This window comes from Bacillus sp. ISL-4 (assembly GCF_018613275.1).
Lineage (GTDB): Bacteria > Bacillota > Bacilli > Bacillales > DSM-1321 > Peribacillus > Peribacillus simplex_E.
In genome coordinates this window covers 1-57671 of sequence record NZ_JAGGQN010000034.1, presented here as the reverse complement: position 1 = coordinate 57671, position 57671 = coordinate 1, and the positions used below count along the sequence as shown (strand labels likewise).

Sequence of the window (57671 nt, the reverse complement as noted above, 5' to 3'; positions counted from 1 at the left end):
CTTAATATTCGAAACCAGGTTTTTACTGCTGTCAAAATGAACATTCCATATCATTGTTAAAACAGCTACAAATAACATATTAAATGTAAATTTTAAATAATTTACCAAAAATAATTGCAATTCTGAAAATTTAGTAGTATATTATGTAATATAAACGGAAGGAAATAAAACGTAATATAAAATTCAGAGGAGTGTTGAATAATGAGTACAGCAGTCGAAGCAAAGCAAACGCTTACAATCCAAAAAAACAAAGAAACTGGGGTAGCGGAGGTACATCTTCATATTAATAAGACTAATGCCTATACGCTTGATTTTTACAAAGAATTAAATGCTGCAATTGATGACATTCGTTTTGATCCAGATATGAAAGTAGCTGTATTAATGAGTGATATGCCTAAATTCTTCTCGGTCGGAGCGGATATTAACTTCCTTAAAGCTGCTGATCCGGTTTTTAAAACACAATTCTGCTTATTCTGTAATGAAACTCTTGATAAAATTGCCCGTTCACCGCAAATCTGGATTGCATGCCTCGAAGGTCACACAGTAGGTGGGGGACTGGAAATGGCGATGGGTTGTGATCTTCGCTTTATGGGTGATAGTGCAGGGAAAATCGGTTTACCGGAAGTTAACCTTGGGGTCCTTGCAGGTACTGGGGGGACACAGCGTATGGCTAGATTAGTTGGTCACTCCAAGGCAATCGACCTGAATATCACAGGGGAGTCTATCTCACCTCAGGAAGCTAAGGAAATACGATTAGTAGATCGGGTTTTCCCACAAGATGAAATACGTGAAAAAACATTGGAATATGCCAAAAATGTCGCAAGTAAAGCTAGTTATGCAGTAACTAATATAAAACTATCGATAATGAACGGTAAAGAAATGCCTTTAAACGCGGCGATTCGTTATGAAGGGGAAATACAGAATCTTTTATTCCGCTCTGAAGATGCTAAAGAAGGTTTAGCTTCCTTCCTTGAAAAGCGTGAACCACAGTGGAAAGGTAAATGATTGATTTGTCCTTTTAAAAGTAAAAAAAGCAATATCGGTTCCTGCCGATATTGCTTTTTTACTACGAATGCGATTGGGAGGATGGTGTATATATAATGGAAGAAACTCATTTGAAAAGGCGCGTGAACGAAACGAAATTTCAAATTCAATGGGGTGATACAGACCGAGCAGGAATTGTCTATTATCCGAATTATTATAAATGGTTCGATTTAGCGGGACATAATTTTTTTCGTTCTATAAATATGAGCCCTAAATATTTGGAAGAAGAGAAGAGAATCATCATTCCATTACTTGAAGCAAAGTGCACTTTTGAAAAACCGCTGTTCTATGACGATGAAGTGACAGTATACACTCATGTGAATGAGGTGAAAACAAAGACCATTCGTTTTCATCATGAGGTTTATTGTGGGGAAAAAAGGACTGGGTATGGTTATGAAATTCGCGCTTGGACTTCCATCGGGGGTGATGGGTTTAAGGCTGTACCAATTCCAGAAAATATAAAAAGAATATTAAAAGTCATATAGCGGGGTATGAAGGGATGTTTATCTCCAACAAGTTTGAAAATTGAGCCAATTTAGATTACATTAAGAAGAAAAGGCTTTATGAGAACAGGAGAATCAACATGAAACCAAGGTCATTATTGTATACTCTTTTTGGTGATTTCGTCCAATTCTACGGTGGGGAAGTATGGATTGGGACACTTATTAAAATGATGGGGCATTTTGGTGTTTCTGAATCCTCGGTACGTGGAGCTATTCTGCGTCTTGTTCAACAGGATTTAATTACTGGGCGAAAAATAGGCAATAAAAGCTATTATTCATTAACTCAAAAAGGGAAACGCAATATGGATGATGGTGTCAAACGTGTTTATACGATCCGGAATAATCATTGGGATGGTTTGTGGAGAGTTGTTACATACTCCATCCCTGAGGAGAAGCGAGTGCTGAGGAATCAAGTGCGTAAGGAATTGAGCTGGACAGGTTTCGGGCTTTTGTCCAATAGTATTTGGGTCAGTCCCAATCCATTGGAAAAACAAGTTCTGACCTTGATGGATACATATGATTTAAAGGACTACCTGATTATTTTCAGTTCCAGTCAAGTCATCACCCACTCAAATGAAGAGATTTTACGTGCTTGTTGGAATTTAAATGAAATAAACAAAAACTATTTAACTTTCATACAGCAATATGAAACGAAGCTTCAGGACATGCAGCAGGCTGTATGGGAAGATAGCATTTCAAATGAAGAATGTTTTTATGAACGAACCCGGCTTGTTCACGAATATAGGAAGTTCCTTTTCCTGGACCCTAGTTTCCCGCTGGATTTATTACCTGAAGACTGGCATGGAATCAAGGCCAGGGAGCTATTTTGGAATATTCATCAGCTTACCTCGGTCAAAGCAGTGAAATATTTTGAATCAATCATGGAATATCCTCCTGATAAAGCAGGATTTGTAAATCGCGAGAAAGCAATTAACCCTTTTTCAGAAATCTATCATGATTAAGAGGAAGGTTTTATGCAGCAAAAAATCCATGTTACAGAAAAAGGTTTGGAAGAACTGGGTGGCCTTGATTATGACAAATGTGCGATTAATAAGGGGAATGCTGCTGTTTTACGCACAGGCATTGTAATTGGATCAAAAGCGTATCAGTTAACAGTCGTAACAGGAGATAGAAAGGAAGCGTTGCTTGCCTTTCAACACAATTGGAAACCAGTTTTAGGGAGTGATGATCATTACTGAGCCATTAGGGAACTATCAACAATTAACAGATTATTTAATTCGCATAGGCATACCTGTTCCATTCCCCATGAAGCATGTTTATTGTTATTTATTTCGAATGGAAGAAGAAATCGTACTGGTGGATGTTGGGTTTCCAACAGAAGTCGCCAAGAAGTATTGGGAAGAAGTTCTTGAAGAGTTGTCCATTAAACCAACAGATATATCAAAGATTATCCTGACCCATTTTCATCCTGATCATACTGGCTTAATCAGCTGGATGCAGCAAAAAACCGGTGCTCGCGTTTATATGAGTGATGCGGAAGCCCAGATGATTAAAACTGTCTTTGGCGGGAATACGAAACAGGCTGAAGCAATATACGAATTATTTGGTAAACATTCCGTACCTGAGCCTTTGTTGACTAAAGTGAGAGAAAACGTATTGTTTTTCTCGAATAAAGTGAGTCCACTTCCTGAGATTGAGGGTTTTCAAGAAAACTATATAGATAGTCCTGGAGGAAGATGGAGCGTCAAAACATATGGTGGTCATGCGGAGGGACATCTATGTTTTTATCAAGAGACCCAAAAAATCATGTTAATAGGCGATGTAGTCTTGAATAAGATCACTCCGAATATTAGTCTTTGGCCAAATTCCGATCAAAACCCTCTAAAAAGTTACTTTTCAACTTTGTATCAACTTGTTGAACAGGATGTGAGCATTGCATATCCTGCCCATGGAACACCAATAGTGAATCTTGCCCAGAGGGCTAAGGAAATAATTGAACATCATCATGAACGTTTAACGACCATTTTAACCATTCTGGAAACAAATAAAGTGGCGTATAAAATTACGGAAAAACTTTTTCAACAAAAGAAGCTCACTGATCATCAATGGCGATTCGCCATTGCGGAAACGTTAGCACATCTGGAATATTTAGTTGAAGAAAAAAGAATACAAAAAATTTCAAATGGCGGAATGTTTCGCTACGAATTATAACAAATAAAGCGAGATGCACTTTTGTGCATCTCGCTTTATTTGTTATCTGAAAAATCTGATAAAGTGTTGACTAACCAGATAAAGTAAATTATTATATTACTTATATAAGACGATGGTTTAAAAAACATAATATGATGGGAGAGAGACAGATGACAGGATTTACAAATGATTTGATGGGCAAGATCCAAGCCGGGTTTGTGGTCGAAAGACTGGAAGATATGGATGAAAACTATAAAAAGGCATTGAAACAAACTTTGATGATAGTTGCGGATACAGAATTGTTAAGTGTTCCGCCACTTCTGACTGTCTATAATGAAGCCCCTAATTTAAATTACAAAATCACAGCACTTGCAGTGATGCAGGATGAAATCGGCCATGCGCATATTGCGTACAGATTATTAAAGGATTTAGGAGAAAACGTTCAATTCATGCTATATGAGCGATCGCCAAATAGATGGAAGAATCCATATGCTTTTGATTTTAAATTAGATAACTGGGTTGAACTGGGAGTATTCAACGGATTATTTGATCGAGCTGGTTACACCTTATTGGGAGATGCGCACCAACATACATCATACGGACCTTGGAAACGGGCATTGGTCAAAGTTGATAAGGAGGAACTATTCCATTTAAGAAACGGAGAAATCATAATGAAGGCAGCCATGAAAGATCCTGAAACGGCTAAGCAGGTTCAAGAAGCGATTGATTGGATGTTCATCATGTCCCTTGAATTCTTCGGTGTAGCAGATAACTTGAAAAGCAGGTCAGCCCAGCTGGATTATAAATTAAAAGGAAAGACTAATGATGAATTAAGGCAGAAATGGATGTCTACTGCCGTTCCTTTCTGTGAATCCCTCGGACTTAATCTACCTGCTCATTATAATGAAGGGACTGGAAGGTATGAATTGAAAGTTCCTTTTCCATGTAAATTCGATGTGGAAAATAAGCGGTGGAAATATGATGAACCCGATACGTGGGATAATGTCATCAACCGTTTTAAGCAGCGTGGTCCACAAAATCAGGAGTTCGTTAACCGGATTCAAAAAGGGTATCAGCTACTTGATGAATATCGAAATGAGGCGATTTAGATGGGTGGGGTGTTATATAAGGATCCGGTATTAATCCATGCGTTGCAAGAAGTTTCTGATCCTGAATTTCCTATAAGCATCGTGGATATGGGCTTGATTTATGGCGTAGAAAAGCAAGGGAATACAGCGTATGTAACGATGACATATACTTCAACGGGATGCGGGTGCATGCAGTGGATTGAGAGTGATATTAAAAAAAGGCTTCTTAAAGAAGAAAGTGTTCATGCAGTGGAAATAGAGGTGGTTTGGAGTCCAGCTTGGACGGTCGACCAAATGAGTGAAGCAGGCAGGCTGATATTAAAGTCCTGGGGGGTCAGTTCAAAATGAGTGATAATAAGGTCCAAAATTTTGAATATGATGTGTTTTCAAGAATCAATCGTGGTGATGACCTAATGCATATTGGAACAGTTGAAGCCGATAATGATGAGTTGGCACGTGTTTATGCCCGTTATATTTATGATGAAGAAAAATGGGTGGAAATGTTTATAGTCAAGCGGAAAAACATGATTTGCATTAGAGAAGCAGAACCATTTTTTAAGAAAAGGGTGATTTAATATGGTGAATTCAACAAATGGCAACACTGAATTGATTACCTTGATAGAAACGATTGCTGATAATAAATTCATTTTAGGAGATCGTCTTGTTGAGGTCGGTATCAGTGGTCCAGACTTAGAAGGGACCCTTGCCGCAATTGCAATGGCCCAATCGGAGCTAGGTCATGCCCGCCTTCTCTATAATTGGGGAATGAGTTTGAAGAGCGGAAAAGGCAGCAAAAAGGAAGTGAAGGTACAAACGGGTAAAGCGTTTGACAGCATTGTTCAAATCGGGGAGTGGATACAACTGATTGCAGGGCTCTATACTATGAATACGGCATTCAATACATTGATAACCGCTTTGACCAGCCGCCAAAAAGGTAGTGAAATCGAACTGCAATTCAATAAATTGGCAAGAGAACAGTTAGAGCATATTTTGTACTCGAAAAACTGGGCACTCAAGTTACTGAATGATGGAGGCTCAATTCCTGTCCGTTTCGGGAGGGCATTTAAACTTTGTGAACAAGAAGTAATTACTTGGTTAAAACAAGTGGAAAACAATAGTGTGCTTATTGAAAACGAGATCCTTCCTGTAAATAGTAATTTAGTAAACTCCTATAAGGAAGCTTTGATCCCGCGTTTAAGGGACGAGGAAATAATAAATGCCCGTTGAAAAGGAAAATCCTGCATGTCCATTTTGCGATGGCAAAAATGTTGAATTATATTCATCCTTCGGTACTGCACAGCTCGTAAGGCAATACTATTGCCTAAACTGTAAAACGGTTTTTGAAAGCATACGATGGAAAGGTTCTTTCTCTACTGATCGACCTCATGAGCATTCTGATCTGAATGGGTAGTCATTACTTGTTAAAAGCCTTTCCAGTGCAATATGCACTTGTGAATGTGTAAAATATTGGGGGAGATATCAGACTATAAGTTTCATAGCCTGATGGAATTACTTTACCCTTAATTGGAGGCTTGGCTGATTTGAAAGCGGTTTCTGAATGAAAAAGAGCATTGTCAGGAAGGGGATTTGCTCAAATTAGTACAAAGGAGATTTTGAAAATGGAAGGTTAGGGAATTTATCCGGCTTTATATGGCAGCCGTCTTCTTTATGGATTAAAGGGGACGGTGGGATGACGCTTCTAAAACCAGTAGCTTTTTGAGGAGGGTAAATGTGTGATAAAAACTGAATGTAAAATTAGAGGATTGGGCGCGATGTACAATGCTTCCTATAATTTCTTCCAGAAAAACATTGAGGCAGGAATAGGGGATAAAACCGCTATTTATTATGAAAATCAATCTTATACCTATCAGGAAATCGATACCCTTTGTAATCAATTTGGTGCGGCATTAAAAGAACTGGGCATAGAGATGGAACAGCGCGTCCTGCTTTTATTACATGATTCTCCAGAATTCATCATTAGTTTCTTCGGTGCAATAAAGGTTGGGGCAATCCCGGTTCCATCCAATACGCTTTTGCCCATAAAGGATTATGAGTATCTTTTGAATAATAGCCGTTCCAAAGTGTTGGTTACTACTTGTGAACAGTGGGAGAAGTTAAAGCTTGTTAAAAATAGATTACTATTCTTGAGGCATGTCATCTTGATTGATGGGGGTGATCTAAACCTGAAGGAAGATAACGAACATTCTTTCCAGACTCTTACTCGCAGACAAAATAAAGACCTGCCTCCTTGTTTTAGCAACATTAATGATCAAGCGTTCTGGCTCTATACATCCGGAAGTACAGGTGAGCCAAAAGGGGTTATTCACCTACAAACCGATATGGAAGAAGCCTTTAAAAACTACGCCAGGAACATTTTGCAAATCACCGAAAATGACATCACTTTTTCCGCCTCGAAGCTTTTCTTTGCTTATGGTTTGGGAAACGCGATGTATTTTCCTTTTGGAGCCGGGGCCACCACTGTTTTAATGCCGGACCGACCGACTGCAGAAAAGGTGTTCGAGACGATAGAGAAGCATCGTCCAACCATTTTTTTTGGGGTCCCGACTCTATATGGATCGATGCTCAATTACCTTGAGAAGACGAAGGAAACCTATGATCTTTCTTCAGTTAGGCTTTGCGTATCAGCAGGAGAGGCACTGCCGGCTTCTTATATCGAACAATGGAAGAGAGTTTTCGGATTGGAAATTATAGACGGAATTGGTTCGACCGAATCACTTCATATATACCTTTCCAATCAAGTAGATGCTATTCGGCAAGGAAGCACAGGAAAAATCGTTCCTGGTTACGAAGCTAAAATAGTGGATGAACAAGGTCATGAAACTCAGGTGAATGAAGTGGGAGACCTTTTAATTAAGGGAGAAAGCATTGCAGCCTCTTATTGGAATCTAAATGAAGAAAACAAAAAGAAGTTTATTGGTAATTGGCTGGTGACAGGAGATAAATACTTCAAGGATGAAGATGGCTTCTATTGGTACGCCGGCCGCAATGATGACATGATGAAGGTAAATGGAATTTGGGTATCGCCAATAGAAATAGAAAATGCACTCTTATCACATCCCGATATACTGGAAACTGCTGTTGTTGCTGTAAAGGATGAAAATGGTTTAATAAAGCCAAAAGCCTTTATAGTATTAAAAGCAAATGCGGAATCAAGTGAAGGAGTAAAAGCAGAATTAAAGGGATTTGTCAAAAAAGTATTAGCACCGTATAAATATCCTCGCGACATTGAATTCGTGAACGAGTTACCTAAGACTTCGACAGGAAAGATACAAAGATTTAAATTAAGAGAGTCAGAGATCAAATCACAATCGTAAACAAGAAGGAGGATTCAATCTCCTTGAATGTGGACTCAAAATGAATGTCTACAATAATGGGGATTCATCCAGCATGAAAAAATGTTCAATTGTCATTTGAATGATGGGGGCGAGAAAAGTGAATGCAAGAGCATACCGGAATGAATTGGTCGAAGTGGCACAAGGAAAAAGACCCGCTGATATGTTCATTAAAGGCGGAACGGTTATTAATGTTTATTCTGGCGAATTTCTTCAGCAAAATATTGCGCTGTATAAAGATTGCATTGCATATGTAGGGGAAAATGAAGTGAAGATAAATGAAAACACCACTGTAATAGATGCCAATGGTATGTATGTGTCTCCGGGATTCATCGAAACTCATGCGCATCCCTGGGTAATATACAATCCTATAAGTATCACCGCAAAAGTATTGCCGTTGGGGACTACCACTACAGTGAATGATAACTTATTTTTTTATTTGCACTTTGGCCACTCTGGCTTTAAAAGGCTTCTAGGGGAGTTGAAGAAACTGCCAGGAAACTTTTTTTGGTTAATAAGATTAGTTTCACAGGCTAGATATCCAGGTGAAAGGGACTGGTTCAATAAAGAGGATATTATGGACCTTCTTTCGATTGAAGAAGTACTTGGAACGGCAGAAGTGACTCGTTGGCCTTTACTATACAAAGGGGATCCGGTTTTACTCGATATTATAGATGAAGCTAAAAAAATGGGGAAAATAGCTGATGGGCATAATGCGGGGTGCTCTTATGAAAAATTAAATTCTATTGCAGCTTCAGGGATAAGTGCCTGTCATGAAGCGATAACTGCGGAAGAGGCCCTGGATCGTTTACGGTTGGGTTTATGGACAGTCCTAAGAAATAGTTCGCTTCGTCCGGACTTGTCAAAAATAATCAAGCTGATTACAGATGGACAGGTAAGTACGGGCAGGATTTTGATGACTACAGATGGTCCGCATCCATCTTTTATTGAAAAAGAAGGATTCGTAGATGGACTTGTAAGGCAGGCTGTGGAATATGGAGTCCCGGTTATGGAAGCTATTCAGATGGTCACCATCAATGCGGCTACATACCTTAAACAGGACGATTACATTGGCGGATTGGCCCCGGGTAAAAAGGCGGATATATTATTGTTGCCTGATTTGGTGCAGTTTCGTCCAGACTTAGTGATCTCAAACGGGAGAATCGTTGCAGAAAATGGAGAATTGACGATCCAGATGCCAGATTTGGATTGGGATAAGCATTTACCTGAAAATACATTTTCCTTTTCAAGAGGAATTCTGGAAAATCCTGATTTGTATCTATATCCACACACCTCTTCCGATGATTCAGTCCCTGTTATTCATTTTGTTAGTAATGTAATAACCGAACGGAAAAATTTGTTTCTCCCAGCCGAGAATGGGTATGTCGATCTTTCGGCCCAAGAGGGTCTAATGTATGCAGCTCTAATCGATAGAAAGGGGGAGTGGGTTACAAAAGGTATTTTAGAAAGGTTTGCGCTGAATTTAGATGGGATGGCCTCGACCTTTAACACAACGACAGACTTGCTCACCATCGGAAGAAATCCAGAGGCGATGGCAAAAGCTGCATCAAGAGTTCATGAACTGGGAGGAGGAATCGTAATTGTCGATGGCAATGAAATCATACTAGAACTTCCATTACAGCTTACGGGAATGATGACTTCTGATCCATCATTTGATAAGGCCGTTGAATTTAATGATAAATTATTAAAGGTGCTCCAAGCGAGAGGCTTTCCTTTTCACGACATTTTGTATACTTTATTATTCTTAACTTGCGACTTTCTTCCTGGGCTGCGTTTAAATCCCTTTGGGCTATACGATGTGAAAACTGATAGAATCTTATTTCCTTCCATATCCATGAAAAACTTTTTAAATAAAATGAACGCTTAGAAAAGAATAAATGATATAAGTATTTAATTTGCATACATTTTATTAAATAAGCGAAAGTAATATATTCAATTTATTGGATCTGCCTATGTAGGAATAGAGGATTGGTGTTTCAAAGATAAAAGGCCCTACTCTCCACAAGTGTTAGTTTTATTGGAAATGAATTTAGAAGAATTTTGGCAAGTACTAGTGATTAAGGAGCAAGATTCACAGTTACCTATCATAAATTCTGGAAGCCTCCTTTCTATGTGCACAAGAGAATCCAACTGGGGAGAATAAATAGTCACTATTGGATAATGCGAATACGGTTCATTCAGTGGCTAATGGGTTAAACTCATTATTTAAAGTTGGAATGGATATCTTTAAGTAAACAATAACCACAGAGGATGACCAGGGAACTCGTGTACATTCCTGGATACATCAGGTCAAAACAGGCTCGGATAGTTAGTAAAATCCACTAAAAAAGGTTCGAGCCTGGTTGTATTGTTTAGCATCAAGGGAGCGACAGTCTGTGAAGCACCGAGGCTGTTGGAGTCTGAATAACGGATAGGCCTCTAATGGCACCATAGTTCATCGACCTTCCTCACCGCCAAAGAATCATTACCAGGAGCTGAACGGCAGCTCCTTTTCTTAAGCGATAAACGGGGGAGTGAAAGGAAATGAAGGACTTGAGTCAATAAATTAAAGGAAGATGCCCTCTATTAAAGACGGTCTTCTTCCCATGCTCTATCATAATCTCTTATATTGTGTTTTTTTTTGGAGTTTCTTCTTGTTGACTTTGTTGATCTGCTTTCTTCATTTGTTGTTTTAATGAGTTTGTAGCTTGATTTGCTTGGGTACCTTGTGGAGAATTTTGAAATTGAGATACGGTTTGAATTAATTGAGAAACTTCTTGATGAATATTTGCAAGCTCTTGTCATAATTCAGTATCAGTAAAGCTAGGTAGTTTAGTGTCTATTTGATTTTGCTGTTGAGTGTTTTTTGTCATGATAGAAACCCTCCTTAAAGTAGATAAATCATACCCTTTTATAATGTTCTATAGCTTCTTACTGGTAATTTTCATGAGAAATCTAATGAATGTTTATTAGGGGTGCTTTACTTTAATAAGATTGCTGAGTCAGCCTTTTTCTTATGGCACTAACGGGGCAGAATAGCTCAATAAAAATGGGTAGATTAAGGGTGTTCAAGAAGGAAAAGTTAGTGGAGTAAATGAAAATAGAGAGTGTTATATAGACTAATCGTGTATAAAATATAACAAAAGAAAAAACCAGTTTTATTAGATTGAATTTTTCATCTTAATATAACACTTTGTTAAATTCAGTTTTTAACACTTACATGTTCAATCATACGCTTCATTGCCTGAATTTGCCCCATATGAGCCGCTTCATGCAATAATGTTAAACCTGCAAGTTCTCCTACAGTCGTACAACCTAGGAATGGTGTATCTAAATCTTGAAGTTATTACATGCTGAAAATGGATAAACGAACACCATTTGATGTTAAATCCGATGATGATATTTCCAGTTAAGAAGCCTCGTGCCATTTCATAAAAAGATGAGTGATGCGAGTTATTCTATTATAAGGATTTAGGGACATCATCTTGTTTAAGGAAATTTAATCTACGTTCATCACTCTAGCTATGCCGAGTGTGGTTCACATTAGTTAAGTATAATAGACACTAATTAAAGTTGAGCATAAATTGTGGACAAAACAAAGAGAGATAAAGAGAAATCTTCATCCCTCAGGTATTTTCCCCAACTTGTGCATGGCTTTTTTTGAGGAAGAAAAGAATAGATTGTAGAAAAATGCTCAATAAAGGTATGGTGTATTTCAAGTATTTTCTCTGTTAGATCATAAGATTTTAACTAACTGATTCATTACTTCTATGTAAATGTTGTTGGGATATAATTTGTAAAATATGAACGGTTTACTTTGCGCATATAAGCTCTTAAAGATTTTTAAGTATAATGTTAAAGAGAAAATGATTATATTGATGTAGCATGGGTTCTGGAAATCGAATGTTTGTTTTTTGAACCTTGATTTACCTAATTTTTTCAAATTAAAGTTAATATTGATAGGGAATTACGAAAAATAAATAAGATTATATATAAAATATAAATTTTTTTTTAAGTGTTGTGAAATTTAAAATAATCCTATATACTAAAAAAAACTATTTTCCTATATGTAACTGGCGCAACATGGAGTACCATGGGGGAGCATATAGAGTATAAGCCGCGCGCCTGGGCAAACACTTGATTTATAAATAGATCGAGTGTTTTTTATTTTCCTAGGAAGAGGTGTAGGTAGAGATGAGTAATATGCATAGAAAAATGGGGACTTTTGCTTTAACTATGACAGGTATTGGTTCTATTATCGGCTCTGGTTGGTTGTTCGGAGCGTGGAAAGCTGCCCAGATTGCTGGACCAGCAGCTATTTTTTCTTGGATTATCGGTATGGTTGTAATTTTATTAATTGCATTATCTTACGCAGAGCTTGGGGCAATGTTTCCTGAAGCTGGAGGAATGGTTAAGTATCCTCAATATTCGCATGGCTCTTTTATTGGATTTATAGCTGCATGGGCGAACTGGATATCTATCGCTTCGACTATTACCGTTGAGGCCATTGCTTCGGTACAATATATGAGTACGTGGCCTTGGGAATGGGCCAGATGGTCTCATTCTTTAGTTGATAACAATATCTTAACGACTAAAGGATTATTCATTGCTTCTTTACTATTATTGTTCTATTTCTTCGTCAACTATTGGACAGTTAACCTTTTTGCTAAGGCAAATTCATTTATTACTATTTTTAAATTAATTGTTCCAGGTGTAATGGCAGGATCGTTATTTTTTGCTGGTTTTCATGGTGAAAACTTTACAAGTTCTCAAGGTATCGCACCATACGGTTGGGCAAGCGTTTTAACAGCAGTAGCTACTTCTGGTATCGTGTTTGCGTTTAATGGATTTCAAAGTCCCGTTAATATGGCAGGAGAAGCGAAGTCGCCGAATAAGTCTATACCTATAGCTGTTATTGGGTCTATTCTAATTGCAGGTTTTATATACGTTATTTTACAAGTTGTGTTTATCGGTGCAGTTGATCCGTCTATGATCGTGAACGGATGGAGTCATCTGAATTTCAATTCACCTTTTGCTGATTTGGCAATTGCTCTTAGTCTTAACTGGTTAGCGATTGTATTGTATGTAGATGCGTTTGTATCACCGTCTGGTACAGGAGCCACTTATACAGCTACAACTTCGCGTATGCTTTATGGAATGCAGAAAAATGGGTACTTACCGAATATCTTTGGTACATTACATCCACTTTATGGTGTTCCTCGTCCAGCGATGTTATTAAACTTAGGTGTATGTTTTATCTTTTTATTTTTATTCCGCGGATGGGGCGTACTTGCTGAAGTGATTTCAGTTGCTACACTTATTTCGTATATCATGGGGCCAGTAGCATTGACAACATTAAGACGTACAGCCTCTCATTTTAATCGTCCATTTCACTTAAAAGGCGCTTCTATTATTGCACCTTGTGGATTTGTTTTCGCATCGCTTACTTTATACTGGGCGCGTTGGCCATTAACAGGAGAAGTCGTTTTCATCATTGCCATTGGACTACCTATTTACTTTTATTATCAAGCTAAAAATAAGTGGAATGGATTCAAAAAACAATTTTTATCAGGTGTTTGGATGCTTCTTTACTTAGGTTGTATGATTTTCATTTCTTATATTGGAAGTGAGAAGTTCGGCGGAAAAAATATTCTTACATTTGGCTGGGATATGGTGGTCATCGCGTGTCTGGCACTCTGCTTCTATTGGTGGGGAGTTAAGAGCGGGATTAAAACAGAATACATGGCTGAGGCTGAAAAAATCAACAAAGAATTTATCAATAAATAACTCTTAGTGTAGACACAGCTATATGAGTAAAAAGAAAACATGGTTACTTTATGACCATGTTTTTTTATTTATTAAAAAGTGTTCGCAAATTGGAACACCTGACAATTTTAATGAAAAATTAAACTTTTACCTCACGTTTATAGCCAACCTCGCTGAATAATGGATTGGCAGGAAGTATAAACATTTCACCTCCCAAGTCTAGTCGTATCGGATGAGAGAAAATGTCTCCGATAAACGAATAAGTGAAATTCACCAAACTCACCCCATGGATCAACATCTTCTGGTAAATCTTCCAGAAAATTTTGGTCCGCAGCCAGTGAGTCCATCGGAATTCGACAAGGCTCCGAAATGGCAAAACTGGAGCTGAAAACGCTTCTGGCTAAATATGAATTAATCCACTTAAAATTCGAAGAATTAGATACTGTTAATAGGGTTGTTTCTTATAATTAAAAATATTAAACTCAAATACTGTTCCTACTCGTGGATAAACATAACGTATTAGTTACAATAAAAAATCTTAAAAAATAAGTAATCAATTAACCCCGTTCGTAAAAGTACACTTTTACGAACGGGGGCTTTTCAATTTTATAAAACCTATGGATAAAATCAAAATCACGATTTGTGAGTAGGTATAATCTATAATATGGTAAAAGCCTAGTTTCACAATAGCTAGAAAACCAATTAGAGTTTGTTTGAAAATTCAAAAATGAATTATTGGTATTTCGATGAATCCTCTATAGATAGGCATTATAACTGAATAAAATTCATTAATGAATTGACTGGTCTTAATACTAAGCGATTTTACACAAAAATGGGACTTGGCATGCAAGTTGCATAATATCTATAAGTATAAATCAAACATGCACGATATGAAATTCGTTTATGTGCGGAGGGATAACGGGTGCGAAAAACAATAAATAAACCATGGGAGCAATGGTATGTTGAAAGAATGAAATCTATGAAGCTGCCGGAAATATCGGTCTATTCGCTGCTTGATATAACAGCAAGGAAGTTTCCACACCATACAGCCATCATTTATGAAGACCATTCAATGGATTATAAGAATCTAAAAATGCAGGTAGACAAACTTGCAGGGAAATGGAGAGAAATGGGCTTTGTTAAAGGTGAACGTATTGGTCTGATGATGGCCAACCACCCTTATTTCATAATCAGTTATTACGCCGCACAGGCACTGGGTCTGATAGTTGTACAGATTAATCCCCTGTATAAACCGCGGGAACTTTTGCAAATTTTAATAGACTCAGATACCAAGAATATTGTATTTGACCAAACGGCCGCAAATACAATCGAAGAAACGAAAGCGATATATGAATTTGGTGTTTGCATTAATACGGAAAATGATCAAAATGGCCCCTGTTCACTTCATACGATGATTCAAACCGGAGATGCCATCAAGAAGCCCGAAATGATAAACCCGTATGAAGATACTGCAGTCATCCAATATACTGGCGGCACAACTGGGAAGATGAAGGGTGTCATGCTTACTCACTATAATTTAACCTCCAATGTCGTGCAGAGTTTTGAAATGTATGGGGATTCCCTGAAACCTGGTGAAGAAATCGTTTTGGCAGCTACGCCTCTTTACCATGTTTATGCCATGACAAGTGCAATGAATCTAGGTATCTATATTGGAGCTGCCATTCTCTTATTTCCTAAATTCGAACTTCAAGATGTACTTGTAAAAATAAAAAAGTACCGACCGACTTTCTTTCCAGGAGTTCCAAAGATGTATAATGCTTTCGTCAATCATCCTGGAATTGAAAACTATGGACTGAATTGTTTAAAGAGTTGTTCTTGTGGATCGGCGCCCCTGCCGGTTGAAGTAATCAAGCGATTTGAGGAGCTGACAGGTGCCAAAATCGGAGAGGGTTTCGGTTTGTCGGAAGCTTCTCCTTCCACTCATCGTAATCCGCCATTTGGAAAAAGGAAAATCGGAAGCATTGGCATTCCTTTTCCAGGCACGGACTGTATGATTATTGACGATGAAAACAATGAAGTGCCTAACACATGCGTCGGGGAGTTGCTCATAAAAGGCCCGCAAATCATGAAGGGTTATTGGAATAACGAAGCCGAAACCAAAAAGGCCTTACAGAATGGCTGGCTATATACTGGCGATCTTGCGGTGATGGATGATGAAGGATATTTCTATATAGTCGGCAGGAAAAAAGAAATGATCATCGTCGGCGGATTCAATATTTATCCGCAGGAGGTAGAAGGTGTTCTATATGAACATCCGGCAATAAAAGAGGCAGCTGTGGTGGGCATCCCCCATAAAGAAAAAGGGGAAATTGTGAAAGCATTCATCGTACCTAAAGAAAGCGCTTCCGTGGATCTTGAAGAAATAGAAGGATATTGTTATTCCCAATTGACTCCTTATAAAGTACCAAAAGTATTTGAATTGAGAAAAGAACTTCCGCGGAATACAGTGGGTAAACTATTAAAAAGATTGTTAGTTAAAGAGGAATTGGAAAAGGATTGAAAGAGGGGAATGTGGTTTCATTTATGAAACCTAAGTTGGATGATATATCAGTGTGTGAACAAATTAAAGAAAAGGAGGGAATTTTATGCGTTGGGTTGTTCTCATTCTATTATTCTTTGGAGCCGTCATCAATTTTGCAGATAAATCGATCGTGGGTCTCGCAGCTGTTCCAATCATGAAGGAATTCAATCTTACCTATGCGGAGTGGGGTCTTGTTGGAAGCAGTTATTATTGGCTCTACCCAGTAACAGGGATTTTTGGGGCAGCATGGGCTGATCGGCTGGGGGCTAAAAAAGTGCTTGGGTTCATCATGCTGACATGGACTGTTTTGCAATTCGGCGTTTTAGCCATCACCGCTCTGCCATTATTGATTCTTTACAGAATTTTACTGGGCGCATTCGAAGGACCTTATAGCCCAATCGCTTACAGTCATGCCGATAAGTGGTTTCCGCCGAAACTGAAAGGCTTTGCCAATTCGGTAGTGGTTGGCGGAGGAACCGTTGGTGCGATGATCGTGGCACCGATCCTCGTTTCTCTAATAACGATATTCGGCTGGAAGGTTGCCTTTGCCACCCTTGGTGGAGCAAGCCTTGTTTGGTTCTTTCTCTTTCAATTTTTAACAAAGGAAAATCCAGTTGAAGTATATGAAAACGTACAAAAGAAAAAGAAAGTGAAACTAGAAAAAATTAAAGTGAAAGACTTTTTGTTGCTACTCGCATCACCTACTGCTTTGTTTACTACACTTGCATATTTTTCAACGTATATTTTAGTTGTTTGGTTTTCTGTTTGGCTCCCGATTTATTTAGTGGAAGCCGTAAAAATGACACCAGGTCAAATGGGAACCAGCGTCGCGATAATCGGAGTCGTTTCCGTATGTATTTATATGGGTGTTTCGATGGTGTCTGATCATTTATTCAAGAAGAATCAGAATTGGCGGTCATCGAGGGTATTTGTCGTCGCGGGCGCCATGATTCTTGGTGCATTGTTCTTTTCCTCGATCATGGTATTTCAAAATCCAATCTGGGTGATAGTCGCCATGTGTTTAGCAAAGGGCCTTTCATATGCAATTTTACCGATCGGACCAACGATCATGATCAATGAAATGCAAGAGCGGGGGGGATTGATGACAAGCATCCTAACATCATCAGGAAATATAGCAGGCATTATTGCACCTCTATTAACTGGCTATATCATAAGTTTAGCAGGAGGAAATGAATTATTGGGATATAACTTATCGATATTGTTCATGGCCATCCTTGTCCTGGCTTTTGGCATCCTGTTTGCGATATTCGTTAAACCAGCCAAATCAAAAGGGAAACATAAAAATAAAAGTTCGGATAACTTTGATCTTAAGTCCTCATAAGCAAGGGGACAACTAGCTTACATTCAATGAAACTAGTGAAATGAAGGAATGCCATCAACTGGGTGTGAAAAAAGGAAAAGGAGCGGATGGGAAATGAATAGAGATGCCGTCATAGTTTCTGCAGTTCGAACAGCAATTGGAAAACAGGGAGGTGCACTTGCATCGGTTCCTGCCCACGCATTTGGAGCAGAAGTGATGAAAGAAGCCATAAAACGAGCGAATGTCGAACCCCTAATGATAGATGATGTAATCATGGGGAATGTGTTAAGCGGGGGTGGAAACATTGCCAGGTTAACAGCGCTGGAAACAGGCCTCTCGATTCATCTTCCCGGACTGACTGTCGACCGTCAATGCGGCTCGGGAATAAACGCTGTCAACTTGGCTGCACAAGCGATCCGGGCAGGCGAAGGCGATGTCTACATCGCCGGTGGGGTCGAGAGCATGAGCAGGGCACCATACTTGATGGATCGCCCGGAAAAAGCATACAGTGCAAAGCCACCGCAGTTCAGAAAATCCCGGTTGTCCCCAAAAGAGATTGGCGATCCCCCGATGGGAATCACGGCTGAAAATTTAGCGGAAAAATATGAGGTCAGCAGGGAAGAACAAGATGAATTCGCACTACAAAGCCAAAAAAAGATGGCCAAAGCCGTGGAAGAGGGCCGTTTCACTGAGCAAATTGCACCTATTCACATTCCTGTCAGAAAAGGCGACGATATTGAATTTAAATTGGATGAACATCCACGTCCGCAAATAACGAAAGAAGGGCTAGCCAAATTATCACCTGCGTTTTTAGAAGGCGGTTCCGTGACTGCAGGCAATAGTTCGGGATTGAATGATGCCGCATCGGCCCTTGTCATAATGTCGAGGGAAAAAGCGGTGAAATTGGGGATTAAGCCTTTGGCGACGATCAGGGCACAGGCCGTTGCAGGGGTAGATCCAAATTATATGGGAATAGGACCTGTTCCCGCTATAAGAAAGGTAATGGAGAAATCAGGGCTTTCCTTAAATGAAATGGACATCATTGAAATTAATGAAGCCTTCGCCGCTCAAGTTATTGCTTGTAATAGGGAGCTTGATATGAATCCCGCAAGAGTGAATGTGAACGGGGGAGCCATTGCACATGGACATCCACTAGGTGCGACGGGTGCCATCCTCATTACGAAAGCGGTTTATGAATTGAAGCGTTCTGCCGGAAGATTTGCTCTTATTACTGCTTGCATTGGAGGCGGGCAGGGAATTGCAACGATAATTGAACGTGAAGCCTGATTTTGTAAGAGTGAGGACTCTAATTTACCAGAACACAATGAATTCCATTGAATGATTAGATGATAACGGCCCTATATGCCCTATGAACAAAACTTATAAATGGCTACTCGTGAACAAACCTAAGGAGGAATAAACTGATGACAATCACTTTAACCAAGGAAATCCAGCAAATGAAGGAAATGATCCGTAATTTTGTTGAAAGGGAAGTGGAGCCGTACGCTATACAAATTGAAGAAGAAGATGCCATCCCGGAGCATTTGGTGGAAAAAGCAAAAGACCTTGGCTTATTCGGGATAAGCATTCCCGAACAATACGGTGGAATTGGCTTGAATGCTGTTGGAAAGGCTACCGTATTAGAGCAGTTAGGAAGGACCCATAATGGATTTGTTTCATTAATAAGCGCCCACACGGGGATTGGCAGTACAGGTCTGGTTAAGCTTGCATCCGAACATTTGAAAAATAAATATTTGCCTGAAATGGCAGCAGGCACGAAAATTGGCGCCTTTGCTTTATCTGAACCAGGAGCGGGATCTGATGCAACCAATTTGGCAACAAGTGCAGAAAAGAAGGGTGATTACTGGGTGATGAATGGAACGAAACATTTCATCACGAATGGGCCGATAGCTGATGTTTATACCGTATTTGCAATAACGGATAAAGATAAAGGAGCAAAGGGAGGGATTACAGCTTTTTTAGTAGAAAGAGATTTTCCCGGTTTAATTGTCGGCAAAAAGGACAAAAAAATGGGGTTAAGGGGATCATATACCTCACAGGTCATTTTCGAGGATTGTATCATACCTGAAGAAAATGTTATCGGCGAAGTTGGAATGGGATATATCTCTGCCCTGAAAATTTTAGGTGAAGGGCGTGTAGGTTTGGCTGCAAGATCAGTGGGATCAAGTGGTAAATTAATTGAATTATCAGCCAAATATGCAAAAGAGCGCATTCAATTCGGCAAACCAATTGCGGACAACCAAGCGATTCAATGGATGCTTGCTGATATGGCAACCGAAACGGAAGCCGCAAGAGCATTAACGATGATGGCGGCACAAAAGATTGATGAAGGAAAAAAAGTGATCAAGGAAGCATCAATGGCAAAGCTGTTCGCTTCAGACGTTTTTAATCGGGTCGCGGATAAAGCGGTCCAGATTCATGGCGGAATGGGATATATGGCTGAATATCCAGTTGAACGTTTTTATCGGGATGCCCGCATAACGAAAATCTATGAAGGAACGAATGAGATCCAACGTTTAATCATAGCAAGGAATGTCTTGGAAGAGTGTTAATTTCTTACTGTTTTATTCGGGCAGGTAGTCTTTTGCCTTTGAATCTGGAATTTCAAGGGGGAGGAACGAAATGGGAGAAGATATCGTAATCGTTAGTGCTGTTCGAACACCGATTGGAAGGTACGGTGGAGCATTTAAAGAGATTAGTTCCGGTCATTTGGCGAGCATAGCCATCAAAGAAGCGATCAAGCGAGCGAATATTGTAGCAGAACAAGTGGATGAAGTCATTTTCGGGGAAGTTAGGCAAACGACCGAATCCTCGAATGTCGCGAGAGTGGCAGCTCTGCGCTCAGGGATTCCCGATTCTGCACCGGCTTTTACCGTAAACCGTTTATGTGCATCTGGAATGCAGGCCATCACCTCAGCAGCACAGCAGATAAGCTCAGGTCAAGCAAATATAGTCGTTGCCGGCGGTACGGAAAGCATGAGCCGCGCACCGCTTTATTTAAGAAGTGCCCGTTTTGGGGGAGACAGGACCAAGCTAGTGGATTCTAATACTGAAGCTGGACAGCAGCCTCAAGAAATTTACGGAAAAAGTTTGGGAATGGGAATCACCGCTGAAAATGTCGCAGAACGATACAGCATTTCCAGGGAAGAGCAAGATGTCTTTTCAGTGGAAAGTCAACGAAGAGCGGCGCAAGCGATAGAAGAAGGAAAGTTCAAAGATGAGATCGTTCCTGTTCAGGTCTCTGACAGGAAGAGTACGGTTACCATTGAAACGGATGAATATCCACGTCCGGAAACCACAATGGAAAAACTTGCAAGCTTAAAACCGGCATTCAGGGAAAACGGAACCGTCACTGCAGGGAATGCTTGTGGCCGTAATGACGGGGCTGCTGCATTGGTATTAATGAAAGCTAGTGAAGCGAAACGGTTACAAATACAACCACTCGCAAAGATTGTCGATTGGGCGACTGCGGGAGTTTCGCCTGAAGTGATGGGAATTGGTCCAGTACCAGCCGTCGGAAAACTTATGGAGCGCACCGGGAAAAAAGTAGAGGACATTGGGCTTTTCGAATTAAATGAGGCGTTCGCTTCACAAGCATTGGCAGTAATCAGGGATTTATCGCTAGATGAAAACAAAGTTAATGTAAATGGGGGAGCGATCGCTCTTGGACACCCAGTCGGATCGACGGGCGCACGGATCGTGACAACGCTAATATATGAACTGATTCGCAGGAAAGAAAGATATGGTGTTGCTACACTTTGTGTTGGCGGCGGACAGGGAATGGCTATCATGATTGAAGCCGTATAGGCCAACGATTAAGGAGTGGAAACCCCATACGTTTCTGCTCCTTTCCGTATATAAATTGAATCGTGCCAAAGTGAGGGGGAGGAAGATTGCCTGTTGAAGTGGAAGATATTCGGAATCAATTCGAAAGTAGTGCATTCTTTTCACATATAGGTTTTGAAATCATTCGGTTTGAAGAGGGGAATGTTACTATAAAGTTGAACATAGAAGAACATTTGCTTAATGTTAATGGAACACTGCACGGGGGCATTCATGCTACCATGCTGGATACCATTCTAGGAATGGTGACTCGTTCCGTTACCAAATCCAAAGTCGTGACGACAAGCTTAACAGTACATTATTTAGCCAGCATATCGAGTGGGGAACTATTTGCCGAAGCAAAAGTCCTTCAAAAAGGATACAAAATTGCCTTTACTGAAGGAGAAATAAAAGATTCTGAAGGCAACACAATTGCAAAGGGCACAGGAATTTTTAAAATCATTCGTGATAAATGAGGCAAGGATGATCAAGTTGGCTGATTATGCTCCATATTAATAGAAAAGAATGAGGTGTGAAAAAAATTGACTAGAACTTGGCATGGATTTTATCCGAAAGAAACTCCTGCTGAAATTGACATTCCAGTATTGTCATTATATGGACTCCTTGAACGTTCAGCCCGACTTTACCCAACCTGCAAAGCCGTAATAGACGGGGATCGGGAAATGACATATATGGAATTAAAGGATGCCTCAGATCGTTTTGCTGTGAATTTAGACAACCGTGGATTTCAAAAAGACGATCGTATAGCAATCATGCTGCCAAATTGTCTAGAATATATCATTGCCTATTATGCCATTCATCGTTTGGGAGGTGTGGTCGTTCAAGTGAACCCGCTGTATCAATCGAGTGAATTGGATTATATATTACAGGATTCCGAAGCCAATTGGTTCATTGGGCGTGAGGAACAACGGGAAAAATTAGTGCTAACAAGTTTTTCTGATAGGTTAATGTTCATATCATCCGACCAATTAATGGAAACAGGAACGGATTTTTTAAGGAAAGATAAGGAACTTCCTGCTCTGGCCATCGATCCGAAGGAAGCTGTGGCTGTACTTCAATATACAGGGGGGACTACAGGGAAATCAAAAGGGGTCATGCTCACGCATTTTAATTTGATCTCGAATGTTTATCAAGACTTTGCCTTTACGGCAAATGCCCTTCAACTTCAAAGGCCTGGGGAACGGATGCTTGGATTGACCCCATTATTCCATGTGTTTGGTAATGGACGATTGAATAGTGCCATATATGCCGGATCGACTTTTATCACATTAGAGAAATTTGAAATAAACAAGGTGGTGGATTTGATTCGAACACATCGGCCAACCATTTTTCCAGGTGTCCCGACCATGTATATTGCTTTACTGAATCACCCGGATTTAACGGCGGACGATTTAAGCTGCTTTAAGTACTGCAGTTGTGGTTCAGCCCCGCTCCCGATAGAAATCATTCATCAGTTCGAAAAAAAATTACGGGTTACAATATTGGAAGGGTTTGGAATGTCGGAAACTTCACCCACTACCCACCGCAATCCAGTCAGAGGACAGAAAAAACCAGGAAGTATCGGAATCCCATACCCAAATACTGACGCTAAAATCGTCGACCTAAAAACAGGCATTGATGAATTGCCAGCAGGTGAAAGAGGCGAACTGATCATTAAAGGTCCGCAAGTAATGAAGGGATATTGGAAGAATTCAAAGGAAACGGCAACGGCTTTGCGGGATGGATGGCTTTACACTGGGGATATCGCGACGATGGATGAAGACGGATATTTTTATATCGTAGGCAGGAAGAAAGATATGATCATTGCAAGCGGTTATAATGTTTATCCAATCGAAGTTGAAGATATTATTTATCAGCATCCAGCCGTAAAAGAGACATGTGTATATGGGGTTCCGGATTCATACCGTGGGGAAACGGTAAAAGCGGCCATTGTCTTAAAGAAAGGAAAGTCAGTCCCGGAGCAGGAAATCAGGGAGTTTTGCGTGCAACGATTGGCCAGATACAAAGTGCCGCGAAGTATTGAGTTCAGGGAACAACTGCCAAAATCAGCTGTAGGGAAAATTTTGCGCAGAATATTAATGGAAGAAGTAACACAGAACCCTACTTTCGGGGAGAGATAAGCAGTTCATTTATCGTTAGGGAACTCATATGAAACCCTAAATAAGTGAAACCTTTTTTCGAGGTTCCCCTTATTTAGGGTTTTTATCATATTTTTATAGACTATAAAACTACTTTCCTTTTAGCGGCATTTCAAATGAAGTCCCCTCCACCAATAATTCATGAGACGCACCATCCGCTATATCATCGGTAGTGAATGAAAAGGAATCGAGCTTTTTAAAGTTATCCTCGGGATCAACCAATAAGCCAATTGTGCCTTTTCTTGTTTCTCCTGGTTGGTAATCTGATCGGCTTACTTTTTTTGTCCCTATAAAAGTATCTCCGGAATGGATGAAAGTTTTAGAAGGCACATCATATGTAAGATCATCATTGAAAGTAACATTTTCCATGCTGAAGAACTGAAGTTCCTTCGAATCTTTATTTTCCACGGAATATGTTATCTCTAGATAGGAAACCTCTTCATCAATATCCGTTTTAGACAACGCAGCCTGTTGATCGATTTCCTCCATGGATAAATTCTCTTTATAATATATCGAATAGGCCTCTTCAAAACTCAATCCCGTATAGGACTTGAGCTCCTCCTTTACTTCATCTGTTAGTGTAGACAATTGTATCCTACGGATATCCTTGATTGTAATGACCATGGGTGCCAATTCAAATGACTCATTAATGGACTTCGTTTCTAGCAATTTGAAGGTTCCCCAATTTTTTTGGCGAACCTTATCGCCGACTTTTTTTAGATGGGTCCCGCCATATTCCTGCACCTCAGGAATTTTGGACTCCTTGGCTTCCGCTTTTTTCCCTTTTTCATTTTTATCGCTCCCGAAATAATTGAAGGCAATTACACTTAAACAAATAAGCAATAATCCAACAATTGCTGAAAGGATCCATCTTTTACGGATACTTCATCACTCCTTGTCTTAAACCAATGATGTCATAAACTATAATATACCATTTTTTCTCAAATGGCGGGATTGGGTAACTGAAGAAAATTAAAAGGCATGAGCCCGGTAGATTTCAGGGTTCATGCCCTCAAGGCTGTGCTTATTTAAATAAAGTGTCTAACTTTTTGGGTTCACTGGGACGAGGTTACATATCGTATGCCAGCTACCATTCAGTTAACTTTAGGTCCCCCCTTGTAAAGAACATTAATTTTGAACTTAAACAAAGGAAGGTACTACCTCATTGATAAAAAACAAGCAAAGGAGCTTGCCGTCGAAACGATGCAAAATGTCAACCTACCAAATCCCGCGAAACTATTAAAAAGCTATCCTTTTCAATAGTATGAACATAAAAGCTGATGATGAATTGGACAAATAAAGAACTGATTTACAAATTCTTAACATCGGATTAATGTGGGATTTATATTGAATGATTATGATTAATCCGTAACAAACAGTAATAAACATTAATGATTCCACATTAAATGGAGGCACTTTTTATGAATTACACATTCAAGAAGAATTGTTACAAGTCTATTCAAGCTGTGATGTTAGGAGTGAGTGTACTAGGATTAGCTGCTTGTGGAGCTACTAAAGAGGAGGCTGCTCCAGTTATTAAGGATCCAAGTTCGTTAACCCTGAAAGAAATTGAAACAAAGGCAAAAGAAGAGGGGACAATTAATAGTTTCGGTATGCCTGATTCATGGGCTAACTGGGGAGAAACGTGGAATGAAGTGATGAAAAAATATACTTTGGAACACAATGATACAGATTTATCCAGTGCCGAAGAGATTGCCAAAATGGAATCTGAAGGAGAGAATGCAACAGCTGATATCGGCGATGTAGGGGTTTCCTTTGGGCCCATCGCGGAACAAAAAGAATTAACGATGCCATATAAAACTTCCTATTGGGACGAGGTACCTGACTGGGCAAAGGATGACAATGGAGATTGGGTTGTTGGCTACCAAGGAACAATTGCATTCTTAACTAATAAAGAATTAGTAGATAACCCGCCAAAATCATGGGATGACATATTAAAAGGAGATTATAAAGTAACAGTTGGAGATGTTCAGCGTGGTACACAGAACCAAATGGCCGTTCTTGCTGCCGCTAAGGCTTACGGTGGTGATGAAACAAATCTCCAACCAGGAATTGACTATTTTGCTAAGCTTGCCAAGCAAGGCCGCCTTAGCTTAACTGATGCCAAGCCGGCTAACATCGAAAAAGGGGAAGTGGAAGTTGCCCTTGTTTGGGATTTCAATGCTCTTGGTTACGCTGACCAAATTAACCGCGATCAATTTGACGTTGCCATTCCAAGTGAAGGTTCAGTCGTAAGCGGCTACGCAACTATTATTAACAAAAATGCAAAGCATCCGCATGCGGCGATGGCAACTAGAGAATATATCTTAAGCGATGAAGGACAAATTAACTTAGCTAAAGGATTTGCCCGACCAATTCGCGATGTAGAACTTCCGAAAGAAGTAGCTGGAAAAATGGTTCCAGAAGAACAGTACAAAAATGCAAAACCAATTGAAGATTACAAAGCTTGGGAAGAAACGGCTAAAAATTTACCACAGCTTTGGCAAGAAGAGGTGTTAGTCCATGTCAAATAAAGTAATAGCAATTATTGTTGATGGTATGAGATATGATAAAGCATGTGAGGCTCTTGGATTTATTCAACATCTAGTTGAAACAAATCAGGCAGCACTTTACAAAGTAAAGTCGGAACTCCCAAGTCTTTCCCGTCCATTATATGAAGTGTTACTAACGGGTACACCGGCATCAGTGAACGGAATTACGTCCAATCAAGCGGTTCGCTTATCTACTGAGAAAAGTCTCTTTCATCTTACGAAAGAAAACGGCTTAAGAAACGGAACGGTATCTTATTACTGGGTAAGCGAACTTTATAATCGCGCGCCATTCCATTTTATTGAGGATCGTGAGCAAGAGGATGAGTCTAAGCCGATTCAATATGGGAAATTTTATTGGGATGATGACTATCCAGACAGTCATGTGTTAATGGATGCAGAAGCTTTGCGCAGAAAGTATGACCCACACTTTTTATATATTCATCCGCTCGGTGTAGATGTAAAAGGAGAAATGTTCGGTTCGGAATCGAAAGAATATCGTGAACAAATCTTAAAAATGGGAAGCTTGTTGGCACAACTTTTGCCAATTTGGATCAAAGAAGGTTACCACATTTTAATTACATCTGATCATGGCATGAGTGAATATGGCAACCATGGCGGCATAACTGATGGTGAGCGTGATGTACCGCTCTTTATCATGAGTCCAAAAGTTGAGCCTGGCGTTTACAGTGAAGTGGTTCCGCAATTAGCTTTTGCACCGCTCGTTTGTGAACTTTTAAATATTGAGCCGTCCAATAAAATGATTTCATATCAATTTCCAGGTCTGAAAGGAAAAAATACCCTATAAAAAAGATACACTATTCAACATTAAAATGAAGAATGAAGGTTGACGGGAATTGGTTTAACGAATGTACTGTTAAACCAATTCCCAAAATTGTTAGAGAACATAGAGGAGCGAGAAGTCTTGCGAAAAATTAAAAAACAAAAAATTTACTTATTAGCTCTTTTACTGCCATTTATTATGTTTGTGATTGGATTTGAAATAGGACCATTAGTGGCAATGATTAAAAATAGTTTTTATGCAGACAACGGAATTCAAGTTACGATTGATCAATATATCACCATATTTAAAAGTGAATTTTACTTACAAGCCATTCAAAATAGCCTTGTCATTTCTTTATTTTCTGCTGTAACTTCTGTGATTATAGCAGTCATTGCAGCCTATTCGATTACAAAGTTCTCACAAAAAATACAAAATCGCTTACTGATGATTGCCAATATGACGTCGAACTTTGAGGGGATTCCCCTTTCATTTTCATTTATTATTTTACTTGGAAACAATGGGTTGTTTACGTTGCTTTTTTCAAAGATTGGTGGGGATGTGTTTGCGGATTTTAATTTATATTCATGGACAGGCCTCATTCTTGTTTATATATATTTTCAAATTCCGCTTGCTATTATGCTCATCTACCCGTCTTATCAAGGAATTAAGAAACAATGGAAAGAGGCTTCTTCATTATTAGGAGGATCAACATTATCATTTTGGCTTCACATTGGGATTCCAGTTCTTTTACCTAGTATTGTAGGTACATTCAGCATTTTGTTTGCTAATTCGATGGGAGCTTACGCTACTGCCTATGCATTAGTAGGCAGCAACTATAACTTATTGTCATTGCAAATTGCCTCTCTAGTTGCTAGTGACGTTGCATTAAAGCCGCAGCTAGGTAGTGCGATGGGAGTTCTTCTAGCAGCGACAATGATAGGGGCGATGTGGTTCAATGAACGAATGATGCGCCGCATTAGGAGGGATTTACGATGAAATCTTCATTGACTTTTCATAAAGTGATTGTTGGGTTACTAGTTATATATTTATTAATTCCGCTTGTAGGAACATTTTTATTCTCGATTGCCGGTAAATGGGATCATACCATTTTACCTGAGAGTTATACAATGGATTGGTATGTTGAATTATTTCAAGATGAACGGTTTTATGATGCTTTTCGACGAACGCTGTTTTTAATTGTCATGTCTGTAGGTCTTAGTGTTGTTATTATGCTTCCGACTATTTTTATCATCACGGTATATTTCAGTAAATGGGAAGGATTACTTCAAGCAGCAGCTATGCTTCCTTATGGAATTCCTCCCATTGTTGGAGCTGTAGGATTAATCAAGGTATATTCAGATGGACCGATTCAAATTGCCGGAACACCTTGGATTTTAATCGGTGCCTATTTCATAACGATTCTGCCATTTATGTATCAAGGTATTCGTAGCAGTCTTCGTACGATTAATGCTGTGCAGCTTGTTGATGCAGCTGAATTACTGGGTGCTACAAAATTCCAGTCGTTTCGCACAGTGGTGTTTCCAAATATTATATCTGGTATTTTAGTGTCTACCTTATTATCAGTCGCTCTTTTATTTAGTGAGTTTGCTTTTGCCAATTTGCTTGTCGGAGGCCGATTTGAAACCATTCAAATTTATCTTGCCGACAAACTAAACAGCAGTGGTCACTTAACAAGTGCAATTGTTATTACTTATTATTCAATGATTTTACTTTTAACGGGGATTGTATTAAAACTTACGTTTAGAAACGAAAAAAATCCTGTCGTGTCAAATAAGAAGCGAATTCTTTCATTTTTTAAAAAACAACACTGTAATAAAAATACTGCTATAGAAGGTGAAAAGTAATGAGCTATGTAACCATCGATCAAGTGACTAAGGGGTATGAAAATCAAGTCGTTCTAAATGACATTTCTTTAACATTAAATAAGGGAGAATTTGCTACACTTCTTGGGCAAAGCGGATGCGGGAAAAGTACATTATTACGTTCCATTGCGGGGCTTGAAGGTGTTGATGTAGGAAGAATCTTAATTGATGGAAAAGATATTACTAATTTATCACCGCGTCAGCGTGAAGTAGGTATGGTATTTCAGTCTTATGCGCTTTTCCCAAATATGAGCGTTTTTGACAATATCACGTACGGCCTTAAAATGAAGAAGGTAAAAAATATTAAATCAAAAGTGAAAAATATGATTGATATGGTTGATTTAATAGGAAAAGAAGAGTCGTATCCTCATCAATTATCTGGTGGACAACAGCAGAGGGTTGCTCTTGCCCGCGCGCTAGTCATGGAGCCGAAAGTACTGCTTTTGGATGAACCGTTAAGCGCATTGGATGCTAAAATTAGAAAAAGTTTGCAAAAAGAATTAAAGAGAATACAGAAAGAATTAGATATTACAACTATTTTTGTTACTCATGATCAGGAAGAAGCAATGACGATGTCTGATCGAATTTTTGTCATGAATAAAGGAAAAGTTGTACAATCCGGTTCTCCATCAGAAATTTATACTTCTCCAATCAATACATTTGTTGCAAAATTTATCGGAAATTATAATGTTTGTAATATGGAAGTTTTCCATAAACTTGTTCGCAGCACAGAATTAAAAGGGAATGAAGTCGCCATTCGTCCTGAAGTTTTACAATTAGTTTCTGTTGGTGAGGATAGCTTGGATATACAAGTGAACTGGGGAATTAAAGGGTTTATCAAAGATGTTTCTATGACAGGGAATGTTTTAAGATATGAAGTAGAAACAGAGGAGTCCGCTTTCCTTGTAGATTACCTTCACCACCGAGGGAAAATGTTTGAGCAAGGAGCACGCGTTCAAATTCTTGTACCGAAGAAAGAATGTATTATTTTATAAATTATTAATGATCACGGGGGTAGAAATATGTCTGTTTTGCCAGAAGAAAGAAAGAATGAAATTTTAAAAGAACTTAACAAAATGGGAAAAGTTAAAGTTATGGAATTAGTTGATCAATTTAATGTTTCAGAGGAAACGATTCGACGCGATTTGATGATGTTAGAGGAAAAAGGACTTTTAAAGAGGGTTTACGGTGGGGCGATTAAAACAGTTTTTGAATTTGAGGAGCCTCCATTTACACAGCGTACAACGGTGAATCAAGAAGCGAAAATCAAGGTTGGGAAAAAAGCAGTAGAACTTGTTTCTAATGGAGATGTGATTGCCATTGATGTAGGGACAACCATGCTTGAATTTGCGCAGTGTATTGAAAATAAAAAAGACATTACGATTTTAACCAATTCTCTTCCTGTATCGTCTGTGTTAACCGAATTGCTCAATCAAAATAAGTTTACAGGACAAATTCTATTACTAGGAGGACAAATTGATCCAAAGCATCAATCCATATGCGGTGGTCTCACTGAACAAATGTTAAATCAATTTAATATTGATAAAGCGTTCATTTCAGCTGGTGGTGTCTCCATTCAAAGTGGTGTTAGTAATTATCATTTACGTGAAACATTAGTTTCACGCAAGATGGTCGAGGTATCAAAGCAAGTTATATTGCTAACGGATTACTCTAAAATTGGTGTCGACACATTTTGTAAAGTTTGTCCTCTAGAAAAAGTCGATGTGATTGTCTGCGAGCAACCATTTCCAGAGGAATGGAGAAATCATTCAAAATTAGAGGAAGTCAATTGGATTCAAGCATAGCCCATAATGGGACATATCGAGATGGAAGAGGGGGGTACTCTCTTTTTTGATTAGATTTTTATTGATAGCAGGTAAAAAAGCTAGAAAGAGAATTTAATAGATAGAATGAGAAAAGGAGCTATTAGAATGAGTTTCATTGCGATAGATTTAGACGGAACATTATTAAACGACCAGAATGAAATTAGTGAAGAAAATATAAAGGCGATTCAATATGCCCAAGATAGAGGCTTTGAAGTAGTTATTTCAACAGGACGGGCTTATTTTGACGTTCAAACAATTTGTGAAAAAGCCGGGATTTCCCCATTTGTAATCGGGACAAATGGCGCAACCATTCATTCAAAAAGCGGAAAGTGCATTTCTTCTATTACGATAACTAAAGATTGTGTCGAATCTATTCTCCAATGGTTAGATGAACGGAATTATTATTACGAAGTGTTTACTGATAAAGCCATTTATACTCTTAAAAAGGGTAGAGAACATTTCCATAATGAGATTAAAAGTTTGAAAAATGCAGATTTGAATACAGATATGAAAGAATTAGTTGAAGTAGCGGAAAGGCAATTTGACCAGTTTGGATATGTTTTAGTTGAAAACTATCATGATATCTTAAAACAGGAGGAAGAATTCTATAACATATTGGCATGTTCTTTTGATAAAAAGAAATTAGAAGAAGCATGGAACCAATTCAAACAGTTTGATGAGTTGATGGTTGTTTCATCTGCTGATCACAACATTGAAATTACTAGTAAAAGAGCTACAAAAGGAATGGCTCTTGAAAAATTGGCTTTTTTGATGAATGGTTCCTTAGATCAGGCTATGGCAATCGGGGACAGCAACAATGATTTATCCATGTTCCAGAAAGTTGGATACAGCGTAGCGATGGGAAATGCGAAAGATGTCATAAAAGCTGTTTGTACAATGACAACCCTTAAAAATGATGAGAATGGGGTAGCTTATGCGATTTATCGATATATAGAGAACTTCGTGGTTCAAAAATAAGTGTCAATGCCGAAGGAGCGAGCGATAAAATGGCATGGATATATATCATAATGGCAGGACTTTTGGAAATCGTCTGGGTGATCGGTCTTAAATATTCACACGGATTCACCAAAATTATACCTAGTATAGTAACGGTAGTTATAATAATATTTAGTTTCTTTTTACTTTCAAAAGCTTTCCATTCCATTCCCATAGGAACTGGTTACTCCATTTTTACTGGATTGGGAACGGTGGGAACGGTAGTAATTGGGATGCTTTTTTTGGGAGAGACCATTAATCCACTGAAAGTATTTTTTATGGCTTTAATGATATTGGGGATAATTGGAATAAAAATCAATCCAGCACAACCTAAACATTTAAGGAAGTGAAATGATTTATTCAAGGTTAGGGGATGATTCAATGGCTTGGTTTTTTCTTCTTATTGCTGGATTTGCCGAGATTGGCAGTGTTATAAGCCTGAAACGTGCAAACGGGTTTGAAAAATTGCTTCCCTCTGTAGCTTGTCTTTTTTTGGGGAGTTTAAGCTTTTATTTTCTTTCATTGTCATTAACTTCTATTCCAGTGGGGACTGCCTATGCAATATGGACCAGTATCGGTTCTGTTGGAAGTGTTTTAGCAGGAATGATCTTCTTTAATGAACCTAGAAGTTTAAGACTAACCCTATTTATTATGTGTATTATTGCAGGGGCTGTAGGTATTAAAATGACTTCTGGACATTAAGGTCAGGGTTTTAAATGGAAATAAGTGGATAAAGAAAAAGGTATTACCTGGAGGAGAAGAGAGATGGAGGCTATTCAAGATTAAAGAATACTGCATACTGATTCTAGACATTCACTTAAATAAACGCTTCGATCTCCATTCTACATGAACATTTACAACTGCCATAATCTCTACTAAAATTTTTGAATTTTTGAATTATTCAACTTAATGGTGCGATACTTCAATAACGAAGTGTCGCTTTTTTATGACTTTCTGCTAAAGTCGTACACGTCCTAAAAATAGCTAACTCTTTCCTTCGTTCGATGAATCGCTTTCATTGCTTTCCATATCTTGTGCAAATTTGGTCCTCGCGTATGATACGTCCGGCTCCTCGAGACAATCGTTCCTCGAACATCTTGGCTCTTTTGTTCTCCTTTTTTTGAACACTGACTTAAAGAGAATAGTGAATTTTTTGTATTTTCAATATTTACAGTCAATATTTGAAATGGTAGTATAACAATATCTGTTAATAATTATAAAATTATAAGGTTTTTTCAAAAATATCATTTTTTTATTATAATGAAAGTTTTTTAAACTAAAATATTATTATTATAGTTAGAATATTTTGTATTTAATTTTCTTAAGGGGATGAATGATAATGAGTATCAAAAAAATGTCAAATTCATTAAGGTCAATTGAAATAGTAGAGCGAACATCCGGAATATATGAAGAAGCTGTGAGATTAAGAAGAATGATCCATGAAAATCCTGAGCTTGGATTTGAAGAGCATAAAACGGCTGAAGTTATTGCGAATTACTTAAAAGGGCTTGGAATTGAAGTGAAATCCGGAGTAGCTAAGACAGGAGTTGTGGGTATTCTTCGAGGAGATAAAGAGGGGCCTGGGCCTGTGCTTGCTTTACGAGCTGATATTGATGCTTTACCTATTCAAGAGAAAACGGATGTAAGCTACAAATCTAAAAATCCTGGGGTTATGCATGCTTGCGGACATGATATGCATACCGCAATGTTACTATCTGCCGCTAATATTTTATCTCAAAATAAGCATCATATTGCGGGTACAATAAAATTCATTTTTCAACCTGCTGAAGAGATGAAGGGTGGGGGAATAATGATGGTTGAAGAAGGTGTATTGAGCAACCCTCCCGTTGACCATGCTTTTGCTTTTCATGTTTGGCCTGAATTAGCTACTGGAACCTATGGTTTTAGAAATGGTGCGATAATGGCAAGCATGGATTCTTTTGATGTTGTATTAAAAGGTAAACAAGGTCACGGAGCAGCACCGCATCAAGGAGTAGATGCTATAGTGGGTGCTGCTCATGTTGTAACAGCGCTACAAACAATTGTTAGCAGAGAAACTGATCCAGTAGATTCTGTTGTTATTACAATCGGAACAATTGAAGCAGGAGATGGCTATAATATTATTCCTGAAATAGCTAGTTTTAGAGGTACTGTACGAACACTTAATGCGAACACTCGTAAGGAAGTGGCTGCAAGTATTCAAAGAATTATCGAAGGAGTGGCTTCCGCACTTAAATTAGAAGTTGAAATAAACTATAACTTTACAGTGGGGTATCCTGTTACAATGAATGATCCTAAATTTAATGAACATGTTGCTGCTATTGCTACTGATTTATTTGGAGAAAACTCAGTGCAGTGGTTGACTAAACCAAGTATGGCAAGTGAAGATTTTGCTTTCTACTTAGAAAAAGTCCCGGGTACATTTGTCTTCTTAGGAGTAGGAGAAAACCCAGAGGATCCGATGAAGCTGCATAGTGACGTATTTTTACCAGATGAAAAGGCGATGATCCAAGGGATTTCCCTTATCGTAGGACTAGCTATAAATACTGCTGAAAAAATTCAATAAGTTAAAAAATGATAAGCAAAAATTGTGTTGGTTTTCCTTTTTAGAATCAGCATAATTTGTAGAAAAGGAGTGTAATAAAGTGCAAGGAAATTCTCTGCGTAATTGGAAAATTCATTTATTTGTTTTGATATTAGTCTGTGTTACAGAATTTATTGGCGTAAAAACGTTTAACATTGGGATTGGAGCCATTGCATTATTTCCAATGCTGTATGCATTAATTATCGGAGCCATTATTAGTTTACCTTCTTTCAAAATTTTAAAAATGAAGGAAATGAATGTAGCGGCCAATATTTTAGGAATTTCATTCATGCTTTTTGTAGCCAAATTGGGAATGTTAATGGGGCCCTCATTGCCGAAGATATTTGATGCTGGGATTTCTTTAGGACTACAAGAAGTGGGACATTTCGCAGGGACAATCCTATTAGGGTTACCAATTGCTTTATTACTTGGAATGAAAAGAGAAGCAGTCGGTGCTACTTTTTCAATCGATAGAGAACCTAACTTAGCCATTATTGCTGAAAAATATGGATCGGATTCACCAGAAGGACGGGGAGCACTAGGCGTATATGTTTGTGGTACTTTGTTTGGGGCTTTATATCTGTCTGTGTTAGCAAGTTTTTTGGCTCAAACTGGTTGGTTTCATCCAATTTCACTAGCCATGGGTGCGGGTGTAGGTTCAGGTAGTATGATGGCTGCCATGTCAGGAGCATTAGCTGTTATATTCCCAGAATCCGCAAAGGATATTGCAGTTTTTGCTGGTGCTGCTAACTTAATTACAACAATTTTAGGAACGTATATATGTGTATTCTTTTCCCTTCCTTTAACAAACTATTTATACAAAAAGTTTGAGCCTATTTTAGGGCGAAAGTCAAAAAAAGATCAAATGAAAAATATTGAAGCATAGGACATTAAGGGGAGATTTTATATGAAGGATAAAATATTGACTTTTATAATTATTGGTATAATAGCTATTATGGGAAATTGGGTTGGATACAATGTTTCACCAATTGACGCATTACCAGGTATGATGATCATTGTTGCTGTAACGATATTAGGGTTCTTTTTCGCAAAAATCTCCCCTATAAAACTACCAATTGTTGTTTGGGTTTCTATGTTAGCCTTATTGGTTACAACTCCGATTTTTCCAGGAAACGCAGGAATCATTAAAGTAACAGAACAAGTTAATTTTATGGCCTTGGCAACACCTATTTTGGCTTATGCTGGCCTTTCCTTCGGGAAAGATTTGAAAGAATTTAAAAAATTAGGATGGCGTATAGTTGTTATATCTCTAGTTGTATATACAGGAACATTTTTACTATCAACTCTTGTTGCAGAAATTGGTTTTAGATTAACTGGTAAATTCCATTAAGTTATTGTGATCGTGCTACTAGTATTTAACATAAAACCAAGGAAACGAAAAATTGAAAGAGCTTATGGCGACTATAGAACGAATATTGAAGATGTCTACGCTGTTTGAGATGTCAAAAGTACAGCTCAGTTTTACATTAACTTTAATAGCTTTATAAAATGTCCGATTCTAATATTATGGAATCGGGCATTTTTTTATGCAAGGAAAGCATCAATTTCCCCAATAAGAACTGAAGTATTAGGTTCCTGGATTGGTATCTAATTTCCAATGGATATAGATATGATTAGCAAAATAACCTACGCAATGTATAGCCATTTATACTCATCATGTAAAGGTCCATATGATACACGATTTGGTAGCATACTTAGATTCACATCCAAATAGTCTGCTAACTCTCTTTGCGGTGGAAGTTTTGTACCTGGAACTAAACGCCCCTCTATAATGTTACATTCTAACTAACTGCTTAGCTAATGCCTGATAAAATCGGTCTATCTTCTCGATTTAATGTCGGCTTCCATGTCATTGAATATTTTTCAAACGGATTAATAGGCACAATACTCATCCTTTTTTCATACATTTATAAAATTGTATGGCAACAAATTCAAATCCATAAATTCCTTTAAGTATTCTTCCATAATCGAGCCCGATTTTTAATGAATAAAGGACATTACCTATTTGATATAAACTAATAGGTAATGTCCTTTAATTTTATCTATATTTTTTAAATGTAGGTCTTGATAAACAATGATATGTGGCAAATGGACATATTTTTTCAACATTACCCAATTAATATATGATATCGATAATAAATCAATAAAGGACCAGGTCGAACTGGATGCACGAAGATATAGTATTCTCTAGTGGAAAAGGAATGGAGAAAGCCCAAATAAATAACTGACTGCTCAAAAAAACGTATTTCGGTCCATTAACAGACATTTACTTTTATTATTTAGATAGTTAAAGTTATAAACAATAATAAAAACTTACTATTCAGTATTATTTGAAAAATAAAAGTGGAGGATCGGATGAATACAAAAGTATTAGTAATAGGTCCTATAGATTTAGTAGAACTAGTGTTTACTATCGGTCAATCGTACTCTGACATTACCATGTTACCTGCACCTTACAAACATGAACAGGAAACAATAGATGTAATTAAAAGAAGAGTCGACGAGGCGGATGTTTTATTCTTTTTAGGCATAATTCCTTATCAAATGGCAAAGAATCAAAATATTACAAAACCCATGGTATTTATTCCCTCAACAGGAACATCCTTGTATCGTACTCTTTTTAAGATCATTACAGAAACTTCTTTTAATCCAATCAAGGAACCGTTAAGGATTAGTATAGACACATTGCCAAATAGAGAAGTAAAAGAGTGTTTTGAGGATTTAGAAATATATCCAGAAAAGATGTTTCTGAAAGCTGATCAAAAAGCGGATGAATTGGTTCATTTTCATTATGAATTATGGAAAAATAATCAAACTCAGGTGGCCGTTACCTGTGTTAAATCCGTATACGAATCGTTAAAAGGGCTAGGGGTGCTAGTATTCAGGGTTCTCCCTACAATGTCTGCCATTCGAACTAGCTTGAATAATGTTCTTTTGGAGGGGAAGGCCTTGCTTCAAAGCGATACACAAATTGCCATTGGAATCCTGCATTTTAATAACTTGCTTTCTTCTTTAAAAAAGCCCATATCAGAATATGGAGAACAGCGAAAAAAGGCTGCACTTCAAAATCTTCTAATCGATTTTTGTGAAGAGGTCCAGGCTATTTTTGACTGGTCAGAACGAGATGAAGTCCGTTTTATAACCACTCGGGGCGCCATTGAAAGGACTACCCACAAATATAAAAAGGCTCCGCTATTAGATGAGATAGCCATGAAAATTGATGTAGAGACCACCATTGGAATAGGATTTGGACATACAGCAAACGAAGCGGAAGTGAGTGCTCGTAAAGCACTTATGAAAGCGAGAGTTAATAAACCGAGTTGCTTTGTGGTTGACATGGATGGAACTGTTTTTGGGCCTGTCGGAAAAGATGGGAAATTGAAATATTCCTTGCGGAGTGATGACCCACATCTAATGAATTTAGCAAAAACAGCTGGGCTCAGTATTGCAACCATAAACAAATTACTTTCCTTTTGTGAGTGCTTTGGCAATAGATGCATCACTTCAAATGATCTTGCTAACGGATTAGGTTTGACCATTAGGAGCGCTAGGAGAATCCTGAATACCCTTGAAAATGCGAATCTAGCTGTCATCGTGGGTGAGGAACAGCCCATAAACCGGGGGAGACCCCGACAGTTATATGAATTTCAATTTTCCAGGGAGTCAGTCAGATAGGGTTTATTCATTTAATAGTGAAGAAAGGGGAAATTTTATGAGAATAGCAATCGGTCAGTTGGCACATGAAACGAATACATTTTCTCAAGTAAGAACGACAGTCGACTTATTTAAAGTATGGGAATGGACCCAAGGAGAGGAACTTCTCGATAGGCATACTGGTGTATTGGATTATTTGGGTGGGATGATCGATCGGGGAGAAGAGCTGGGGATTGAAATTGTGCCGACTTTTGCAGCCATGGCCAATCCTTCAGGAATGATAACGCAGGAAACGTTTCAAAAAGCAAAAAAACTATTAATATCAAGTATTTTGAATTCTGGAAAATTGGATGGGATTTGTCTATTTCTTCATGGTGCAGGAGTAGCGGAAGGAGTTGACGATATTGAAGGCGAGATCCTTTCGGAATTAAGAAGCATTTTGGGTTCAAAAATACCAATAGTAGCTGCATTGGACCTCCATGGTAATATTACGGAAACCATGGTTAAAAAAGCTGATGCACTACTCGGAAATATAGATTACCCTCATACGGATTCCTACGAAAGGGGGAGTGAAGCAATTGATATAACTGCTCGCATCATTCAAGGAAAAGTTAACCCGGAAATGGCTCTATCTAAATTACCATTACTTATTCCTACTACAACCTCCTACTTTTCTCCAATTAAAGAAATCAATGAATGGTGCGAGGAATGGGAAAAGCATCCTGAGGTCCTTGATTGTACCTTATTCCACGGCTTTCCATATTCAGATATCCCTCACGCAGGAGTTTCGGTAATTACCATTACGAATAATGAACCCTCTTTAGCACAAAAAATATCAAATGATATAGCTGCAAGAATTTTTGAGAAGAAAGATGAATTTTTTCCAATATTGCCGTCACCAAAGAAAGCCATTTCATATGCTTTCTCCCGAAATGAAATGCCCATCATCATAAATGAAGCTTCTGATAACCCTGGTGCTGGTACACCAGGTGATGGCACCTTTTTATTGAAGGAAATGATTGAAGCAAACATTCCAAATAGCTGCTTTGGGTTTATTTTTGATCCAGAAATAGCAAAAATTGCCCATGAAGAAGGTGTGGGGTCCTTAATTCATGTCGAATTAGGTGGTAAAACAGATAGTTTACATGGTAACCCTCTAAAAATATCAGCTTATGTTAAAAGCCTTTCTGATGGCAAGTTTATTCAGTCCTCACCGATGTGGAATGGAAGCAAGGTGAACTTGGGGAGAAGTGCAAGATTATTGGTTGATAACGTTGATATCATTGTATGCTCTGTAAATTCCCAGACTTTTGATGAACAAGTTTTCCTCCTTCATGGAATAGATGTTGAGAAATCAAGTATTGTTGGTTTGAAATCATCTCACCATTTTCGCGCAGCCTTCATGCCTATTGCTAAAGAAATTATAACGGTTGACTCGCCTGGGTTAAGCAGTGTGAAGTTATCAACCTTTGATTACAAGAATATAAGTAGACCGATTTACCCTATTGATCCTATTTTAAATCATCAATTAGTCTAACTAATATATAGAGGATGTGGTCAAATGCTAGACGTGATAATAAAAAATGGAAGGGTTTATGATGGAACAGGGAACCCTTGGACGAAAACTGACATTGGAATCAAGGATGGAAGGATTACTTTTATGGGCAATTTAAGCAGCGAACAGGCTGGGCAAACTATAGATGCCAATGGGTTGGCGGTTTCACCAGGATTTATTGATCCCCATGTTCATTCCGATTTACTTTGCACTGTTCCTGAAGTTCATAAAATAAAGTCACTTCAGGGTGTGACTACAGAATTATTTGGTCAGGATGGTATTTCTGTTGCTCCTGTATCGGAAAAAACAAAGCCGTTATGGAAAAAACAATTAAATGGACTAAATGGCGATATTGGGGAGTGGCCATGGAATAGCATAGATGAATATTTTTCATTTCTAGAAAAGTCAAAAATGATAGGCAACGCGGCTTACCTTGTGCCTCATGGCGCGGTTCGTTCCCTGGTCATGGGATTTGAGGATAGAGTGGCTACTAAACAAGAATTGGAAAAAATGCGTTTGATGGTCGAGGAAGGAATGCGTATGGGAGCAGTAGGCTTGTCCTCAGGATTAGTATATCCCCCAAATGTATTCTCCAATAAGGTAGAATTGATTGAAATATGTAAGGGTACTGCGAAATATGACGGCTGTTTCGTTGTCCATATTCGGAATGAAAGCATTCACTCTTTATCAGCTTTGGATGAAGTCATAGATGTTTCCAGACAATCCGGTGTAAGATTACATATTTCGCATTTTAAGATAATTGGCCAGGGAAATAGGGATAAATTTAAGAAAGCGCTGGACAAGATGAATGCCGCTAGAGAGGAAGGTATTGAGATTACCTTTGATCAATATCCATATTCAGCCGCTTCAACCGTTTTTCATGCCATACTTCCACCTTGGATGCATGCAGGGGGAACGGAAGAAACGCTGATACGATTGAATATTCCAGAAATCAGAAAAAGAATCTCAGGTGAATTTAAAACAAACACAGAGTATGAAAATTGGGTTTTGAATTGTGGCTGGAAAAATATCATTATTACCTCCGTTCAAACGGATTCTAATAAATGCTTAGAAGGTAAAGACATGATTGAAATTTCAGAAATCAGGCAGCAATCCCCTGAAGATGCCGCATTTGATATTCTCATTGAGGAAAAAGGGAATGTAGCAATGGTTATTCATTGGGGATTTGCGGAAGATGTTTTGCTGAGTATGTGCCATCCACTGCAAATGGTGGGATCTGATGGGATTTTTGGAGGTAAACCGCATCCCCGATTATATGGGACATTTCCGAGAGTATTAGGCAAATATGTTAGGGAAGAAGGAGCTTTGACGCTTGAACAAGCGATTCGTCGAATGACAAGTGCTCCTGCGCAGCTAATGAGATTAAAGGATAGGGGGTTAATAAAAGAGGGATATCAGGCAGATATTGTTATATTTGATCCTGGAAAAATTAAAGATCGAGCTACATTTGAAGAGCCGCTATTAGAGCCTGAAGGCATACATGTGGTTTATATAAATGGAAAATTAACCGTTTATCATGGGGAATACACAGGAGCACGAGAGGGGAAGGTAATTAGAAGGTTCCAAAGTTCAAAAATAGATAAAGTGGCAACATTTCAAGATCGATAGATAATCCCTATTAATTTGCCCATGGAAAGAAAAATGAAGGATTAGTAGAAAAAGGGAGGAATAAGATGAAGCGTTACATTGGAGGGTCCCAAAATAAGCACTTTATATTATTTTTGCTGTTCGTTGGTTATCTGGTTGATTATTTGGATCGGATGGTCATGAGTGTGGCTGTTGTATCTATTAAGGAAGAATTTAATTTGGATGCTGCTGCTGTCGGGGCAATCTTGAGTAGCTTCTTCTTATCCTATGCTATCATGCAAATACCAGGAGGATGGCTAACAGATAAACTGGGTTCGAGAAGAGTCTTAATATGGTCCATCATTGTATGGTCTGTTTTTACCGTATTTACCGGTTTTGCCTGGTCTCTTATTTCGTTACTTGTCATACGTTTTCTCTTCGGGCTTGGTCAAGGAGGATATCCTTCAGCTTCCCAAAAGGGGATGGCGGATTATTTTCCCCGGGATGAAAGGCCAAAGGCTTCTGCTTACTTGATGTCATCCAATTACTTTGGGATGGCACTTGCCCCATTGGTGGCTGCGCCGATGATTTTATTTATGGGCTGGAGAAACATGTTTTATGTAATCGGATTGCTAGGAATATTGTTAACGATAGCTTTCTGGGTATATTTTAAACCAAAAGAAAGCACTGCTCCATTAAAAGAGAATAGAATTCCAATGAAGGAATTGCTGATGAATTCCGGCTTGTGGAAAATAACCGTCATGTGGTTTGCTGCCGGAATAGTAAATTGGGGACTTTCTTCCTGGATTCCATCCTATTTGATGGAAGCAAGAGGAATGGATCTGTTGTCCATGGGTTTTTATGCAGCGTTACCGGGTATTTCCACTGGAGTTGCTATGTTGTTCAGCGGATGGCTTCTTGACAGGTTTTTTAATAACTTAGAAAAATATTATGCAGCATTTGGCATGCTCATGTCAGGGATATTCCTGTATATGATGTTTACCTCGACCTCCCTTATAGCAGCTATGGTATATTTGAACCTTTGTATGGTCTTTAAAAGCTTTGCCTTTACAGTTGCCTTTGCTTTGCCGCATAAAATCATGTCTAAACAGGTTATCGGTTCCGCAATGGGAGTAATTAATATGGGGGCACAGGCAGCAGGATTCATATCACCTCTAGTCATGGGCTTTATAATCACCCTTACAGGATCCTACAATGGGGCCTTTTGGTTCTTAATCGCTTGTTCCGCCATTTCAATAATTGCTGCGCTATCCATTAAAAAGAATAATCATATGGAGCAACCAAAAGATGTTGACTTATTAGCATAGTACATGACAAGGCGACGCATACCTTACCAAAAACTATAACAATATGAAAATTCAAAAACCCCGGAGTTGGCCTTGAAAGCCACCCCGGGGTTTTTGAATTTATTTAAGAAGACTCAAAAATAAGCAGGTTTCTCTTTTTCCTTCCCTTCATTGAAAAATTTGTAGTTTTTTCTAGTATCCTCAGCTACAGTACAAGCCGTTTTATAATAAAGACATATCATATAACGAAGGGGAAATCTTGAAAAACTTAGAACATGCATTTATTCTTCTATTGTTTTTTCATCCATGGAATCCCATCTCTGTATTAATAAATTTTTAAAAAAGGAGACATTTAGTGAATGTGGCCTATTAACAATGGTAAGGAAAGGAAACATCAGCCGAATAAAAGTACAATGCTGTCCCGGCAAGAGATAACAGCCATTGAGTCCTGGATATCTCAAATAGGGATATTCCAATTATATATAACTGCTGGACAATTAGTGTCTACCGCCAGAAAAACGCTAAAGTTCAAGTACAAAATGATCGGGCATGGTTTTAACCGAGTCGTCTATGATTTAAATAATGGCTATATTTTAAAAATTGCATTGTCAGAAGTAGGATTAATAAGCAATGCAAATGAAGCCTATATATATAATAACTGTAATGAGGAAGTCAAAAAGTATATATGTCCAGTTAAGGAGCATGGGACGGGCTGGATTATCATGAAGAAGGTGGACACGAAAGTGCCGTTGACAATCAAGGAATATAGGAAACTGATCAAGTTGGAATTAAAATTCCTAAGGCACGGTATTATACCAATAGATTTGCGTTTAGATAATGTCGGATATAACGAGAATGACGAAATAGTCGTCATTGATTACGGTCTATTCACCATGGATCTCAAAAGCCCTGTGCTGCGATGGTTTGTTTGATGATGTGTCTATCCAAAGAAAATATAAAATTGAAATTACAATGAAGTGGTTAGGCGAAGCGGTGAATCTTGTGGGCGTTCTTGATTTTATAGAATTGTCCAAATGAAAGAAGCATGTTACGAAGGGCTTTTTTGTGCAACATGCTTTTTTATCTGGTTTAAAGGATCATAACAGATGACACAACGCTTGCCACTTTTTTATCATTTTGAAATAAATCTGCGAGTACATAAGCAGTTTTTTTTCCGATTCGGTCTACTTTTGCTTCAACCTGTACGTCTCCTAATCTCACTGGTCGATGAAAGGTAGTATGTAAATCAATGGATGCGAAGGATTGTCCGAGACTTAATTTAGATGATATCGCATAAGCCATCATAATATCTGCTGCAGAAGTGACAAATCCACCCATTGCTACACCAATTCCGTTAATAAACTTTTCATCTACTTTCCATACACCTCTCGCAATTCCATCCTGGGCATAATTTGCCTCAATCTGTAACGTTAGATCACAATTCGGAGGTTGTTTCCCCTCTGTTAAAACTTGTAAAAGTTCGTGTCCTTTAATTGAATCTCCCATTAAATTGCCCCCCTTGAAAAAGTTGAAACTACAGAATATTCTAACATATATATTGAAGTTAAATGTCAATGAAAATGTTAAATTTACAAATAAAGTAAATAAAAATGAAGAAGGGAGCGGATTTCTAAAAATCAACTGGAATGTTTTTGAGGGTTTGTAAAATTTGAACGTTGATTTCCACTCCAGGTACTCGCTTTCCGCGGTGCACCTGCGGGGTCTCCACTAGACGCGCTTTTCTAAGCAGGAGTCCCGTACCTTCCGTTCCAATCAACTGGAATGTATTTTTAGAAAAAAACTATAGGCAAAATGGCTTTCTTCGAATTTGCCTACCTTCTTATAGTTTTTTTGCTATTTATCTAAATGGCCTATTATCTGCTTGAAATTTAAAGTTATTAATTATCGAAAAAATCAAAAATCTCCTTCTTTTTCTAATTAAATTGTGATAGTGTATAAAATAAAGAAGGATTACCTTCATCATTTTTATAATAAGAAGTATTTGATTCGTCGGAATGGGGGTAATATTTTGGAACTTCTTCCTTTTAAATTATTAGTAAAGGAAAAATTTGACCATTTATCGGCAGGTCAAAAAAAAGTTGCCGCTTACCTGATTGAAAATTTGGATGAAGCCGCCTTTAAAACGGCATTTCAAATTGGTCGGGAAGCGGAGGTTAGTGAAACGACGGTCATTCGGTTTTCCTATTCATTAGGATTTGAAGGGTTTAGTAAAATGCAGGCCAGAATTCAAAAACAGCTGCTGCACCAAAGTCATATAGACATATCCAATAGTGATTCCATTCTCCGCATTGATGACAAGCAAGATCCATTTACCAAAGTGATAGAAAACGAAATTCATATTTTAAGACATCTATTAGATCATACGAACGTTCAGGATATATGGAAAGCAGTCGATGTCTTGATCCAGGCTGACCAAATATTAATTGCAGGGCATCGCATTTCCCATGCCGCCGCCTATTGGTTCTCCTATACGCTAAGTTCATTAAGGGAAAATGTAAGTTTATGTTCACCAACAGGTGACTTCTATGAAAAGTTTTGTAACCTTACTACCAAGTCTGTGATAGTTGTTTTTTCCTTTCCGAGGTATGCGAATGAAACATTAAAAGTTGCTGAGTGTGCCAAAGAACAAGGGGTTTGTTTAATTTCAGTTACAGACCGCCTTCTGTCACCTGTTGGCCGCATCGCTGATATTGCATTGACAACTGAAGAAAACGCAGAAACCGGAACCAATTCAATCGCTTCCGTTATTAGCTTATTGGACTTGGTTATTGCAGGCATACATCAAAAAGACGAAAAACGGATCCATACCCATCAGCAAAAATTAGAAAGGCTATATTCAAGTTATGAAGTGTTTAATGAATGAGTTTTTAATAAAGTTAAAATTCATGTAAAGGAGGAGGTGCAACATTATGAACCCGATTCAATATATTGATCAGCATCAAGAATCATTGAGAAAGTCCTACCATGACCTGCATTCTTTGGCTGAGCCAAGCTGGCAGGAGGAAAAAACGTCTTGCTATATATTAAAATGTCTTAGGAAAGCGGGAATAACCACAAAGACATTTCAGAGCCATTATGGAATCATTGCCGAGATTCCAGGCATCTCAAAAAAGGTTGTGGCATTAAGGGCTGATATGGATGCGCTTGTTCAGGAAGTAGATGGAATTGTAAAGGCCAATCATTCATGTGGACATGACGCACATAGCACAATGGTTTTATATACAGCATTGGCCATTGCCTCCAGTGGAATCCGGCCTAAACACACTCTCCGATTCATATTTCAGCCTGCGGAAGAAAAAGGAGAAGGCGCTCTTCAAATGATCAAAGATGGCGCATTGGAGGATGTTACATATTTATTCGGGGTACATGTAAGACCCAGTACGGAGGTTCCTTTTATGAAAGCTTCCCCCGTCATTGTCCATGGCTCTGCCGAAACAATAAGGGGAACAATCAAAGGTATTCAGGCCCATGCATCCCGACCGCAAGATGGAATAAATGTCATCGAGGCAGCGGCTTTGCTTATACAAAAATTACAGCAGATTAATCTAGTTTCCGAAACTCCTTATTCCATCAAAATGACTCAATTTGAAACAAACAACAAAGCTTCAAACGTCATCCCGGAAACTGCTGGCTTTGCAATTGATGCCAGAGCACAGTCAAATGTTGTAATGAATGAACTAAATAGCTTAACAAAGGAAGCTATTGACCAGACAATGGTCCAAACTGGTACATCCATCTCCTGGTCTGCGGAAGAATTTGTTCCAGCTGCGACCTTGCATGAAAAAGCGATAAAGCTGGCTGAAATCGCAATAGGAGATATCATTGGGACGGAAAATGTCGTTCCAGTTTGTGTTTCTCAAGGAGGAGAGGATTTTCATTTTTATACAGCACAAAATCCTGAGATAACCGCAACAATGATAGGGCTAGGCTGCGGTCTAACTCCTGGTCTGCATCATCCGGATATGAAATTTAATTTACAAGCACTTATTTATGGAACGAAAATTTTAATTAACACAGTAATGATGGCGACAGAAGAAGAGAATTTTTCACTATAAAAATCTAATGAAGAGGTGTTTCATGAAAAATACCGCACTCGCATCACAAACGGATGTCCAAGCAGCTTCTGATGGAAAACAGCTGGAGCGCAAGCTCAAACCAAGGCATCTTTCCATGATTGCAATCGGCGGAACCATCGGAACGGGACTATTTTTAGCGAGCGGTTCCATCATTCATACCGCGGGTCCTGGAGGAGCTGTAGCTGCCTATATAATTGCCGGGATCATGGTTTTCTTTCTGATGACAAGCTTAGCGGAAATGGCCGCCTTTATTCCTATTACAGGCTCTTTTAGCACATATACATCAAGGTTTGTCGATCCGGCTTTAGGATTTGCGATCGGATGGAACTATTGGTATAACAATGCAATCGTAGTCGCTCTGGAATTAGCAGCTTCCTCCCTGATCATGAAATTTTGGCTGCCTTCTGTCCCGGGCATCATTTGGAGCGCATTATTTCTTGCAATCATATTTGGCCTGAATATTTTATCGGTAAAAGGATATGGAGAATCAGAATTCTGGTTTGCCATTATTAAGGTTTTAACGATTATCATTTTTATAGCAGTAGGATTATTAATGATTTTTGGAATAATGGGCGGTCATGCCGTAGGTTTTGAAAATTTCACCAAAGGGGAAGCACCGTTTAAAGGTGGCTTTTTATCCATAATAGGTGTCTTTATGGTGGTTGGATTTGCTTTTCAAGGCACTGAGTTAGTAGGAATTGCGGCAGGCGAGAGTGAAAACCCGAGAAAAAATATTCCCAAGGCTATTAAGCAAATCTTCTGGAGACTGCTCTTGTTTTATGTATTGGCGATCATTGTGATTGGATTTTTAGTCAGCTATGACGATCCGCGTTTGTTAAGCTCGGATATTGAAGATATTGCGGTAAGTCCCTTCACACTAGTTTTTCAAAACGCAGGGCTTGCCATAGCTGCCTCCGTTATGAATGTGGTCATTCTTACTTCTGTTCTTTCAGCAGGCAATTCCGCCATGTACGGAGCTTCTCGCGTCCTTTGGGTGCTGGCGAAAGAAGGAAAAGCCCCTTCGTTTCTAAAAAAAGTGAATGCAGGCGGCATTCCAGTGAACGCTGTGTATTTTTCTACCATCGTTGGGATGGCAGCCTTTCTAACCTCTCTTTTCGGTGAAGGCACTATTTATAATTGGTTATTAAATGCTGCAGGTTTATCCGGTTTTATATCCTGGTTAGGAATTTCGATAACACATTATCGTTTCCGGAAGGCGTTTATTGCACAAGGAAGAGATTTGAAAGATTTGCCTTATGTTTCAAAATGGTATCCATTCGGTCCGATATTAGCCACAATTTTATGTGTTACAGCTATCCTGGGACAAAATTACTCTGCTTTTTTCGGCCCTGAGATTGACTGGTATGGAATTTTAATTTCTTATATCGGGCTTCCTTTATTTCTCCTGGCTTTTCTAGGTTATAAAATCGTAAAGCGAACAAAAAGGATTCCATTGCAAGAAGCTGATTTCAGTAGTCAGGAATGATTTCTTTGTCAAAAAGATAGGGAAGTACGACATTTTATATTAAATAAGGGGTTAAGTGCCTAGCCCGACAAGCGAACAGCCGTTTAACTAACTTGACGAGCTTATGGTTGTTTGGGCAATAAAGGCGCTTGGGCTTTTCTTAGGAGGTTGACCATGACGAAACCAAAGGAAATTGTAATTCGTTCCCTTCATCGAATTGAAGAACTTGAGGACGTAAGAAAGCTAGAATCTAACATTTGGGGAGATACTGATTCAATCCCCTCACACCAAACCATAACAGCAGTGAAAAACGGCGGTTTGGTTTTAGGAGCTTATTGCGAGGGTCAGCTGGCTGGATTTCAATACAGCTTTCCGGGTTTTAATGGTAAATCAGTCTATCTTTGTTCACATATTCTAGGCATAGATGAGCAATTTCGCAACAAAGGTATAGGGGAGAAGTTAAAATTAGCCCAACGTGAGGAAGCGTTAAAGCTCGGCTATTCCCTTATTACCTGGACTTACGATCCTTTAGAAAGTATTAATGGGTATTTGAATATAGCCAAGCTTGGTGGGGGATGTTCCACATATATCGCAAACTGCTATGGAGAAATGGAAGATCTTTTAAACAGTGGAGTTCCTTCTGACCGATTTCTTGTCGAATGGCATATTGGTAAAAAAAAGACAACGGATTCTAGTGGACGGGGAATTCCGCTGGATGTTGTGATAGAAAACTCGCTTATTCAATGGGAGACCATTGAAAAGGGATTGCCTGTTCCATCTTTCACTCTTCCGCTGCCTGAACAAAAATGTGATACAGCTTTTGTGGCCATTCCAAAGGACTTCCGGACAATAAGGGTCACAAATAGTCAAGCAGCCAATGAATGGCGGATGAAAACCAGGGACATATTTACCGATTTATTTCAGCAAGGATGGGTGGTAACAGATTTTATAAAGAATTCCATGACAGAAATTCCCGTTCAGTTTTATGTGCTAACAAGGAAATAAGCAAGTAGATTTTAATAAGAGCCCGTAATATCAGGCTGCTGTCAGCCTATCTAATAAAAAATTGGTAAGACTGTGTCTTTTAACAGTTTTATCACAAAAGGAGAATTTCCAAGTGAAAATTAAACAAGTTATTCTAAGGCATCTTAAGCTAGACTTGCTTGAACCTTTTACAACTAGCTTTGGGACGGAATACAATAGGGATTTTATCCTTGTAGAAGCAAAAAGCGATGATGGCATTTCCGGTTGGGCTGAATCGGTTGCGATGCTCGACCCTCTGTATAATGAAGAAACCTTAAAAACAAACTGGCATATACTCGAGGATTATCTAATTCCAATTATTCTTAAAAATGAAATCAAGCATCCGGATGAACTCTCTGAAAAATATTTCTCCCATATTCGGGGTAATTATATGGCAAAAGCAGCTTTAGAAGGTGCTGTTTGGGATCTGTATGCGAAAAAGCAAGATGCATCTCTCTCAAGTGTGTTAGGTGGAACAAAAAAGAAAATTGAAGTGGGGGTAAGCATCGGAATAAAGGACTCGATCGATTCGACCCTAGATATGATTGAAGCTCGTCTCGGTGAAGGCTATAAGCGCTTTAAACTAAAAATCAAACCGGGCTGGGATGTTGAATTAATAGACAAGGTCCGAAAAGTATATCCTGAAATCCCGCTCATGGCAGATGCAAATTCAGCTTATACCTTACAAGATATAGACCGGCTATCCGCCTTGGATGATTATAAATTAATGATGATTGAACAGCCGCTTGCCTATAACGATATCATTGACCATGCAGATTTACAGTCAAGGTTAAAAACACCTATTTGCCTGGATGAAAGCATTCACTCCTTAGAGGATGCAAGGAAAGCTATTAAATTAGGGAGCTGTAAAATTATTAATATTAAGATTGGCCGTGTCGGAGGCTTGACTGAATCCAAGAAAATCCATGATTTATGTCTTGAACATGAAATTCCGCTATGGTGTGGTGGTATGCTGGAATCAGGCATTGGAAGAGCGCATAATATTGCAATCACTTCACTGCCAAACTTTACTCTTCCGGGAGATACCGCAGCTTCCTCCCTCTACTGGGCGGAAGATATCATTGACCCTGAAGTTACAGTGGAAAACGGAATAATCAAGGTTCCGGAATTGCCTGGAATTGGCTATGAACCAAGCTTGGAAAAAATCAATAAGTATACAATACACAGTCAAACATATAATTTAAGTTAGAATTAGTTAAAAGAAAATGGGCAGTTACTTGCTTCAACATCTATTTTCCTTACAAAAAGGCATGATTCCCCAAGAAGGGAGCATGCCTTTTTTTATCTACAATCCATTTACCACTCGATATTCTAATTCGACTTTCTACCATGTTTTGAATCTCCTTTATCTATCCAAGCTTCGCACAAGTGATTTGGTTCAAGCGTTATGGGATGCACTTTAGCTTTTCTTATATACTTTAAAAAGTTATCATGATAGAGTCTTTGTACATTGTATATATACACATTAATGATACAAAACTGTATGTATGGAAAAAAGGGGTGAGGCGATGAGAAAGTTACATATTATCTGTGCCGTTATAACCGTCTTCCTTTTCTTTTTTGGCTGTTTCTTTCCTTTTGCAGTGCATTCGGAAGCCCAAAAAGTGATACGGGTTGCAGGGGATAATAACTTTCCTCCTTTCGAATACTTGAGCGATTCGGGCATTTATACCGGTTTTAATGTAGATATAATGAACGCCATTTCTATCGAGACTGGCATAAGGTTCGAATACTATCCTATGCCGTGGAACGAGGCAGTACAAGCTATGCGCTCTGGTAGAGTGGATGCGATTCAAGGCATGAAGTACAATCAGGAACGTGAAGAGATCTATGATTTTTCAGCTCCGTATTTCACAAGTTCACAAGGGATTTTTGTGTTGAAAGATAACATGTATATCCGAAAAATTGAAGATCTCAAAGGCCGGAAAGTAGCTGTCCAAAAAGGTGATGTTGCAAGCGGTCTATTAAGTAAAGTAGATCGTTTGCAATTGGTGGAAACTAATAATCAACAAGAAGCCGTTCAGTTGTTGATCGACGGAAAAGTGGATGCTTTCATTGGAAATCGGATTACGGGTCAATATTTTCTACAGAAAAATGAGCAGCAATCACTCATTAAGATTGTCGGTGAGTCACTTGACACTACAAATTATGCTGTAGCTGTGATGCCAAAAAACAAAGAGTTGCTGACACTATTCAATCAGGCAATTTCTCAAATCAAGAAGGATGGGACGTATGAAAAGATAGAGAAAAAGTGGTTCGGGGAATATATCCTGCCGAATACTAAACGACTACGCAAAACGATGTTGTATTTGGAAATTGGTCTTTTCATTACCTTCATTGTAATTTCTCTCATCTTATGGTGGAATCTCAGCCTTAAACGAGAAGTAGCTAAGCGAACCGAGCAAATTGAGCACGTGAATAAAGACTTGGAAGAGAAGATGCTGTTACTTGAGGAAAACATCCATTTTCAGCAGCAAGTATTAAACAGTGCCTACAGTTCGCTTATTACATTGAATCAGCAAGGTCTTGTATCAATGATCAATGTTAGGGCTATGGATTATTTGGAGTTGGACGGTAATGTTGTTAGAAAACCTTTTCAGGATCTGCCCATTACCTGTTTTATCCCGGAAAAGGAGATTAAGGCTGCGTTAGAGAGGAAGAGAGTTTTCTTACAAAAGGAAACGGTGTGGTCTCAGAATACGAGCAAAAAAAGGTATATTACTTACAGCGTGTATCCAATTCAGACTATTGGGGGAGAAAGTGTAGGTGCGGTGTTGAATTTTTTCGATATTACGGAACAAAAACAGCTGGAGAGAAAAGTGGCTCAGGATGACCGCTTGCGGTCATTGGGACAACTTGTGGCGGGTATCGCACATGAGATAAGAAATCCGTTAACGTCGATCCTTACCTATACCCAATTACTGCCGAAAAAATTTGCAAGCGCAGATTTCCGTACGTTCTTTTCCGAACAGGTCACTAGTGAAATTACCAGACTTAATACATTAATTAACGATTTGCTCGATTATTCCCGCCCTAAAAAATCAGAGCCTGTCACGTTTTCTCTGAATGAGACCATTGAAGGGATTGAGCTATTGCTTAAGCCGAAAATCAAAGAAAAAAACCTGCGTATTGTTCGTGAGCTCGCTGGAGAAATTCAGACAACTGCAGATACACAGCAAATCAAACAAGTGCTGGTGAACGTCATTCTCAATGCCATTCAGGCGTCCAATATAGGGGAAACCCTTATTTTCCGGGCATATTATCGGGATATGTTCACCGTCGTTGAAATCGAGGATGAAGGCATCGGCATTTCGGAAGAAGACATTGATAAGATCTTTGAACCGTTTTATACCAGGAAACCGAACGGGGTCGGGCTTGGGCTTTCTATTTCGTATCAGCTTGTCAAAGAAAACGATGGTACTATTGAGACAAGAAGTGAAGTAGGAAAGGGAACAGTAGTGACCATTTGTTTACAGCATTAATAGAGAAAGGGTGAAGAAGATGCACGATATCATGATTATTGATGATGAGCCAACCATTTGTCAGTCACTTACGTTTGCATTGGAAGACCAGTATCACGTTTATTCGTTTACAGACCCACGTGAAGCGCTTCCACTTCTCGAAAGAGCAGAAATCGCCATCGTTTTGCTGGATTTGAAAATCGGGGAATACAATGGGATGGAAGTGTTAGAAGAAATCAAGCGTCTCTCCCCCTCGACAGTTGTCATCATGATGACGGCCTATGGTACCATTCCATCTTCCGTAGAAGCAATGCGTAAGGGAGCGTTTTCATACGCAACAAAGCCTCTTCATATTGATGAATTGGAAGTGCTGATGCAAAAAGCGGAAGAAGTGTATACGCTTCAGTCCAAAGTGAAATGGCTGAGTGAAGAATTGGATAAGGTGGCAGGTGTGAACGGCCTTATCGGTGAAAGTTTGTCAATGCGCAAAATATTCTCCCTAATCGAAAAAGTGAAGGATATCAATTCTAACATTCTCATAGAAGGGGAAAGTGGAACCGGCAAAGAAGTCGTCGCCAGAACGATCCATAATCAAAGCAAGCGCAGAAACAAAAAGTTTCAGGCTATTAATTGTGCCGCCATTCCGACTCACCTGTTGGAATCAGAATTATTTGGATATGAAAAGGGCGCATTTACAGGGGCGACACAGCGGAAATATGGACTTTTTGTGTTGGCGGAAGGAGGAACAATCTTTCTTGACGAAATCGGTGAGATGGATTTGGCGCTGCAGGGGAAAATTTTGCGCGTTTTACAAGAGAGAAAGGTAATGCCCGTTGGAGGGATAGAAGAAGTCAGCATCGATGTCCGTATCATTGCTGCGACAAACAGAGACTTGGTCAAAGAAGTAAAAGAAAATCGATTTCGTGAAGATTTATATTACAGATTAAATGTAATTCCGATTCACCTTCCTGCTTTACGTGAACGAAAAGAAGACATTCCGTTGTTGTTGGAATTTTTCATTGCAAAAATCGGTGATAGAATGGGGAAACCTGTAGAAGGAATTTCCCATGAAGCGCTGCAGCTTTTACAGCAATATGACTTTCCAGGAAATATTCGGGAACTGCAGAACGTGATTGAAAGAGCAATTGCGCTTACGAATGAGTCTTATATACAGAAAGCCGATTTACCTTCCGATATCCAAAAAAGTTCGCGCGCATTTTTCGGCAACACTTTAATCCCTGTCTATGTCGGCGAACCGCTTGAGGAAATCGAAAAAAAAGTGATTCTTCATAACCTTGCCGCTTTTAACGGTCATCAAAGGAGGACCGCGCAAACAATTGGCATCGGGGAGAGGACTTTGCGAGACAAGCTGAAGAAATATCGGGAAGAAAAGTAGGCGGAAATTGCCGAGCGGCAATTTTCGCCTACTTTTTATTTTGCATATATCTTAATTATCCACTGTTTTTAAGGCGATGAACCTGGCATGAAACTTGCTTGATTAATATTGCAGTAAACCATTAAGCAGAATGGAGGGAATATAGATATTACACCATAATGGTCTACAGTGCTGGACTGGGAGTAACAGTGCAGCGGAAGCGGGGATGTGCAAAGTGCATCAGGTTGTATAAGTCATAGCCTATCAGCGTTTAACGAAAACTGAAAGGAAAAGCCATTGCACCAGATCTTTTATTATTGTACAACCCGAAATTGATAGGAGATTGCACATATGAAGTATTTTTATTAATGGGGAGGAAAAATAAATGTATGCGTCACCAAATATGGATTTATGGAAAGGCAGAACAGATAGTCTAATAGATAAAGATGAATTTAGAATTCATCAAATAGTTAAAGATAATCAAATAACTTCAATAAATAATGCGTGTGGAATAATAGGGTTCTCTTGTGATGAGGGCGTACGCAGGAATAAAGGAAGACTTGGAAGCAAGGAAGCTCCCGATGAAATACGTAAATCCTTATCTTCTTTATCTTGGCACGGCAAAGCAGCAGATAGTCTAGTTGATTTCGGAAATATCATTTGTGAAGATCAACAGTTAGAAGCAGCACAAGCTGAATTAGGAAGTCACGTAGAGAAAATATTAACTAAAAATATGTTTCCTGTTATATTGGGGGGCGGACATGAAACCTTTTATGGTCATTATCTAGGGATTAGGTCGAGTGTAGGACCCAAAGCTAAAATAGGCATCCTTAACATTGATGCTCATTTTGACTTACGCTCATATGAAGAAATTACTTCTTCTGGAACGATGTTTAAACAAATATTAGATCATGATCATCAAGCAAGTTATTTGCCTATTGGTATTCAACGTTATGGAAATACAAAAAAATTATTTGACACTGCAACTTCTCTTGGTTGTTCTTGGATATTGGAAGAAGAATTGGTAGATGGGATTTCTGAGGAAAATGAAAAAGAAATTCTGAATTTTATGAATCAACATGATTATATTATTTTAACGCTTTGTATGGATGCTATTAACGCTTCAGAAGCACCAGGTGTTAGTGCACCTTCTTCATTTGGTCTTTCTGGAAAAATGGTTAGGCAGTTAATTCGTAAAATTACTTCACATCCGAAAACTATTTCATTTGATATCTGTGAAGTAAATCCATCATTGGATAATGATAATCGCACTGTAAAACTAGCTGCAAACTTAATAAATGAAGTATTTTTGTGTGTGGAGAGGAGATAGGCAAAATGAGCATCGAGATTAATCAAACGATCACTATTTTTTTAGCGGTACTGCTTTTAGCACTAGGCGGGATTATCGTTAAGAATGTCAAAATATTTAAACACTTTTGTATTCCTGCACCTGTTGTAGGGGGATTGCTGTTTGCAATAGTCGCTACAAGTCTTAAAACCTTTCTAAACGTAACCATTTCATTAGATACGACACTCCAGGGATTATTTATGTTAACGTTTTTTACGACTGTTGGATTGGGTGCTAGTTTTCAATTAGTAAAAGTCGGCGGTAAATTATTATTAATATATTGGTTGTTATGTGGATTTCTGGCATTTGCTCAAAATTTAATTGGAATTTCTTTAGCACCCGTTTTTGGGATAGATCCATTGATTGGTATGATGGCAGGAGCAATATCCATGGAAGGTGGCATAGGTGCAGCTACAGCATTTGGTGGTACCATTGAATCGCTAGGAATTCAATCTGCCCAAGCAATTGGAATAGCAGCAGCTACTCTAGGATTAGTATTTGGTGGATTAGTTGGAGGTCCAACTGTAAAATATCTAATTAATAAACATAAATTAACACCAAGTAAAAAGGATATTGAAATTCAGGAAAAGAAAGAAATGGAAGACAAAATAGAATTGAATGCAGCTTCATTTATGAAACAAGTATTAATACTGACATTTTGTATGGCATTAGGTTCATATTTAGGAGAGTTATTTTCGGCGAAGACAGGTTATGTTTTACCGAATTATGTTGGAGCAATGATCGTGGCTGTAATAGTTCGGAATATTTTGGATAAAATAAATGGAAAAATTATCGAAATGCCTAGTATAAATTTTATTGGAGATATTACTTTAGGTATTTTCTTATCAATGGCATTAATGAGTATAAAACTTTGGGAAGTTGCTGACCTAGCGTTACCAATTATTTTGATTGTGGTGATACAAGTAATTTTCATTATACTTTTAAGTATATTCATCATGTTTCGCTTTCTTGGCAAAAACTACGATGCGGCAGTTATGGTTGGAGGATTTATCGGACATGGTATAGGGGCTACACCAAATGCTATGGCCAATATGTCAACAATCACCGCTAAATATGGACCTTCAAGTAAAGCTTATTTAATCGTTCCGATAGTAGGTGCATTTCTTATTGATGTTTTTGCCATGCCAATTATCATTATAAGTATTAATCTATTTAAATGATAATTTGTTCTTAATGATGGAATGATTTCATAATTAGTAGCTTTGTTTATCGGGTTTATTATAATGCATGAAAAAAGTGGTTTTAATGCAAAGCCCGAAATGGTCAAAATAAAGTTTAGAATATAGTGTCGATACCGAATGTTTTTGATTGTATCAAAACATTCGGTATTGTCTTTTTTTCCGAAATTGCCCACATAGCAGTTAATACACATTGGTTTTTCTGTCTGATTATAAATATAGCACGATCAAGTAAGAACGAATTTATGCTACGATGATCAGAGACCAGTACACCTAAGCTCAGTTATGCCTCTCTCTTTATCGTATCCACCCTATTGGCAATAAACATTTTTTTGGATCTGCACTCTGGTCGAAATTGTTTTCAACTGAAGTAAAGTATTAATAAAAGGGGAGAAAATAGTTGTCATATTCACTAAAAATAATAAGAAAAAGTGAACAAATAACCAGTCTTTGGTCAGGTGGTAAAACAACTCAACTTGCCATTTATCCTGAAGATGCTGATTACTCGAACCGTGATTTCAACTGGCGGATAAGCACCGCAGATGTCGAGGTGGACGAATCCTTATTTACTCACCTTCCAGGCATCCAGAGAATCATCATGATCCTTGATGGTGAAATGTTGCTGGAACATAAAGGAAAGCACCGTGTGCATTTACAGCCATTTGAACAGGATCGGTTTGATGGAGGCTGGACAACCCGAAGTATTGGGAGGGTTACGGACTTTAATTTGATGTTGGCAGAAGGATGCGAAGGAGACCTTAGCACGATTCATTTGAATGATGGAATCTATTCTGAAGTGTTGGATAATGGGGGACCTACGAAAAGAACCGACGCCTATTATTGTTTCAAAGGAAAAAGTAGCATGAGTATCGATGAAAAAGAGACTATTGTTTTAGGGCAAGGAGACTTGGTAATCTTGAACATAGATCATTTCTGCAATAATTTAAATATAAAGTTATCCAATTACGAAGACGGCTCATCTGCAACAATTATTAAGGTAAGTATTTTTTATTGATGGAAGTTTTGGTTCTAGTGCAAAAAAACATTCAATTATGAAAGTAGAAAGAGTTTACTTTATTCAGATTATATACAGGAAAAAGTAAACAGGATATTAAATAATAATTATTCAGAGCTGTCCTTAGACGGCTTTTTCTTGTGTGCCAGGC

The 57671-nt window shown here is 38.6% G+C and carries 49 protein-coding genes, 2 pseudogenes and 1 riboswitch; of the genes and pseudogenes, 48 read left to right on the top strand and 3 right to left on the bottom strand.

From position 1 onward, the window contains the following. Positions 1-201: 201 nt before the first annotated feature. The 20 genes from J7J00_RS19530 (at position 202) to J7J00_RS19440 (ending at position 23752) form a co-directional block, all read left to right on the top strand. Positions 202-1005: an enoyl-CoA hydratase/isomerase family protein gene (locus J7J00_RS19530; RefSeq protein ID WP_214793760.1), complete on the top strand. Its 804-nt coding sequence runs from the start codon at positions 202-204 to the stop codon at positions 1003-1005. Between the two features lie 95 nt (positions 1006-1100). Then, positions 1101-1529 (top strand): acyl-CoA thioesterase, encoded by a 429-nt coding sequence (locus J7J00_RS19525; protein ID WP_214793757.1) that lies wholly within the window; start codon positions 1101-1103, stop codon positions 1527-1529. A gap of 98 nt (positions 1530-1627) precedes the next feature. After that, on the top strand, positions 1628-2509 hold the full coding sequence (locus J7J00_RS19520; RefSeq protein WP_207437903.1) for a PaaX family transcriptional regulator: 882 nt from the start codon (positions 1628-1630) through the stop codon (positions 2507-2509). A 12-nt stretch (positions 2510-2521) separates the two neighbouring features. Further along, positions 2522-2746 (top strand): hypothetical protein, encoded by a 225-nt coding sequence (locus J7J00_RS19515; protein WP_214793754.1) that lies wholly within the window; start codon positions 2522-2524, stop codon positions 2744-2746. Then, positions 2733-3719, top strand: a complete 987-nt coding sequence (locus J7J00_RS19510) for an MBL fold metallo-hydrolase (RefSeq protein ID WP_214793751.1) — start codon at positions 2733-2735, stop codon at positions 3717-3719. The genes J7J00_RS19515 and J7J00_RS19510 overlap by 14 nt, the downstream gene beginning before the upstream one ends. 149 nt (positions 3720-3868) lie before the next feature. Further along, on the top strand, positions 3869-4807 hold the full coding sequence (locus J7J00_RS19505) for a Phenylacetic acid catabolic protein (protein ID WP_214793748.1): 939 nt from the start codon (positions 3869-3871) through the stop codon (positions 4805-4807). After that, positions 4808-5134, top strand: coding sequence for a metal-sulfur cluster assembly factor (locus tag J7J00_RS19500; RefSeq protein ID WP_214793745.1), 327 nt, complete (start codon positions 4808-4810; stop codon positions 5132-5134). Beyond that, positions 5131-5361, top strand: coding sequence for a hypothetical protein (locus J7J00_RS19495; RefSeq protein WP_214793742.1), 231 nt, complete (start codon positions 5131-5133; stop codon positions 5359-5361). Before J7J00_RS19500 ends, J7J00_RS19495 begins: the two co-directional genes overlap by 4 nt. Before the next feature lies 1 nt (position 5362). Further along, a complete protein-coding gene (locus J7J00_RS19490) occupies positions 5363-6013 on the top strand; it encodes a Phenylacetic acid catabolic protein (protein WP_214793739.1) in 651 nt (216 codons plus the stop codon). Then, positions 6003-6197: a PaaD-like zinc ribbon domain-containing protein gene (locus J7J00_RS29060; protein ID WP_483861521.1), complete on the top strand. Its 195-nt coding sequence runs from the start codon at positions 6003-6005 to the stop codon at positions 6195-6197. Before J7J00_RS19490 ends, J7J00_RS29060 begins: the two co-directional genes overlap by 11 nt. 361 nt (positions 6198-6558) lie before the next feature. Further along, complete coding sequence (locus J7J00_RS19485) at positions 6559-8121, top strand: benzoate-CoA ligase family protein (protein WP_214793899.1); 1563 nt, start codon at positions 6559-6561, stop codon at positions 8119-8121. 118 nt (positions 8122-8239) lie between these two features. After that, positions 8240-10027: an adenine deaminase C-terminal domain-containing protein gene (locus tag J7J00_RS19480; protein ID WP_396020589.1), complete on the top strand. Its 1788-nt coding sequence runs from the start codon at positions 8240-8242 to the stop codon at positions 10025-10027. A gap of 2171 nt (positions 10028-12198) precedes the next feature. Next, a riboswitch (ZMP/ZTP riboswitch) is annotated at positions 12199-12277 on the top strand. A gap of 56 nt (positions 12278-12333) precedes the next feature. After that, positions 12334-13926, top strand: a complete 1593-nt coding sequence (locus J7J00_RS19475; protein WP_214793733.1) for a glutamate/serine transporter AimA — start codon at positions 12334-12336, stop codon at positions 13924-13926. Between the two features lie 901 nt (positions 13927-14827). After that, entirely contained in the window at positions 14828-16426 is a 1599-nt protein-coding gene (locus J7J00_RS19470) for a long-chain-fatty-acid--CoA ligase (RefSeq protein WP_309487210.1), read from the top strand. Positions 16427-16511: 85 nt separating this feature from the next. After that, positions 16512-17789 (top strand): MFS transporter, encoded by a 1278-nt coding sequence (locus J7J00_RS19465; protein ID WP_214793730.1) that lies wholly within the window; start codon positions 16512-16514, stop codon positions 17787-17789. 93 nt (positions 17790-17882) lie between these two features. After that, positions 17883-19055, top strand: a complete 1173-nt coding sequence (locus J7J00_RS19460) for a thiolase family protein (RefSeq protein ID WP_214793727.1) — start codon at positions 17883-17885, stop codon at positions 19053-19055. 137 nt (positions 19056-19192) lie between these two features. After that, positions 19193-20341, top strand: coding sequence for an acyl-CoA dehydrogenase family protein (locus J7J00_RS19455; protein WP_214793724.1), 1149 nt, complete (start codon positions 19193-19195; stop codon positions 20339-20341). A 70-nt stretch (positions 20342-20411) separates the two neighbouring features. Then, positions 20412-21596, top strand: a complete 1185-nt coding sequence (locus J7J00_RS19450) for a thiolase family protein (RefSeq protein ID WP_214793721.1) — start codon at positions 20412-20414, stop codon at positions 21594-21596. Positions 21597-21682: 86 nt separating this feature from the next. Then, on the top strand, positions 21683-22087 hold the full coding sequence (locus tag J7J00_RS19445) for a PaaI family thioesterase (RefSeq protein ID WP_214793718.1): 405 nt from the start codon (positions 21683-21685) through the stop codon (positions 22085-22087). A gap of 66 nt (positions 22088-22153) precedes the next feature. Next, positions 22154-23752: a long-chain-fatty-acid--CoA ligase gene (locus tag J7J00_RS19440; protein ID WP_214793715.1), complete on the top strand. Its 1599-nt coding sequence runs from the start codon at positions 22154-22156 to the stop codon at positions 23750-23752. Positions 23753-23860: 108 nt separating this feature from the next. Here J7J00_RS19440 and J7J00_RS19435 read toward each other — a convergent pair whose 3' ends face one another. Continuing rightward, a complete protein-coding gene (locus J7J00_RS19435; RefSeq protein ID WP_214793712.1) occupies positions 23861-24613 on the bottom strand; it encodes a hypothetical protein in 753 nt (250 codons plus the stop codon). Between the two features lie 327 nt (positions 24614-24940). Between J7J00_RS19435 and J7J00_RS28260 the strand changes: the two are divergent. From J7J00_RS28260 to J7J00_RS19375, 13 genes and pseudogenes are all read left to right on the top strand, one after another. Further along, positions 24941-25030 (top strand): annotated as a pseudogene (locus J7J00_RS28260) (nickel import ATP-binding protein NikD); the annotation flags it as partial. A 161-nt stretch (positions 25031-25191) separates the two neighbouring features. After that, entirely contained in the window at positions 25192-26304 is a 1113-nt protein-coding gene (locus J7J00_RS19430; RefSeq protein WP_214793709.1) for an ABC transporter substrate-binding protein, read from the top strand. After that, positions 26294-27127 (top strand): alkaline phosphatase family protein, encoded by an 834-nt coding sequence (locus J7J00_RS19425; RefSeq protein ID WP_125159833.1) that lies wholly within the window; start codon positions 26294-26296, stop codon positions 27125-27127. The genes J7J00_RS19430 and J7J00_RS19425 overlap by 11 nt, the downstream gene beginning before the upstream one ends. A gap of 117 nt (positions 27128-27244) precedes the next feature. Continuing rightward, the gene (locus tag J7J00_RS19420) at positions 27245-28099 is read left to right on the top strand and encodes an ABC transporter permease (protein WP_144528437.1); all 855 of its coding nucleotides are present in this window, start codon (positions 27245-27247) and stop codon (positions 28097-28099) included. Next, positions 28096-28968: an ABC transporter permease gene (locus J7J00_RS19415; RefSeq protein WP_214793706.1), complete on the top strand. Its 873-nt coding sequence runs from the start codon at positions 28096-28098 to the stop codon at positions 28966-28968. Before J7J00_RS19420 ends, J7J00_RS19415 begins: the two co-directional genes overlap by 4 nt. Further along, a complete protein-coding gene (locus tag J7J00_RS19410; protein ID WP_214793703.1) occupies positions 28968-29981 on the top strand; it encodes an ABC transporter ATP-binding protein in 1014 nt (337 codons plus the stop codon). The genes J7J00_RS19415 and J7J00_RS19410 overlap by 1 nt, the downstream gene beginning before the upstream one ends. A gap of 27 nt (positions 29982-30008) precedes the next feature. Beyond that, positions 30009-30791 carry a DeoR/GlpR family DNA-binding transcription regulator gene (locus J7J00_RS19405; RefSeq protein ID WP_214793700.1) on the top strand — a complete coding sequence of 261 codons (783 nt, stop codon included), beginning with the start codon at positions 30009-30011 and terminating at the stop codon, positions 30789-30791. A 126-nt stretch (positions 30792-30917) separates the two neighbouring features. Beyond that, positions 30918-31790 (top strand): Cof-type HAD-IIB family hydrolase, encoded by an 873-nt coding sequence (locus tag J7J00_RS19400; RefSeq protein WP_214793697.1) that lies wholly within the window; start codon positions 30918-30920, stop codon positions 31788-31790. 29 nt (positions 31791-31819) lie between these two features. Beyond that, entirely contained in the window at positions 31820-32158 is a 339-nt protein-coding gene (locus J7J00_RS19395) for a DMT family transporter (protein WP_214793694.1), read from the top strand. Positions 32159-32189: 31 nt separating this feature from the next. Next, positions 32190-32510, top strand: coding sequence for a DMT family transporter (locus J7J00_RS19390; RefSeq protein ID WP_214793691.1), 321 nt, complete (start codon positions 32190-32192; stop codon positions 32508-32510). 637 nt (positions 32511-33147) lie between these two features. After that, a complete protein-coding gene (locus tag J7J00_RS19385; protein ID WP_286201472.1) occupies positions 33148-34374 on the top strand; it encodes a M20 metallopeptidase family protein in 1227 nt (408 codons plus the stop codon). A gap of 79 nt (positions 34375-34453) precedes the next feature. Further along, the gene (locus J7J00_RS19380; RefSeq protein WP_214793688.1) at positions 34454-35278 is read left to right on the top strand and encodes a DUF3100 domain-containing protein; all 825 of its coding nucleotides are present in this window, start codon (positions 34454-34456) and stop codon (positions 35276-35278) included. 21 nt (positions 35279-35299) lie between these two features. Continuing rightward, positions 35300-35743, top strand: coding sequence for a hypothetical protein (locus J7J00_RS19375; RefSeq protein WP_101221676.1), 444 nt, complete (start codon positions 35300-35302; stop codon positions 35741-35743). A 356-nt stretch (positions 35744-36099) separates the two neighbouring features. Here the strand turns inward: J7J00_RS19375 and J7J00_RS28945 are convergent. Further along, a pseudogene (locus tag J7J00_RS28945) lies at positions 36100-36296 on the bottom strand (GntR family transcriptional regulator); the annotation flags it as partial. 472 nt (positions 36297-36768) lie between these two features. Between J7J00_RS28945 and J7J00_RS19365 the strand changes: the two are divergent. The 5 genes from J7J00_RS19365 to J7J00_RS19345 all read left to right on the top strand — a co-directional run bounded on the left by J7J00_RS19365 (position 36769) and on the right by J7J00_RS19345 (position 43448). Continuing rightward, the gene (locus J7J00_RS19365; protein WP_214793686.1) at positions 36769-38088 is read left to right on the top strand and encodes a helix-turn-helix domain-containing protein; all 1320 of its coding nucleotides are present in this window, start codon (positions 36769-36771) and stop codon (positions 38086-38088) included. A gap of 37 nt (positions 38089-38125) precedes the next feature. Beyond that, positions 38126-39604: a M81 family metallopeptidase gene (locus J7J00_RS19360; RefSeq protein WP_214793683.1), complete on the top strand. Its 1479-nt coding sequence runs from the start codon at positions 38126-38128 to the stop codon at positions 39602-39604. A 24-nt stretch (positions 39605-39628) separates the two neighbouring features. Beyond that, positions 39629-41251: an N-acyl-D-amino-acid deacylase family protein gene (locus tag J7J00_RS19355; protein ID WP_214793680.1), complete on the top strand. Its 1623-nt coding sequence runs from the start codon at positions 39629-39631 to the stop codon at positions 41249-41251. A gap of 65 nt (positions 41252-41316) precedes the next feature. Beyond that, positions 41317-42537: an MFS transporter gene (locus J7J00_RS19350; protein ID WP_214793677.1), complete on the top strand. Its 1221-nt coding sequence runs from the start codon at positions 41317-41319 to the stop codon at positions 42535-42537. A 338-nt stretch (positions 42538-42875) separates the two neighbouring features. Beyond that, positions 42876-43448 carry a hypothetical protein gene (locus J7J00_RS19345; RefSeq protein WP_214793674.1) on the top strand — a complete coding sequence of 191 codons (573 nt, stop codon included), beginning with the start codon at positions 42876-42878 and terminating at the stop codon, positions 43446-43448. Positions 43449-43605: 157 nt separating this feature from the next. Here the strand turns inward: J7J00_RS19345 and J7J00_RS19340 are convergent, their stop codons facing one another. Further along, on the bottom strand, positions 43606-44022 hold the full coding sequence (locus tag J7J00_RS19340; RefSeq protein ID WP_214793671.1) for a PaaI family thioesterase: 417 nt from the start codon (positions 44020-44022) through the stop codon (positions 43606-43608). Between the two features lie 523 nt (positions 44023-44545). Here J7J00_RS19340 and J7J00_RS19335 point away from each other — a divergent pair. The 10 genes from J7J00_RS19335 to J7J00_RS19290 all read left to right on the top strand — a co-directional run bounded on the left by J7J00_RS19335 (position 44546) and on the right by J7J00_RS19290 (position 57520). After that, positions 44546-45400 (top strand): MurR/RpiR family transcriptional regulator, encoded by an 855-nt coding sequence (locus J7J00_RS19335; protein WP_214793668.1) that lies wholly within the window; start codon positions 44546-44548, stop codon positions 45398-45400. A 46-nt stretch (positions 45401-45446) separates the two neighbouring features. After that, a complete protein-coding gene (locus J7J00_RS19330; protein ID WP_214793665.1) occupies positions 45447-46592 on the top strand; it encodes an amidohydrolase in 1146 nt (381 codons plus the stop codon). A gap of 22 nt (positions 46593-46614) precedes the next feature. Then, positions 46615-48099 (top strand): amino acid permease, encoded by a 1485-nt coding sequence (locus J7J00_RS19325; RefSeq protein ID WP_214793662.1) that lies wholly within the window; start codon positions 46615-46617, stop codon positions 48097-48099. 153 nt (positions 48100-48252) lie between these two features. Next, positions 48253-49083, top strand: coding sequence for a GNAT family N-acetyltransferase (locus J7J00_RS19320; RefSeq protein WP_214793659.1), 831 nt, complete (start codon positions 48253-48255; stop codon positions 49081-49083). 112 nt (positions 49084-49195) lie between these two features. Beyond that, positions 49196-50311 carry an o-succinylbenzoate synthase gene (gene menC, locus J7J00_RS19315; RefSeq protein WP_214793657.1) on the top strand — a complete coding sequence of 372 codons (1116 nt, stop codon included), beginning with the start codon at positions 49196-49198 and terminating at the stop codon, positions 50309-50311. Between the two features lie 319 nt (positions 50312-50630). Next, positions 50631-52604, top strand: a complete 1974-nt coding sequence (locus tag J7J00_RS19310) for a transporter substrate-binding domain-containing protein (protein ID WP_214793654.1) — start codon at positions 50631-50633, stop codon at positions 52602-52604. 19 nt (positions 52605-52623) lie between these two features. After that, a complete protein-coding gene (locus J7J00_RS19305) occupies positions 52624-53979 on the top strand; it encodes a sigma-54-dependent transcriptional regulator (protein WP_214793651.1) in 1356 nt (451 codons plus the stop codon). A 364-nt stretch (positions 53980-54343) separates the two neighbouring features. Further along, positions 54344-55288, top strand: coding sequence for a formimidoylglutamase (gene hutG, locus J7J00_RS19300; RefSeq protein WP_214793648.1), 945 nt, complete (start codon positions 54344-54346; stop codon positions 55286-55288). A 5-nt stretch (positions 55289-55293) separates the two neighbouring features. Beyond that, complete coding sequence (gltS, locus tag J7J00_RS19295) at positions 55294-56487, top strand: sodium/glutamate symporter (protein WP_144528398.1); 1194 nt, start codon at positions 55294-55296, stop codon at positions 56485-56487. A gap of 418 nt (positions 56488-56905) precedes the next feature. Continuing rightward, the gene (locus J7J00_RS19290; RefSeq protein WP_214793645.1) at positions 56906-57520 is read left to right on the top strand and encodes a HutD/Ves family protein; all 615 of its coding nucleotides are present in this window, start codon (positions 56906-56908) and stop codon (positions 57518-57520) included. The last annotated feature ends 151 nt before the right edge of the window (positions 57521-57671 follow it).

What these genes read in the sequence shown, in the direction of transcription:
- J7J00_RS19530 (WP_214793760.1), top strand. Translation starts at nt 202, where the DNA reads ATGAGTACAGCAGTCGAAGCAAAGCAAACGCTTACAATCCAAAAAAAC.
- J7J00_RS19525 (WP_214793757.1), top strand. Translation starts at nt 1,101, where the DNA reads ATGGAAGAAACTCATTTGAAAAGGCGCGTGAACGAAACGAAATTTCAA.
- J7J00_RS19520 (WP_207437903.1), top strand. Translation starts at nt 1,628, where the DNA reads ATGAAACCAAGGTCATTATTGTATACTCTTTTTGGTGATTTCGTCCAA.
- J7J00_RS19515 (WP_214793754.1), top strand. Translation starts at nt 2,522, where the DNA reads ATGCAGCAAAAAATCCATGTTACAGAAAAAGGTTTGGAAGAACTGGGT.
- J7J00_RS19510 (WP_214793751.1), top strand. Translation starts at nt 2,733, where the DNA reads ATGATCATTACTGAGCCATTAGGGAACTATCAACAATTAACAGATTAT.
- J7J00_RS19505 (WP_214793748.1), top strand. Translation starts at nt 3,869, where the DNA reads ATGACAGGATTTACAAATGATTTGATGGGCAAGATCCAAGCCGGGTTT.
- J7J00_RS19500 (WP_214793745.1), top strand. Translation starts at nt 4,808, where the DNA reads ATGGGTGGGGTGTTATATAAGGATCCGGTATTAATCCATGCGTTGCAA.
- J7J00_RS19495 (WP_214793742.1), top strand. Translation starts at nt 5,131, where the DNA reads ATGAGTGATAATAAGGTCCAAAATTTTGAATATGATGTGTTTTCAAGA.
- J7J00_RS19490 (WP_214793739.1), top strand. Translation starts at nt 5,363, where the DNA reads ATGGTGAATTCAACAAATGGCAACACTGAATTGATTACCTTGATAGAA.
- J7J00_RS29060 (WP_483861521.1), top strand. Translation starts at nt 6,003, where the DNA reads ATGCCCGTTGAAAAGGAAAATCCTGCATGTCCATTTTGCGATGGCAAA.
- J7J00_RS19485 (WP_214793899.1), top strand. Translation starts at nt 6,559, where the DNA reads ATGTACAATGCTTCCTATAATTTCTTCCAGAAAAACATTGAGGCAGGA.
- J7J00_RS19475 (WP_214793733.1), top strand. Translation starts at nt 12,334, where the DNA reads ATGAGTAATATGCATAGAAAAATGGGGACTTTTGCTTTAACTATGACA.
- J7J00_RS19465 (WP_214793730.1), top strand. Translation starts at nt 16,512, where the DNA reads ATGCGTTGGGTTGTTCTCATTCTATTATTCTTTGGAGCCGTCATCAAT.
- J7J00_RS19460 (WP_214793727.1), top strand. Translation starts at nt 17,883, where the DNA reads ATGAATAGAGATGCCGTCATAGTTTCTGCAGTTCGAACAGCAATTGGA.
- J7J00_RS19455 (WP_214793724.1), top strand. Translation starts at nt 19,193, where the DNA reads ATGACAATCACTTTAACCAAGGAAATCCAGCAAATGAAGGAAATGATC.
- J7J00_RS19450 (WP_214793721.1), top strand. Translation starts at nt 20,412, where the DNA reads ATGGGAGAAGATATCGTAATCGTTAGTGCTGTTCGAACACCGATTGGA.
- J7J00_RS19430 (WP_214793709.1), top strand. Translation starts at nt 25,192, where the DNA reads ATGAATTACACATTCAAGAAGAATTGTTACAAGTCTATTCAAGCTGTG.
- J7J00_RS19425 (WP_125159833.1), top strand. Translation starts at nt 26,294, where the DNA reads ATGTCAAATAAAGTAATAGCAATTATTGTTGATGGTATGAGATATGAT.
- J7J00_RS19415 (WP_214793706.1), top strand. Translation starts at nt 28,096, where the DNA reads ATGAAATCTTCATTGACTTTTCATAAAGTGATTGTTGGGTTACTAGTT.
- J7J00_RS19410 (WP_214793703.1), top strand. Translation starts at nt 28,968, where the DNA reads ATGAGCTATGTAACCATCGATCAAGTGACTAAGGGGTATGAAAATCAA.
- J7J00_RS19405 (WP_214793700.1), top strand. Translation starts at nt 30,009, where the DNA reads ATGTCTGTTTTGCCAGAAGAAAGAAAGAATGAAATTTTAAAAGAACTT.
- J7J00_RS19400 (WP_214793697.1), top strand. Translation starts at nt 30,918, where the DNA reads ATGAGTTTCATTGCGATAGATTTAGACGGAACATTATTAAACGACCAG.
- J7J00_RS19395 (WP_214793694.1), top strand. Translation starts at nt 31,820, where the DNA reads ATGGCATGGATATATATCATAATGGCAGGACTTTTGGAAATCGTCTGG.
- J7J00_RS19390 (WP_214793691.1), top strand. Translation starts at nt 32,190, where the DNA reads ATGGCTTGGTTTTTTCTTCTTATTGCTGGATTTGCCGAGATTGGCAGT.
- J7J00_RS19385 (WP_286201472.1), top strand. Translation starts at nt 33,148, where the DNA reads ATGAGTATCAAAAAAATGTCAAATTCATTAAGGTCAATTGAAATAGTA.
- J7J00_RS19375 (WP_101221676.1), top strand. Translation starts at nt 35,300, where the DNA reads ATGAAGGATAAAATATTGACTTTTATAATTATTGGTATAATAGCTATT.
- J7J00_RS19365 (WP_214793686.1), top strand. Translation starts at nt 36,769, where the DNA reads ATGAATACAAAAGTATTAGTAATAGGTCCTATAGATTTAGTAGAACTA.
- J7J00_RS19360 (WP_214793683.1), top strand. Translation starts at nt 38,126, where the DNA reads ATGAGAATAGCAATCGGTCAGTTGGCACATGAAACGAATACATTTTCT.
- J7J00_RS19355 (WP_214793680.1), top strand. Translation starts at nt 39,629, where the DNA reads ATGCTAGACGTGATAATAAAAAATGGAAGGGTTTATGATGGAACAGGG.
- J7J00_RS19350 (WP_214793677.1), top strand. Translation starts at nt 41,317, where the DNA reads ATGAAGCGTTACATTGGAGGGTCCCAAAATAAGCACTTTATATTATTT.
- J7J00_RS19345 (WP_214793674.1), top strand. Translation starts at nt 42,876, where the DNA reads ATGTGGCCTATTAACAATGGTAAGGAAAGGAAACATCAGCCGAATAAA.
- J7J00_RS19340 (WP_214793671.1), bottom strand. Translation starts at nt 44,022, where the DNA reads ATGGGAGATTCAATTAAAGGACACGAACTTTTACAAGTTTTAACAGAG.
- J7J00_RS19330 (WP_214793665.1), top strand. Translation starts at nt 45,447, where the DNA reads ATGAACCCGATTCAATATATTGATCAGCATCAAGAATCATTGAGAAAG.
- J7J00_RS19325 (WP_214793662.1), top strand. Translation starts at nt 46,615, where the DNA reads ATGAAAAATACCGCACTCGCATCACAAACGGATGTCCAAGCAGCTTCT.
- J7J00_RS19320 (WP_214793659.1), top strand. Translation starts at nt 48,253, where the DNA reads ATGACGAAACCAAAGGAAATTGTAATTCGTTCCCTTCATCGAATTGAA.
- J7J00_RS19310 (WP_214793654.1), top strand. Translation starts at nt 50,631, where the DNA reads ATGAGAAAGTTACATATTATCTGTGCCGTTATAACCGTCTTCCTTTTC.
- J7J00_RS19305 (WP_214793651.1), top strand. Translation starts at nt 52,624, where the DNA reads ATGCACGATATCATGATTATTGATGATGAGCCAACCATTTGTCAGTCA.
- hutG (WP_214793648.1), top strand. Translation starts at nt 54,344, where the DNA reads ATGTATGCGTCACCAAATATGGATTTATGGAAAGGCAGAACAGATAGT.
- gltS (WP_144528398.1), top strand. Translation starts at nt 55,294, where the DNA reads ATGAGCATCGAGATTAATCAAACGATCACTATTTTTTTAGCGGTACTG.